The sequence below is a fragment of the uncultured Mailhella sp. genome, assembly GCF_944324995.1.
Classification (GTDB): Bacteria; Desulfobacterota; Desulfovibrionia; order Desulfovibrionales; family Desulfovibrionaceae; genus Mailhella.
On sequence record NZ_CALUYL010000026.1, the window covers coordinates 1 to 42311 of the forward strand.

The window sequence follows — 42311 nt, forward strand, 5'->3', positions numbered from 1 at the left end:
CCCGCAAGACGCGCCACTTCAATGCCGTAGCTGCGATCGGCAGGGCCGGGAATGAGTCTGCGCAAAAACACGATGTCGCCGTTCCATTCACGCACGGCAATGTTCATGTTGCACACGCCGGGCAGCGCGCCCGCGAGCGACGTGAGTTCATGGTAATGCGTGGCAAAGAGCGTGCGGATGCTCCCCCCTGCCCGCCGCGCGAGTTCCTCCACCACGGCCCAGGCCAGCGCCAGACCGTCGAAGGTGCTCGTGCCGCGTCCGATTTCGTCGAGAATGACCAGACTGCGCTTGTCCGCCTGACGCAGAATGCGCGCGGTCTCCATCATTTCCACCATGAACGTGCTCTGCCCCTGCGCCAGATTGTCCGACGCGCCCACGCGCGAGAAAATGCGGTCCACCAGACCGATGCGCGCCTGCGCCGCGGGCACGAACGAGCCCATCTGCGCCATGATCGCAATGATGGCCGTCTGCCGCAGCACCGTGGACTTGCCCGCCATGTTCGGCCCCGTGATGAGCACCAGATGCCGACTCGCGTCCATGGAAAGATCGTTGGGAATGAACGACGCCCGACCCGTGACGGCTTCCACCACCGGATGCCGCCCCTGACGAATGACGATTTCCTGACTTTCGTCGAGTTCGGGTCTTGTCCAGCCGTTGCGCTCCGCGCCTTCGGCGAGCGACTGCCAGTAGTCGAGCCACGAGAGGCGCGCGGCCATGCCCACGAGTCTGGGGCGGGAGGCCGCCACCTTTTCGCGCAGCTTCTGATAAAGCGCGTATTCCAGACTCTTGCGCCGTTCGGCGGCGGTGAGCATTTTTTCCTCAAGTTCGCGCAGGGCGGGCGTGGTGAAGCGCTCGCTGTTGGCAAGGCTCTGCCGACGCTGAAAATACTCGGGAATCTCGGCCTGCTGCGCGCGCGAAAGCTCGAAGTAGTAGCCGAACACGTGATTGTAGCCCAGCTTGAGCTTGGGCATGTTGTTCTTTTCCTGCTCTTCGCGCAGAAGATCCTGAAGACGTCCTTCACCGTGCTCCACGAGATCGAGCAGTTCGTCGAGGGCGGGATCGTAGCCCTGACGGAACAGGCCGCCTTCGGTGATCTGAGGGGGCAGATCGTCGCGCAGGGCCTTGGTGAGCAGATCGGTGATGTCTTCGAGCATGTCCCATTTCTTCAGCAGGCGCTGAAGCGCTGCGGGCAGGAGCACGCCGCGGCGGTCGTCGTCGGTGGAGAGCCCCTGTTCCGGGAGCGCCAGCGCCGCGCGCACCGCGGGCAGGCAGCTCAGACTTTCGCGCAGGGCCGCAAGGTCGCGCGGCTGGCAGCGGTTGAGCGAAATGCGCGTGGACAGCCGTTCGATGTCGTACACGTTTTCGAGGGCGTCGCGCAGGGCGCGGCGCACGTCGGCGCGCTTCCAGAAGAATTCCACCACGTCCTGCGTTTCGACGATGGGTTCCAGCCGACGCCAGGGGCAGCGCATGCGTTCTTCGAGCAGGCGGCCGCCCATGGGGGTGCGGGTGTTGTCCATGACGGCCCAGAGCGTGCCGGCGCCGCGTTTGCTGTCCATGCGGCAGAAGAGTTCGAGATTGCGTTCGGTAATTTCGTCGAGAATGAGATAGCGGCCCTTGTCCAGCGGACGGAACGGCGCAAGCTGCGCCGGATCGCGTTTCTGCATCTGCTCAAGATAGGCCACGAGCGCGCCGCAGGCCTGCATGAGTTCGGGACTTTTTTCCAGACCGAGGGCGGCTTCTTCCTGCACGTGCTGGGCGGCGAGCACGCGTTCGCGCGCGCCTTCGAGCTCGAAATGACTGCGCACCGGAACCCGCACCACCTGCATGCCGGGCAGGGAGTTCAGCGAAAGGGGAATGTCGCCCTTGTCGGGCATGAGCAGCTCGCGTGGAGCCATTTTGAGGGCCCACTGCTTGAGCTCCTCCTCGCGCGAGGACTGAATGCCGGTCCATGCGCCGGTGGACACGTCGAGCCAGGCAAAGCCGCCCGCGCCGCGCGAGGCGTTCCAAAACAGCGCGCCGAGATAGGTGTGGGCCTTGGCTTCGAGGTTGGCGTCTTCGAGGGCGGTGCCGCTGGTCATGACGCGGGTGACGGCCCGCTTGACCAGACCGCGCGCCTGCCTGGGATCTTCCATCTGATCGCAGAGGGCGATTTTGTAGCCCTTGCGCACAAGCACGCTGATGTAGTTTTCCGCCGCGTGCCAGGGCACGCCGCACATGGGCACGCCGCCCTCGTCGCGACTGCGGCTTGTGAGGGCGAGTTGAAGTTCGCGCGAGGCTATTTCGGCGTCTTCAAAGAAAAGTTCGTAGAAGTCGCCCATGCGGTAAAAGAGCAGCGTATCGGGATAATCCTTTTTGATTTCCAGGTATTGCCGATACATGGGCGTAAGTTTCGGTGCAGTGTCGCTCATGGTGTTCTCGACGAAGGCCCGGCGCGGGTCAATGGGGGCGCGGGCCGGGAATGCGCGCCGATCTGCGCTCCGACCGCGGATGCGGGGAGCGGTTCCGAACGAGGGCCGTGGCGACCGGGCCGGGGGCACAAGCCGGGGCCCGCGGCCTGTCCCAGGGGAACCCGGGAACGGCCGACGCCGGAGACGTGAGCCGGGGCTCAGGCCCGAGGGGCGGCCCGAGAGGCCGACGCCCGGAAATTCGGTCCCGAAGGACGTTTTGCCGACGCCCGAAGCTCCGAGGCGCTGTCGCGCGGGTGTCTGCCGCGAGTCGGACGGGGGCCGAGGACACACGCCGGAGGCTCGGGCCGGGAGCTGCCCCGAAGGCCGGGGGAAGGCCGACGCCCGGAAATTTACTTCGGCGCGCGGGGCTCCGAGTTCAGGCCGCCCGAGGGCGACCGGGGCAGTGTTTCAAGGCACCGACGCCGGGGGCCTGCCCGTGCCGCGGGGCCGGGGCCCGGGGGCGGCAAGTGCCGCCAGGCTCGGCGACCGGCGCTGCGGCTCCGGTAATGCCGACGCGCGGGGCCTTCCCTGTTCCGAGGGAACCGGGACGCACGCCCGAGGGGCGGGGTCGGGGCTCAGGCCGGAACAGCCGACGCCGGGGGTACATGGCCGGGCCTGTTCCACGGAAAGCCGGGATGAACGCCCGAGGACGATCTGCTCGGCCCGGGGAGGTCGACGCCAGGAAATTTGGTCCCGAAGGACGTTTTGCCGAGGCCCGAAGCATTCGGGATGCGGCTGCCGAAAACTCCGCCGCCACCGGCCCGAAAGCCGTTCGGCGAAAAGTTCCGCCCTCTCCGTATCCCGTCCCCGCAGACCGCGGGAAACAGCGCCCGAACCCCCAGCGCTCCCGGCCACCCGGGGCGACCGGGGGCTGTGTTTCAAGGCGCTGACGCCGAGAGCCTCCGCGTTGATTCAGGTTCCCGAAACGCCTCTCCGAGACGCCGAGGCCGGGGCAGCAGACCAGAAGAACCGCAGCCCGAGGACGCCCCGGAAGAAGTCCAAACCGCTCCCAAAACACCGGAGCATCATTCCCTGCCCCGGATTTTCCGAAAGCGCAACACCCTGCCCCGAATCCGCGGCCGCGTCAAGCCGTAGCCGTCAGCGTCCGCAAAAAACGCGCAGGGAAAAAAAGCGCACGAAACAATCCTGTTCCGTGCGCCTGCCTGACTGTTATTCAGCCGCGTTCTGCGCAGCTTCGGCCCGGGCTTCCGCTTCCTTGGCGCGGGCTTCGGCGTCCTTCAGATTCGCCGCCGCTTCCTTCAGCTTCGCTTCCGCTTCCTGAAGAGAGGCTTCCAGCTTCTGCTTTTCCGCCGTCATCTTGTCAAGACGCTTCTGCAGCGACGTCGCACGACGACGAGCCGCAGACGCACGACCCGAAAGAGCCAGCCTGTCCCAGATCAGCATGAGCAGCACCACCGCCGCGCCCAGCGCAAAGCTGATGAGCAGCAGCGCATAACGCGGAATCGGCGCCGTGGTGATCGCCGGCGCAAACATCGGATCCACCTTCAGCGAAACCGCGTCGGAGAACAACGGCTGGTTCTGCACAAAGAGCATCATGACCACGAAGAACAGCAAAACCAGCAGAAAAACTTTGATATAGCGCATGACGTCTCCTTATCGCAGCAGCACACGCGGAAAAAAGGTTCAGGCAGATTGCCCCGCCAGCCTGGCAAATACCGGCGCCATGCGTCGACGGGTTTCCACAAGAGCTTCAGGGATGACTCGTACATCGTCAAGCACAGCCATGAAGTTCGAGTCGCCGCTCCAGCGGGGAACGACATGCATGTGCATGTGCATGCCTATGCCCGCTCCCGCGGCTTCCCCAAGATTCAACCCCACGTTGATGCCCTGAGGATGACTCAGCTCCCGCAATACGCGACAGCTCAGCTGCGTCACCGCCATCAGATCGGCAGCCTCCTCCGCAGAAAGCTCCGTGATGTCGCTGACATGACGATACGGTATCACCATCAGATGACCCGAGGCGTACGGATAACGGTTCAGCATCACAAATACATGACCGCTCCGATACACGATAAGCCGTTCTTCATCCAACGCCGGATCCTCCGGCGCGCAAAGTACACACCCATCATGACACTTCGGCCCGAGAATATACTGCATTCTCCAGGGAGCCCACAGATTTTTCATAAAGGTCATCTCCTTTTGACACACTAGCACAGCACTACCGCACGGGCAAGTGCCCTCACTCAATCATGCCCGACGGAATGCAAAAAAATGTTCCAGAACCCCCGTACTAAAACATAACCCCGTCAACAGGCAACCCCCTCCCCTCTCCTATGAAGACAGAAAGGCAGAAAAGGCAGGAAGAGAGGAAAGACAAGAAAGGCAGAAAAGACAGGAAAGGCATGCGGGGGAAATAATTCCCCCCGCGCCCCCCTGTTTCCGCCGACGGCTTCGCCATCGGCGGGGCGGGACTGTGGATTTTGCTAGCCCAAAGATTCAAACAGCATAATTGGATACTGGAGAACTTTGCTATTCAGAGAATAGCGCACGACACGTCGTCATGCGTGAAATAATTTACAAATGACTATTCAAAAAAGTATTGTAATTTTGAAGTCCACTATTCTTATTTAATCACTCAGCAATATTAGGTAAATTAAATATCCACTTCAACCAACTAATAACTGAGCTTGAACGCCTTTCTATTGTAGATGTATTTGTTCCACAAACATTTAATTCTCGCATTTTTTCACATACATATTCTTTAGTTGGCAAGTTACCATCATTATTAATTATATAATCAAAAAAATATGAAAATATTTGATGTTCTAGTATTAAACTAACTAATTTTAACTGCCGTTCTTTATATGTCATACTACATAATAATATTCCAATATCACTTAATACTATTGTTCTATTTTCTATTTTTCTTTCAAAAATACCAAGATAAATACCAGCATTTACATAGTAATTATATTGCCGTTCCACAAAATTCATCAATACTATTATTTGTTCTGCAGTCATTGGATTATTTTCCATATTTTCCAATAAAGAAATAAGACGACTTACAGAGTCAGCCTGAATAAATGGAGTACTACTTTCGCTTATATTATCACTTTTAGTAACGATGGTATTCAGCCTAACTTCTATTAAATCTTCTAAAGAAATATGGATATCCTGTAATGAGTAATTTTTAGTTCGTACCAACTCAATGGAAGAGTAATCTTCAAGATGATTAAACTTATACTCAAATAAACGATATATCATATTTGAGTATACAGAAAATATCAATCGTATTGGTTTTCTAACTTTAGCGCTCCATAATCTATATGGATAATACAACTGTCTTATATGAAAATCTTTATGTAATACATTCTTTGCTTCAAGAATAATAACTTCTGTACTATTTTCAAAACCACCGTCTATTTCACACTGAGCATTATTTACGCTGATTCTACGTTTTATATTGCTATAACTATCTACCTCAAAATTAAAGCATCCTGTTCCCATACGACCATTAAAAGTCGCTACGGTATCGGATGCTTCAAGAAAGTCATCTAGTATTCCAGATAGAACAAGGATATTAATTGCACTTGTTTCTGAAGTTATGTTATTAATATTTATAGTCTCATAATTTTCAAGTTGAACTTGAGTCATTTGCTCAACTTTTTCTGTTAATTCAGGAAATTCTTTATACAATATGAAGTCACTGATAACATAAGAACTTCTACTATCAGGGAGAATATTCAGTTTATTCGACTTTAAAGCATTTGGTAAGCTTTCTGAACTATCCCATTTTGCCATTAATCTTGCTTCTTTATATTCATTGATTTGAGCAGATGTAATGTTAAATATACCATTCTGTCTTACTTCTTGAATAATATTATACCTCATTAATAAAGTATTCCATGCTTCTTCTGTAGACATTCTCCTAGAAGTTTCATCAGGCATATATCAATACCTCGTTGATTTCTCCACGCTTTGCGGAATTACTATTAATAACTCTTTTTGCTTGTACAGTTTTAATTGTATAATCTTTGTAAAGTTCACGAATTTCCAAACAATCAGAGTTAGATTGGACAAATCGAATACCTTTTTCTCTTAGTCTATCGCATTCCTGTTTTAACTCTTCTTGTTCTTTATATCCAAATCCATTTTCTGTATATCCAGTAAAATTTGCCGATCTAGAGAGCGGCATATATGGTGGATCAAGATAAACGAAACTTCCTTTTTTTACTTTTTTTAATACTTCTTTATAATCACCTTGTAATAATGTAATATCATTATCATTAAAGTATTTTGACATTGCTCTAATTACTGGTGCATTTACAATATTTGGATTTTTATATTTTCCATATGGAGAATTGAAATATCCAGATGAATTTACTCTATATAAACCATTATAACAAGTTTTATTTAAATATATTATTCTTGCAGCTTTTTCAATCAAAGAAATATTTTTATACTGTTCATCTCTATCAAGCTCTCGTATACTATAGTAATATTCTTCTGAGTTGTTAGCATAATGAACTTGTAATATTTGAATTAATTGTTCAGGGTAAGATTTTACAACTTGATAAACATTCATTAATTCAGAATTATAATCATTTACAATAGCTTTCTTAGGTTGATGAGCGAATAATACAGCACCACCACCAAGAAAAGGCTCTATGTAAGTTCCCTTAGATTGAATTAGGGGGAGAATATCGTTTAAAAGTTGACGCTTACCGCCAACCCATTTCAGAATAGGCGCTACTAGCATATTTTTGGACATCGGCTCCTCCCTTAAAACAAAACTGCTATCGTCATACGGGAAGTTCTACAAAAGCTCAAGGAATATTTTCTTTTAAAATTGATTTATTTAATTTTTAATTAATTTATCATTTTTTTACTTTTCTTTACTTTGGTAAATCAGTTAACCGTTTTTTATAAAGAACATTTGATTGTAGTTTAAAAAGACCACACCCAAATGGATATTCTGTTGCCTCAAACAGTTACTATTAATTTTAAAAGGGATTCCCTCTTTCCCCGCAAATCTCTCCTCCTCTTCCGGCAACCGGCACACCTTTTCCGAACGCCCCTTCGGACAACAAAAAACCGCTTTCCGCGAAACGGTGACAAAGCGGTCGGAAAACGAAGGGGGAAGGACTGGGCGACGAGAGCGCCTCGACTGAAAGATCGGGGCGTCGATCTCCCCTGCCCTTCGGCCCCTCAAAATAAAAGTTTTAGGAAAGGGGATGGGGGTGCGGGGGCAGGGGGAAAGCCCTTTTTCAAAAGGGGTTCCCCCTGCCCCCGCAAATCTCTCCCCCTCCTCTCTTCTTAGAACGTAACTCTCAGGCCGAGGGAGAACTGATGCATGCTGAGGGATTCGGCGCGGAGGCTGTAGCCGTTGTAGCCGGTTTCGCTGTCGCCGCTGAAGAGGTAGCGGTAGCCGAGGTCGGCGGAGATATTGGGGGTAAAGAAGTAGGAGCAGCCGAGGCCGACCTGTGCGGCGAGCTTAATATCGGTATCGGAGGAGCCGAAGTGCTGGCCGTTCACATCGGCGCTGCCGCGGGTATTGGCGAAGAGGAGGCCGACGCCTGCGCCCACGTAGGGGGTGAAGTCCATGATGTTGGTGATGTCCCAGTAGCCGTTGACCATAAGGGTCTGGAGTCTGGATTCCGCCTCGCCGAAAGGAACGCTTTTATCGATGCGGCTGTTGTAGCCGTATTCGATTTCGGCGCGCAGGGGAGCGCCGTAGAGCACGCTGAAGTCGTAGCCGCCGGCGATGGAGAATCCGGCGATGCCGCGGGTGCTGTCCTTGGAGCCGGAGCCGCCGGGCGTGCTCACGTTCCAGTCGGTGCTCTGGAAGCCCGCAACAAACTTGGGAACGACGTAGATGCCGGAATCTGCGGCTCTGGCTGCGCAGGGCAGAGCCATCAGCAGCGCGAGAACGGCGGCAAGACAAAACTTCTTCATGAGTATTCTCCTTGTCATGAGCAAGACGGGCGCGCCCGCCGAAAAAAGAGCGTATATTTCTCTGGATAGAGAACCGCGCCGGTTAAGTCAACAACACAAGGGATTGCCGAGGTTTTCGGAGCATTTTGGGGAAGAATTTGCCGCGGCGCGGGATGCCGGCAGGCACCGGGAACGAACGGGAGGTCGGGCAGGCGTCCGCGGGAGCCCAAGGGGCAAACGTCTGCCCGATGGCGTCAGGAAGGCGGATCGGTCACGGCGCATTCCAGGGCGTCCACGCGGCCGAGCCAGCCGCGGAGCTGTCCGCCGAGATCGGGATTGCGGCGGACGAGTTCGCAGTAGCGCCCACGGCGCAGGTGACAGATGGCGGCGGCGGTGTGCGCGTCGTTGCAGTGCCGGAAGGCGGAACGCAGGCGTTCGTTCCAGGCGAATCGGGGCGGGAAGCCCAGGGCCTGCCGGGCGGCGGCCGCGGCGTATTCCGGGCCCATGCCCACGGCGGTGTCGTAGAGCACCATGGCGCAGCGCGGCGGCACGTCGTCGAGGCGCAGCAGATTGCCGAAGGCGCGGCGCACCTCTCCCGCGGATCGCGACGCCGAACGCGGATCAATGCGCACGCCGAAGCGGCCTTCGTGCCCGCTCACGCCGACGCCGCGTTCGCCGAGCAAAAGGAAGCTGCGCCCCTTTCCGGCGAAACCGGGGCCGCCCCCGGAACCCGTTTCCCAGCGGGACGTAAAACGATGCGCCTTCCTGAAAGATTTGTCCGTCATGTTGAGCTCCTTTCGCTGTGCTGGTTGACGCCGCGCCCCGGACTCAGCGTATTTCCGGCGGCAGCGGCCCGGACGCCCGAACGGGCTTTGACGCTTCTGCCCGACGAGCGCCCCGGCGTCTGTCATGTTTCTTTTGCGCAAGACACGCTGTTTCGGCCTGCCCGGTCTGCAAGACGGAGGCTGCCGCCCTGCGGACGCTTTTCTTCGCGGCCCTGACGCGGCGAGGCTCGGCGTCTTGACCCGAAAAGGCGTTGCGTTTACCGTGAATCGACTTTCCTTCCGGCAGCCTTTCGTCCGCGCTCCCGGAACGACAACCGCAATCAAGGCAGGAGAATTATGCGAGCCGTTCAGCGCATTCTTGCAGCGGTCGTGCTGGCCGCTCTGGCTTTTTCGGCCGGATGTTCGTGGATCGGAGAAACCGCCGGTCGCGCCAAGGCCGGGGTGGAAAACGCCATCAGCGACACGAAATCCGGGTATCACAAGGGCTACGCCGAAGGAAAAAGCTGATCTTCCGCAGAACGCGTTGCGCGCGGCTCCATGCGCGGAGCCGGATCGGAACAGCCGACGGCCTCTGCGCCCGCCGCCCCGCTTGCGGAAGCCGTGTTCTGGCGAAGGCTCCCGGACGCGTTTCGACAGGCCGTGCGCGGAGCGCTTCCGACCGGAGACGCAGGACGCGCAGAAACATGTCTTCCTGCCGCCGCTCCCGGGCGCGACGACGAACCGCGCGCCCGAACGCCGAAGAGTTGCGCCACGTTCAGCGATTCCGCGCCGACGGGCAGCGCGTCGAGCAGCGCGTTGGCCCACACGTCTTCGGCTTCCGAGGCGTCGGCGGGGCCCCGCGCCCACGGATCTTCCATCGGACGCAGATGATCTCTGGCGTCCCGAAGCTCGGCGCGCAGCGCCCGACGCGTTGCATTCTGCCCCAGACGCCGACAGCGTTCGCTGCAAAACAGACGCCGCGCATTGGTCGATTCAAACCAGTTTCCGCATTCCTCAAACGCACACTTTTTCAACATGTCTTTCTCCTTTTAATGACAGGGAACGCCCTCCCTGTTTGCCGACGCCATCCGAACCGGCCGCCGGGCTTCCGAATCACGGCCATGCTTCGCCGCCCGCCCGGCCTCCGACCGACGCCTGCCGAGCCGGAGCGCGTGCCTGCCAAGCCCCGGCATCCGGAACCTGCCGCGGGCGATGGTCTTCCGCCGCTCCGCGCTCCGAGACTCCCGTGCTCGTCGATTGCCCCGGCCAGGCTGCGCCGTCTCTCACGCGTCAAACATCCTCTCGCCCGCGTTCACGCCTCAGCCTCTCCGCTCCTCAAAACTCCTCAAGGCTCCAGAGGTTCCCGAAGCGCCCGGGATTTCCGAAGCCCTCCCCCCCCGCTTTCCCCGCGCATCGCGCCACGGCCTCCGAGCCGCGCCCTTCTGATTTCTCCGCCCACCGCGCCGCGCTCCGAGACTCCCGTGCATTCCCCCTCCAAAAGTCCCCGAGGCTCTGGAGCTTCCAAAACTCCCGAGGCGCACAGCTCCGCCCTTCCCGCGAATCTTTCCCTCACCGCGCCGCGCTCCGAGCTCCCCGTGAAGCCGAGGCAGACATCCGAACTCACGTTTCCCCCTTCCCCGGCGTCGCCTTCTTTTTTCCGCCGTCCAGCCTGCGGCGCAAAAGCGACGTCGTGAGACGCACCGGGCCGCGATCCAGTCCGGCCACGGCCTCCGCTCCCAGCGACAGCACATCCTCTCTCCCCGCCGCCTCCCGCCACGCCGACAGAAATTCCCGACGCTTCCAGGAAAGATCCTCTTCCTTCCAGCGGCACACCCGTTCCCATCCCCCGAGCTGCCGCACCACGAATTCCGTCGTCGGATGCAGTTTCGGCGTCCGCCAGAATCCGCACGAACGCACTTGATCCAGCAGTCTGCCCCATTCCGCTTCCGCCTGAAGCGCAAGATTCCTCTCCCCGCGCACCGTGCCCGTCCGGGCGTCGAGCTCCCGCTGAATCAGCGCAAACGGCGGCAGACTCCCAAACCGCACCGATTCAAATCCGCAGCCCCGCACCACCGACAACACCGCACTTCGACAATCCTCCACGCTGTACGCCGACATCAGCACCAGCCACAACGTCGCGGTATCCTCATCGAGCTCCGCGCTGTAATTCGAGGCAAGCATCCGTATCAACCGCATTTTTTCTTCCGCATCCCTGTTCACGACCGCCCCTCCCGAAACGTCGCCGCTCCTTCAAACCGTTCCAGCGCCCGCCGCGCCGCTTCCTCGTTCCGCATCTCGCGCCCCTGCGTCCGCGACGCGCTGCGCATTCCCCGCTTCGCCTCCCACGCGCGCACCGCCGCCCGCCAGTCACGCATCGGCGAGCCCCCCGCCTTCCAGCCCCGCGACGCGTAAAATTCCACAAATCCCCTGGCCGAAATCCCGTTGTTCCGCGACTCGCAGTACGCGCGCACCTCCGCTTCCGTCGGCGGACGACATCCCCCTTCCCCGGGAGGTCTTTTTTCCTGTTCCTCTTCCTCTTTAATCGACCCTCCGCACAGGGCCTCCATACGGTCGGACACCGTATCTACCCCCTCCCCGGGCCCGACATCCGCCGTGCCCGGCCCGAACAGCTCCGGATACCGTTCCCGAACCGCCCGGCGGATGCGCGCCGACGACAAACGCTTCCACAAGCCCCGCAGAGACTGCACCAGCCGCGGCGACGTCGAGGCCTGATGCTTCACAAAATTTACCAGCCACAAGAGCGTGCCGTCTTTCACCAGCTTGCCCGCGCGCTCCGCCTCGGCAATCAGCGCGTCCACCGATTCCGGCGACAGCCCCGTTTCGTAGGCCATGCGCCGCGTGGACACTTCCAGTACCCCGAGACTGTTCGTGTGCGGACACGTGATGAGGTACAGATATAAAAGCCGCCCTTCCGGGCCGAGTTCCTCCACGTAAGGATCGTTCCAGAAGCTCATGCGCAAGGTTCTGTATTCCGCCATGTTTCCGACTCCTTGATCCGGGCGCTTCCCGTCCGGAACGACAGGGCGACCGATGCCGCCGATATCGCCGTCGCGTTCGACCGACGCAGCGAGTGAAAAAGGTTCCGCCGTTGATGCGCCTCACCCCGACGCCCCGAAGAGGCACGTCAGGTTCCGCAGCGTCCGGACTTCGCGGCGACGGCGTCAGTTGTTGAATCTGACGCGCCCGCCCCTTCTCAGGCAATGGGCGCATCGACGGCGCACAGTCCGACTGGCCGACCCGGCCCGCCCCTTGCGAGGATGATTGCGGATATTTCCGCAGTTCCGCTCTTCGCGAGCAAGGAAACCGCTGCCACCATGAGCGCGTTTGCGGCGGATGTTTCCGCAGCCCCGCGGACGCCTTGAATGAGGAAGGCCGACGCCGCGGGCGACACCGCAGACCGACGCCTCCGCAAAGAGCGCCGGGAATCGCCCGGCGATGCAGCCGCCCGGCTCCGCGCTCTGCGGGCGATGGGAACCGTCTCCGGCACGGACGCCTTCGAGGCCGCCTCCGCAGCGTTCAACTTCCGCGGCCCATCACGCGCAGGCCGCCACCGAATACGCACCGCGCGGGGCCGCCGAGGCCGAGCCGCTCGCAAAGGCTCCGCAGCCCTTCGTGCGCCGCGATTTCGGCCACGCTTCTGTTTTATCTACAAATGCAGATAAATGTAAAGTAAAAAGTTTTACAAAAGCAGATTTTGCAAAAGCAAAAAAAATCGGTATGATGTCTTCATGAAACTCGTCGAGTCCGCTCTCAGCATTCTGGAAGAGGCGGTTGCCCGCGACTTCAACGGCAACCTGCGTGAAGCCGCGCGCTTTTTCGACATCCCCTATCAGACCATGTACGCCTGGCTCAAGTCGAAAACCCGCGTGCCCTCCCTCCGTTCCATGGAGCCCGCCCTCGAAAAGCTCGGCGTGTCATTCACTTCCCCGGAACGTGAAGCCGGTCGCCCCGTCTGCTTCGTGGACGCCGAAGTCGTTCCCGCCGGAAAGAACATCCAGCCCCCGGACGCCCAGGACTACTGGGCCGCTCCCCTCGTGGGCGAAGTCGGCGCAGGCCCCGGCTACATTCCGCAGGAAAAGGTCGAAAGCTGGTTCCTCGTGTACAAGTATCAGCCCGCCGTCATGCGCCGCCGCAACCTCCTCGCCGTCCAGATCGGCCCCAATTCCACATCCATGGAGCCCGTGCTCCATCCCGGCGACATCGTGCTCGTCGACAGGGACGACAGAAACGTTCTCACCCCCGGACGCATGATGCTCGTCCTCGATCCTCAGGACGGCTCCGGCATGATTAAACGCGTCTCCGTCGAAGACAAGCACAACGGCGATTACCAGATCACCTACTATTCCGACAACGCCGCCGACAACCCGCCCCGCGTCCTCAGCCTCATGGACGACTTCGACGGCGACTGGCAAAAATCCATCGTCGGCCGCGTCATCTGGTCCTGGTCCGACGTCAGTCAGAAATAACGCGGGCTGATGTTTTGGTATGCGGGGCTCCGCCCCACGCCCCGCCGGGGGAAATAATTTCCCCCGAACCCCCTTGTTTTATCTGGAGTAGATGCCGAAAGGCGGGCAGAAGAAGGGGCGTCGGGTTCCCGATGCAGCGTCCGCTTCCGGGCAGCGCGGGGCCGTTTTGACGGCGCTGGCTGATGTTTGGTATGCGGGGCTCCGCCCCACACCCCGCCGGGGGAAATAATTTCCCCCGAACCCCCTTGTTTTGTCTGGAGTGGATGCCCAAAGGCGGCAGAGGAAGGGGCGTCGGGTTCCCGATGCAGCGCCCGATTCCGGGCAGCGCGGGGCCGGTTTGGCCGCGCGGGCTGATGTTTTGGTATGCGGGGCTCCGCCCCACGCCCCGTCGGGGGAAATAATTTCCCCCGATCCCCCTTGTTTTGTCTGGAGTGGATGCCGAAAAGCGGGCAGAGGAAGGGGCGTCGGGTTCGACCTTCAACGCATCCGCCATTCCCGGCTTCGCCCCTCCCTTCCTCCAACGCTCCGCCATCGTCCGCCGCATTCCGTTCCGGGCCGACTGCACCGCATTGAGGCTCGCCCCCCTTCTCCCCCACGTTCCCAACGGTTGCCCCGCCGTGCCTTCTGCGTTCCCCCAGTTCCCGTTTCTTGCGTTTTCCCCTTCTTCATCACGCTCCTCGGCTGCTCGCCCCCGCTTCCGAGCTCTCCGCATCCGCGGCAATCCCGTCCCGCCTTCCCCGCAGCCCCCCCCGCTCACCCCGCCTCTTCCCTCCCTCCACCTCTCACCAACTCCCGCCCGAACGTCCCATTCCCCGCCGCGCCCGTCGGCCCTCACTCCCGCCGCGCGCTCCTTTTGCAACACGCTCGTCCCTCAGCCGCCCCACGCCCTGATCCCCTCTTTTCCGCCCCTCCCCATCGTTCGCACCCTCTCATCCCCCTTTTTTCCCCATTGCTTCCCCAATCGCTCCCGCGGCGGTATTTCTTTTTTATGCTATTTGCAAATGTAGATTTTTTTATTGACTTGTAATCTGCATTTGTATAAATTCTCCACAGACGCCGGAACAAGCACGTCTTCCGCGCGCCTTGTCCGTCGTTTTCAACCGTCAAGGAGGCTTCTCGTGACCGATCATCTTTCCGCGTCCCAGCTCGTCATGTTCCAGCGCTGCGCCGAACAGTGGCGTCGCCGCTTTCTTGAGGAAGACTTCGCGCCCCCGGCGATTCCCGTGCTCGTCGGCCGCACCGTCCGCGAGGTCGCCCTCGCCGCCCTGCGCCGCAAGCTCGAATCCGACGCCTTCCCCGCACCCGAAGAACTCGCCGATCTTGCCGCCGACGCCTTCAACCGTCGCGCAGCCGAAGGCGTGTACGTCGCGCCTGAAGAGCTGTCCTCAGTCCGTGCCTCCCTCGTCGATGCCAAAAACGCCGCGCTCGCCCTCGTCGCCCTCTTCCGCGCCGAAGTCGCTCCCCGGCTCGATCCCGTGCTCGCCGATGAACGCGTTCTGCTCGACCTCGGCCTCCCCATGCCCGTGGCCGTGGACCTTCACTGCCTCAACAGCAACGGCGAGGCGCATCACATCGCCACCGCCTCCAAACGCTGGAATCCCGACCGTGCCCACGCCTCGCCCGATCCCGCGCTTCGCCGCGAAGCCCTCCGGCAACGGACAGGCGACGCCCCCGCCTCCCTCGTTTTCGACGTGCTCGTCAGCTCCAGAACGCCCGCCCTCCAGCGTATCGAAACCTCCCGCGCTCCGGGCGACCTGCTCGCCGTGATACGCGCGTTCCGCTTCATGCTGAACGCCATCGACGCAGGCATCTTTCCGCCTGCCCCGCCCGAAAGCTGGATATGTTCCCCGCGCTGGTGCCCCTATTTCTACTCCTGTCACCATGTGCCCGCCCGGCGCAAAATCCTGCCCGTCGGCGTGCATGGCGCGGGAGCCCGCCTGCTCTCCGTCGTTCCGTAGGCTGCGGGCAGCCAAGCCTCCATCGAATTTCGCAATCGTCACCTCATTCAAGGAGCTCAGTCATGACTACGTTTCACGATCTTTCCCACGTTTCGGATCTGCCCCGGCATCATCCGTATTCCGCGGCGCAGGCCCGCGCCGTGGCGGAATCCCGAAGCGCCCTGCTCGCCGCCGCCTCCCTGCCCCGCGATGAACGTCTGGTGCGGCATCGCCTGCTGTCTCTGTGCTCGGATCCGCATTTTGCCGTGTTCGCCCTGTGCTGCGACGCCCCTACTCTCACGCTCGCCGAAACCGCCGCGCGCCTCTGGGGCAACCTGACCTTCGGTCTGCGCGAGCGCGCCTGCGAGGCGCACATCTGCGAACAGGAGGCCTTTGCCTGCGATCTGGAAACCAACGTGCAGGCCGTGCGCCGTTTCCGCGCCCGCCGTGCAGGCGGAGAGGAAAACGCTTTTCTGCTGGCCGCGCTGCTCGACGTGCTGCCCGCGCCGCTCATGGCCGAAGCGCTGGAGCGCTGCCGCGCCACGCTCTCGGAACCGAGCGCCGCGCCCACGGACGACACCACGCCCGATCCTGCGGCCGGAAGCGAAACTCCCGCGCCGTGCGAAGCCGCGCCGACATCCGAAGCCCCCGACCTCTGCTGCGAAAACAAAGAAGCGCCAGACGAAGCGCCGTCGCAAAAGCGCACTTCCCGCAAGGCGCGTATCAATGACGTGGCAGGCGAAGTGAAGGTTGATGCTGCCCCCGCAGGTTCCGCCAAGAAACGCGGCAGACCCCGCCGCGCCACGGACGACGCGACCAGCGCCCTGCCCGCGGCTCCCAGTGAAGACGAAGCGCGTCCCGTCGCTGCCAAAGCGGAAAAAGAACACGAGCCCGCGGCAGCAAAGAAGGCTCGACGCCGCTCCGCACCGGAAAACGAAAAGAACGCCGCGGGGAAAAATGAAGAGGCAGAGATCAGCGCCACGCCTGCGGCCAACGAAGAGGGAAACGGCGCGCAGACAGGCGCGACGCCGGACGCCGCCCCGGCGGAAGCGAAGATTTCCGGCGAAGACGAACAGCAGGAGCCCGAAGACAAGCCGCAGGGTACGGCCCCGGACGGAGACCGGGAGGGGAAGCACACCGACGACGCCTCCGACTCTGCCGCCGGCGGGGACGAGAGACCGCTCCCGGAAGCCGAGGCGAACGCCGCAGTGCCGACGCCGTCGCCCGTGCTGCGCTACCGTCCGGAACTCATCGGATGCCCGGAACTCGGCCGCGACGTGGACACGCTGGAGTGCCACGGCTGCCTCCGTCGCGGCGACTGCCCGGCCTACGCGTAAACGCTGACCATCGCCGGGCGCGTCTGCGCCCGGCTTCCGAACAAAGAAGATTCGAGGGCTGCGGGGGGGGATGTCGGAAGATGGCCTGCGCAGCGACGTTCGCGAGCAACTCCCGGGGAAAGCCTTGCGCCACGACATCAGGGGCAGACATCACCAACACTGCCGGAAGAACTGGAGGGAGATGCTCGCGCAGCGCATCCAGAGGAGGAAGCATCCCGACTGTGATTCGGGCGACGCCGCCGGGAAGCGGCCTCGCCGGGCGGAAACTTGAACGTGACGGCAATCGGGGCAGTGTCTTGGGAAAGGAAATCCGGCGTGACGCCGCAGAACCAGGACGAGTGACAGAACAACAAGGCTCAAGGGCACTACTGCGGGACTCACTGGAGCGACAACGCCCGCGGCCTCGCCCCGGTGCGGTAAAAACGGGCACAACCGACGGGAACCGGGGCAATGCGTCCAATGACGCCACCGTAGGCGGGGCGACGTTGGCGGCGACTGAGGGCGACGATTTCCGGGGAAACATCGCTCTGGAGAGAAAAATCGGACGAAAACAACCGGGAACACCGAACGGCTCGCGCGACAACGCGCCCGCCGCTTTCGGCGATTACAGTCCCTGAATTTTGGGAAGCCTGTCTTTGCCGCCCCACACGGGAATGCATTCAAACAGCAGCCAGCGCGTTTCCCGCCACGTGCGCACGCGCGTGATGACCGGAATGCCGAAGAGGCGATACCGGCGACGATCCACCAGATAGGTCCGGGCCATGGCCCAGAGCTCGGGGTTGTCGCGACGGGCAAAAGCAAGAACTCCTTGCTTGGCAGACTCCATTTTTTTCGCCTGACTGTGAGAAGTGTTTCCTTCCCAGGCCCGATACTGGAAAAGCGCCTCGGGCAACGTGGCAAAACAGGTGTACGGTATCATACGGCAGAACAGCGCATGATCCTCTGCCGGACTGAATATGGCTTCATAGCGGATGCCGTGCTCGATCAGCACCGACCGCCGAATCATGGACGCCGGATGACACATGCCTCCGCAATGGATCATCAAACTTTTTTTCAAGGAAACGTCGTCCAGAGGCAGCTGTGACGTCTTCCGACCGCCGATTGTGGAAAACTGACAGCCTACCAGTCCTACATCCGGGTGCTCGTCCAGAAAGGCAACCTCCTTTTCCAAACGCTCAGGAAGCGAGATGTCGTCATGATCCATGACGGCGATATATTCCCCCTGCGCCATGTCGAGCAGACGGTTGCGCGAACCGGAGATGCCGAGATTGCGCTCGTTCACGGCATAGACGATGCGCGGGTCATGGTACGACTTCACCACCTCCTCCACCTGCGGATCGGTGGAACAGTCGTTCAGAATGAGAAACTCGAAATCCGTGAACGTCTGCGCGAGCATGCTGTCCATGGCTTCGCGAAGGTGCTCCGGGCGAGTGTTGTACACCGGCATGAGTATGGAAACGCGGGGCATGGCACAACTCACTTTAATTGAAGGTACAGATAATACCAGAAAAGAGATTTCTTTTCCTTGACTTCGTAGAGGCATCTTTTTCTTTCCGAACAAAGATACTTCATAACGTGATATTTAATAATGTTCAGCAGTGAAATATATTTCCGATTCGGCTTATCCTTCAAGATGATTTCGACAGGGTAATCCGTGTGGTAGTGAAGATGTTCCAAAACGCGTATTGCCACGTCGGTACTTGAAAAAACTGCTTTGCGTTTCACCAACGGATTTCTGTCTTCCGCAAGCTGTACATCGGCACAGGCCGACCATGCATCGCCGGATGGTGCCAGAGCACGATATTTCTGAAAGTCCATGAGCGTATCCCCGACAAAACCTGCCTGCTCCAAATAGCCAGAGAATTTCAGCTCGTGTTCCCTTATTTCCTCCCAATAGCTCCTGGCTTCAACAAGATTATCCCACCACAAGCGAAACGCTTCCGACTGAAGGATCCGTTTCCGAAACACATAGAAATAGGATTGAATATGTTCCGTCATCGGAAAGCGATTTCCGTCCGGCCCGATCAGCTTGTTCGGCAAATCCGGCTGACGGTTGATCCCCCAGAAGTCACAATCTCTGTCTTCCATCCGGTCAAAAACTTCTGAGAAGGGATATGCCGGACCGTAACAAGAACAGTTACAGAGGACCAGTTCATCGTACTGTCGCACCTTGTCCCAGCCCACATAGGCAAGCCCGGCCTTCCATGCCGCGAAATCGATGCCGCGATTTTCCCGAACAAAGAAGTCCACGCCGATACCTTTTAGACACTTCCGTCCTTCTTCGGACAACGCGCCGTTAACGATCACCGCCACATCCTGCGCGACCTCGAAAAGTCCCCTGAGATAGTACACGACATGGTCATGCACATTCCCATGTTGTTCCCAAAATACATAAAGCGCGAGGCGGTTCATACGAGCCTCAGCCGTGTCTTATATCGATTCCCCACCTTCATACCGCTGGAAGGGATTCTTCCTACGACTTTCCCTCCAGTTTCATAAGTACCTCGCACAGGTCAATTTTCCTGTAACTTTTTTAATTTCTTGAAAAGATTATATTTCTTCTTATAGTAATTACGTATAAAACCAAATGTTATTTTTGAAAGAACTTTATATTTAAAATATTTAATCTTATTAAATTTCATATTTTCAACATATAAAAACTTATTTTTAATATCTCTGTCGAGTGCTTCAATCATTCCAGACCAGTTATTAAATTCATAAATCTTGTAAAGTCTTTTATTATATTCACGTATCATATATGTAATATTATTCATATATAAAGACGCATGAACATCTGGAGAACACCATACCGTATAGTAGCCTTCGTCCTGAACTGCAAGCGGGTATATTCTTTCTATACCGTGGGAAATGGTGGAATCCAAGGGAAGCGGCTCGTCAGGGAAATCCTCATACTTCCAGTCATGGCGGAACATGGCTGCAAGAGCCGTACCTCGGCACCAGAAGTACGCTCCGAAGGGAGCCACAGGATTATCATCTATGGGGCAGGAAAGAGAAAGCATCTCATAGGCCTCCGCCATTGACTTTTTGTTACGGAAAGACTCAGCCCCCAGCGTACAAAAATCCCCATAATACACCGTGGGCGGAACAAGCAGACCACAGAACGGTTCCTTATGAAAAATTGCTATGATATTACGCACATAATCTTTGCTGTGCAGGCAGCATTCCATGCAGTGATAGCCGAAGTCCTCCCCCATTATCCGCCTAGAAAGCTGCTTCGACTTCTTGTCGTGAACACAGCAAATAAGTTCATGGTTCTGCAGAATATCCCGACCGGTAACAAGGTAGGCCGACACGTCCCTTCCCCGGTTGGGCTTAAGCCGATATTCCACACTGCGGAAGGGAAGCTTCGCCATTTCCGCCCGGTAGGTGTCTAGTGTATCTTCACGAGAAGAAATGATACAGATGTGTGCATCTTCAGGCATAGAGGCGATGTAGCGACACATGGAGACGCACAGTTCAGGATAGTAGGCAAAGCAGAGAAGCGCCGTATCTGTTTTTTCTACCGTCTTCTCCGAAAGATTCGAAGGCAGAATATAATTGAGATGCAGTGCGTCCTTCACATCAGAAAATTTCTGTGTGGCAAGCAGATCCTCCCAGATAAAGGCCTCGGGATAACTGGTGCGCTCTTTCAATAGACGAAAAACGTCTCCCGCCACATGTCCCATACATCTACGTATCCACCATCGCGAGCCACGCACAAAAAGCTTTCGCTTGATCAGAGGCATCCGATCTTCCACAAGCATTTTGTCCGCATAAAGTATCGTAGCATTGTCATTAGGTGCAAGATCAAAATATTTTTTCATATCCACAAGGCATGACGACGTATAGCCTGCGGACTCTAGGTATTCAGTAAACTTTACTTCATGATGTCCAACTTCTTCAAAATAGCTATTTGCAGGAACAAGATCTTCCCACCACCGGCGAAAATGGGTACTTCTGAATATCTTCTTACGAAAGACTATAAAAAAAGACTGAATATGCTCTTCAAGCCTGCTTTCCGGGTCATCAGAAATGAGAAGTCGATCTATTTTCGGGTGCCGGGTCATACCCCAGAAATCACATTCTCGCGACTCCATGATCTGAAAGGATTCGGAAAAAGGATATACCGGCCCATAGCAGGAACAATTACAGAGGATAAGTTCATCATATAGTGCGAGCTTATCCCATCCAATATCATCAAGCGCTGCCTTCCACGCCGCAAAGTCCAGTCCTTCATTTTTTCTGACGAAGATATCCACATCAGCGGCTTCAAGTTTTTTTCTTCCTTCAGCTGACAGCTTCCCGTTGACAATGACGGTAATATTCTGCGCGACTTCCTTCAGCGCATTCAGGTAATAGGTCACATAGTCACGGACTATACCGTCTTTTTCCCAGAACACATAGAGAGCAAGACGTTTCATGAACTATCCCAGCTGTTCCAGATACCAGTCCACTGTCTTCACGATACCGGAGTCGAAATTTTCATCCGGCTTCCAGCCGAGTTCCGTCATAATCTTAGTCGGGTCGATGGCGTAACGCTGGTCGTGTCCGGGACGATCGGAGACAAACGTCATGAGCTCCTCGTACTTCGCCCCGTTTTTGCGCGGTCTCTTTTCATCCAGCACGGCGCACACCTTGTGCAGAATCTGAAGATTGTTCCGCTCATTGTGTCCGCCGACGTTGTACGTCTCGCCGCTCCGTCCCTTGTGAAAAATGAGGTCGATGGCCTTGCAATGGTCGAGCACGTAGAGCCAATCGCGGATGTTGGAACCGTTGCCGTACACCGGAATAGGCTCTTCCGCGAGGCACTTCGAGATGATGACCGGAATGAACTTTTCGTGATGCTGCTTCGGGCCGTAGTTGTTCGAGCAGTTGGACGTAGTCACGTTCATGCCGTAGGTGTGATGGTAGGCCCGCACGATGAAGTCTGAGCCCGCCTTGCTCGCGGAATACGGGCTGTTGGGCGCATAAGCCGTCGTTTCGGCAAAATACCCCGTGGCCCCGAGCGTGCCGTACACTTCGTCGGTGGAAATGTGATGGAAGCGTGCGCTCTCATAGCCGGGCTTCACCTTGCCGGGGGCGTCCATCCAGTGACGGCGCGCCGTCTCAATGAGCGTAAACGTGCCCATGTAGTTGGTTTCCATGAAGGCGCGGGGCCCCTTGATAGAATTGTCCACGTGGCTCTCTGCCGCAAAATGAATCACGCCCCGGATGTCGTATTCCGTGAACAGCCGCTCCACGAGTGTTTCGTCACAGATGTCGCCTTGAACGAAGACGTAATTGGGCATTCCCTCGCATTTCTTCAGGTTGTCGAGATTGCCCGCGTAAGTGAGCTTGTCGAGATTGACGACACGATACTCCGGGTATTTCGCACAAAAATACGGCACGAAGTTGGAGCCGATGAACCCGGCGCCGCCGGTAACGAGAATAGAATACATGATCTCTCCTGCTTATTCTTATTGGATAGATACACTTTTATCAAAAAAAATTAACATTCATTTTATCGTATATTATCTATACACATTATTATATATTTCTTTCTTTATAAGTTCATAAGAATACATATCATCCCACTCATATTTTCCTTTTCTATATTTATCACCAAGAACATAAAATACATGTCTATTTTTTAAAATATAGGGAATTTCTATTATTTTATTATTTACTATTTTGGTCATAAACTGAGTATCCAAAAGAATAATACGACCATCGTCACATATAAATATATTTGATGGCCTAATATCCCTATGTATTAATTGCTCTTCCTGTAGAAACACTACCATTTTATAAATATTTTTGCATATAAAATCAGCCTGTTCTTTATTAATACCTATTTCAAACTGTTGCTCTAAATTAATACCACTGAGCAATTCTGTTGCTATAAAGCAATATGACGATGAAACATGATAAGATACAGGTTGTAGAAAGAAAGGTGATTTTTGACTACACTTTAGAAGCATATTATATTCATTCAGACAAACAGAGCTATCCCCACCCCATTTAATAAAACATTTTTTACCATTCACGCTTCCTGTAAAAAATCGGCATCTCAAACCAGAAGGTGTGTCGACTTTTTTTACCTGTATATCATAAAAACCATGAGATGATAATATTTGAATAGGATATTCTGAATGTAATTGTTCATTTTGTATATATTTTTTTATTAATTTCATATGTTTTGTATGAAAAACATAAGTTCCATATATAGAATATCCACTATTTTTAATGATAATAGGAATTATACGTTCAAGAGCATGAGCTAGAGTGAATATCCCTCTTCTACTATAGTCAAATTTATTAATATCAATATTTAATTCTTTAATTTTTGTAATTAAACTTGCTCTCATAGCAAAGCATGACCCACCAACAAATGTGTAATCATCATCACAATGAATATTATAATAATGACAAAATCTTTTTATGAGATCAATTCTTCCCGCATTATCACGAAATATCAGGTTATTTGCACATATAATTCCTATTTTGTTATTACCATTCAATATATCAATAACTTTATGGACATTAAATAATCCAAGGATACCTTTATAGAGCTGCAGGAACCACTCCTTTCCAATAAACATTTTATTATATCCATATCTATTAGTGTATGATATACTTTTTGAATGTAAATGATATATAATATCATATTTTTTTTCATCAACATTATTTATTAAATCAAGAAAAGGACCAATATCAAATCCCTTATTAGGGTATTCAATTACAGTAATTCTGTTATTTCTTTTTATTTTATTTATAACATCTTCATTTTTCATAATATCCGTATATGTTACAATGATATCACAATTATATGGGTCTATATTTTTTACATATTCTTCAATTTCTTTCCAAGCATTCATATAGTATAAATGTATATGGACTAATATCTTACAATTTTTGTATTTTTTTATATTATTATAACATATAATTCTTGATACACATCTCATAATATTATACACAAATCCATATTTATGAAATTCATATTTTTTACTACTATAAATTCTTCCTTCATAAAATCCATATCTATAGAAATGTTTCCATGCATTTATTTTTTTATTTCTAACATCTGAATGTACGCTAAGATAAAAATCTTCATCAAAACTGAATTTTATTATGAAAAGTTTTATTTTATTTATAATATTATGTTTTATTTTTTTGTTACTTATATTATTTTTATCATGAATTTTTCTTCCTTCCTTATGTCCATAAAGAACATAATGTTTCCAAGGATTAATACCTGATTCTGCAACATCTTGATTCAATTCAAGATATTCTTCAGCAGAAAACTGAAAACTACAAGGAAAACCGTTTGTCCTGCCTTCTTTCTTTCCATATCTGATATAATGTTCCCAAGGATCCATACCGGATTCTGCAACATCAGGATAAAGAAAAAGATAACCTTCTGCAAAAAAATTCTTGTGCAGGAAAGACAGATAATATTTATACAGCAAATTTTTCATATATTCTCTCAGAGTGACAAATACTTTTCCAGACACATCTTCAGACTCGACCGCCAGTGCGGAATGGACAGTCCAAAGTCCTTTTTAATTTTTGCCTTGTTAAGTACGCTGTAGGCCGGGCGGGCTGCGCGGGTCGGATATTCGGCGCTTTCGATGGGGCGCACGGCGCAGGAAAGGCCCGACTCTTCCATAATGGCGCAGGCAAAGTCGTACCAGCTGGCCACGCCTTCATTGCTGTAATGATAGATTTCCTTCATGCCGGGCCTGATCTGCGGCAGCACGGCAACAATGGAGGCGGCGAGATCGGCGGCATAGGTGGGCGTTCCCACCTGATCGAACACCACGCCGAGGCTCTCGCGCTGAGCGCCCAGGCGGCGCATGGTCTTCACAAAGTTGTTGCCGAAGCTCGAATACACCCACGAGGTGCGGATGACGATTGCCGTGTCTGCTTCACGAAGCGCGGCCTCTTCTCCTGCCAGTTTGGTGCGTCCGTATACGGAAACCGGATTCGGCGCATCACTCTCCCGATAGGGGAGATGTGCCGTGCCGTCGAACACGTAGTCCGTGGAAATCTGAATGATGTTACGCCCGTAGCGAGCCAGAAGCTCAGGACCCACGCGGTTCGCACGGTCGGCGGCCTCGGCGTCGTCTTCGGCTTTGTCCACGGCGGTATAGGCCGCACAATTGATGACTGCATCAAATTTCCGCGCCGCAAAGAATGCCGAAACCGCGGCTTCATCGGTAATGTCGAGCTCGGCGCGGCCAGCGTATTCGGCCCGGTCGCCGAGAAGAAGACGCAGTTCCTGACCGAGCTGACCATTGGCTCCCGTGACTAGAAACATGTTTCAAACTCCGCGAAGTACGGATGCAGCTTGTCCTTGTCCGACGTGAGGGCGCGGGACATGTCGATGCGCCAGTCGATGGCAAGCGTGGGGTCGTCGAAGCGAATGCCGCCCTCGGATTCCTTGCAGTACAGGTTGTCGCACTTGTAGGCGAACACCGCGGTTTCGCTGAGCACGGAAAAGCCGTGGGCAAAGCCGCGGGGAATCATGAGCTGACGGTTGTTTTCCGCGGAGAGCTCCACGGCCACATGCTGCCCGTAGGTGGGAGAAGCGCGGCGGATGTCCACGGCCACGTCGAGCACCGTGCCCTTAAGCACGCGCACGAGCTTGGCCTGCGCGTGTTCGCCCTTCTGAAAATGCAGTCCGCGCACCGTGCCATAGCAGGATTTCGACTGATTGTCCTGCACGAAATCATAGTGAAGTCCCGCCGCCTCGAACGCCGCCCTGCTGTAGCTTTCAAAAAAGTAGCCGCGCGCGTCCGTGAAAATGCGGGGTTCGATGATGTACACGCCCTCGATGGCGGTTTTAATAAAGTTCATGTCGCTCCTCCAGAACCTTCATGAGATATTCGCGGTAGGCTCCCTTCTTCATGTCGTTGATGAGCGCTTCCATCTGTGACTCATCGATGAAGCCCTTGGCAAAGGCGATTTCCTCCACGCAGGCGATTTTGAGTCCCTGCCGCTTTTCGATGACCTGCATGAAGTGGGTGGCGTCGGCCAGGGAATCCGGCGTGCCCGCATCAAGCCACACGATGCCGCGGCCCATGGGCACCACGCTCATGCGGCCTTCCTTGAGATACATGTTGTTAAGATCCGTAATTTCGAGCTCCCCGCGCGGGGACGGCGTCAGGTTGGCGGCCTTTTCACACACGTCCGGCGGATAGAAATACAGCCCCACGGAGGCATAGTTCGATTTGGGATGCTCGGGCTTTTCCTCGATGCTGAGGGCCCTGCGGTTCTCGTCGAACTCCACCACGCCGAAGCGTTCGGGATCGGAAACATGATAGGCGAAGATCGTGGCCCGCGTGCCCATATTCTGCTTCACGGTGCGGCGATAGATCTTCATCTGATGGCCCATGTAAAAGATGTTGTCGCCGAGAATGAGGCACACGTCGTCGCCGGCAGCGAAGTCGGCGCCGAGGGTGAAGGCCTCGGCTATGCCCCTGGGCTCGGGCTGCACCTTGTAGGAAAGCTTCAGGCCGAGCTGCGAACCATCGCCGAGCAGGCGCTCGATGTTCGGGGTGTCCTGCGGCGTGGAGATGATGAGGATTTCCCGAATGTCAAACAGCATCAGCGTGGAGAGCGGATAATAGATCATCGGCTTGTCGTACACGGGCAGAAGCTGCTTTGACGTGATGCGTGTAAGCGGGTAGAGCCTCGTGCCGCTGCCTCCGGCGAGAAGTATGCCTTTCATGTCTTTTCCTGGTTCATCATCGTATTATACTTACGGAACGAAGCGTTGTGCCCCATTCACAAAACTGCCTCTGCCACTCTGCATAACTGACAGTATGATTTTAATCATTTTTTATTTTATGAAAAATTTATTTTAATTAATAATTTCAATAAGATATTTTATAATATGTTTGTTTTTACTCTTAGTTTTAACTGTCAGTTGTCTTAATCGCTTAATTCATACGGAAAGACAAGTCGTTTCTTGGCACACTCTCTCCCGGCAGGGCGCTCTTCGGGGGGCAAAATCCACCGCGTTTCCGCTCGTTGTTTCCTGGTCTGTTCGACAGCGTCAATTATTTGAATTAACAATATAAAAATAATAATTCCGGGGAGAATCTTCACTTCCCAAAAGGCCGAATCCATCCCCCTCATGTTCTGGAGGCCTGGGCCGACATATTACATCTTCGGTCATTAAAAAATTTTTTGTCAGTACGACTGACAGCATGATATATCGAGAAGTCTTCCCTTCGTCGAGGCCGAGACGTCTGCGCCGAGGTCGCGCCAGAGCCCGAAATCGGCTCTCCGTCCTGCCTGCCACGCGCCCTGTTTGCATGCCCACCTTTTCCCCATAGACGCAGCATGCCGCTCGGTGGGGAGACACGGCAGCTTCGCCCTCGCTGTTCCCGGTTCCGACGTTTTTCCCTCCACCATGCCCCGAAGCCGCGCCCAGCGTCCGATCGTTCGGCAGCCTTTTCGGAAAATTCCTGCCCCGGAACGATTGCATCCGAACGCTTCCCGGCGTATCATTAAACGCATAACCTTGGAAAAACCCCTGCCGGGTCGGGTTCGTGACGCCGATTCCTCCTGCCGCGTTGCCGAGCCCGGCCCGTCCGGGAGAATTGCGGTCGCCCTGCCCTTCCCTCCGCACGCAGGAAGATGCCGTGAGGGACGAACACAGCTCCGGTTATTGCTCTCCCAACCACAGGGATGGAAACTTCACGACGTCGAGCTCCGCTGAACGCAGGACGACGCTCCCCCGGCCGCAGAGGGAAAGGTCGTGAAAGTGCGAGCTTCACAACCGGCAAAGCCCCCCCAAAAAAAGCACAGAAAGAGGCCGGAACGCACGTCGGTTCGGAGTGTACGAAAACATGCTTGCTCACCCTCGTGAGGGATGCCGAACACGTCCCCGCGAAGCTTCCCCGGTCGCATGCGCCCCATCCCTCACTCCGCGTCTTCCCGCCGTTCCCTCGACTTCAGAAAATCCCCAGCTTTCGCGCCGTTGCCGGAATTTCCCCGGCCGCGTCCCGCACTGACATCCAGGTTCCGCTTCTCCATGCCGAGCACCCCGCGCCTCTTTTGTGGAATCCGGCGCGCTGCGCGTCTGCTCTCCCCGCCTCCCGCTCCACATCAGCATCCCAGATGCCTGCCCGATTCTCCTCCGTCGGCGAACACCCCCAAAAGACACAGCGTCCCTCGCTCCTCCCTCCCCCAAGAGCACGATATTCCTGAACACTTTCCCCGGCCCGCCGTCCCACGCGCTCCCGTCACGCGCCCATCTTCTGCGCCCCGCGACTCCCTCTGATTTTTTCCGCAACATCCGCGTTTCCCTCTTGACCCTATAGTCAGTAGAGGGTCTATGTCTGAAAACAGCCTCTCGCTCTCGCCGAGTCGCCGCGGCCGAGATTCATCGGCATTACGCGGACACATCGACGGTAAGCTGGGCCGCTCTGCGGGAGCGCTCTGTCGGGGGCACGCCGAACGGATCTACCTGCGGAGTTCCGCAGAATACGCCGATCAGCAAGGCCCGACGACGCGCCGCCTTTTCCTTTTGACGGCACCATTTCGACAGCACAAGGAGAACATCATGAAGATTCAGCAGATACGAAACGCCACGCTGCGCATCGAATACGCAGGCAAGACCTTTCTCACGGATCCCTGGCTCATGGGCAAGGGCACGATGGGCACGTTCCGCTCGCTCGGCAACAAGTTCCGCTGCGAGCCGGAAAAGCTGGACATTCCCATGCCCATGACCGAGCTGCCCATGCCCCCGGAAGACGTGCTCAGGGGCGTGGACGCCTACATCTGCACCCACGTGCATCCCGATCACATCGACATGTCGCCGGACGGCGCCATCGGCGGCAGCCTCGACAAGAACATTCCCGTGTTCGTGCAGAGCATGGAAGACGCGCATGCCTTCGTGCGTTCCGGCTTCACGGAAGTGACGGTCATGTATGAAAACAGCGAATTTGAGGGCGTGCATCTGGTGAAGGTTCCGGCCAGACACGGCACCAAGATTCCGTGCGGCCCGTCCTGCGGCGTGATGCTTCATCATCCCGCCGAAAAGACGCTGTATCTGGCGGGCGACACCATCTGGTACGACGCCGTGGAAAAGAACATCCGCACGTGGAATCCGGGAGTCATCGTGGTGAACGCCTGCGCGGCCGTGCTGCTCGACGAAGGACGCCTCATCATGGACGACGCCGACGTGGAAAAGACGGTGCTTGCCGCCGACGGCGCTCCCGTGGTGGTGAGCCACATGGACGCCGTGGCGCACGCGACCATCTCGCGGCCGGAAATGAAAAAGCGCCTCACGGAACGCGGCGTGTGGGACAAGGTGATCATGCCGGACGACGGCGAAACGCTGACGTTCTGATGACTGACGACGCCCGGACCGGACACGGTTCGGGCAGCCGCCATGCGCGGGATGGCAGTCGCCCGGCGGCCCGACGACCGCGTGGCGGACGTCAGTTCCCCGGCCTTTCCATGCCAAAGGCGCGGCGCAGACTCCCAGGAGCCGAAACAGAGCCCGCCTCTCCCATGACGGACGAGCGGCGGCCAGCGACCGAGGAGCAAAGGCAGCGGCCCGGCCGTTCCGGATTCAGCGGCCCTGCGCAGACGCGGAATTTCTCATGACCCTCGCGCGACCGCCAGTCGGCAAAAGGCTGCCTCTCCGATGACCGGCAACGGCCCGCCCGGCAGGAAGCGTCCGGCCGTCTCATGACGCCTGCCCGAAGCCCGACTGACGCCCGACCGGCAACCAGCGCCGCAGGGACGACGAGACGGCAAGGGCCCGTGCGCTCCGAGTGAGGGGAACCACGGGCCCCGAGGAAGAAGACGGGCTCCCAAAAGGACGGACGAACAGGCCGGAACTCACGAACGGAATACAACACACATCCCCGGGGTGACGCGCTCCGGGGATGTTTCATGTCCGGCGGACGGCACGCCCGCGCATCTCTGCCCGTTACGCGTAAAGAACGAAGGGGCCGTGAACACCTAAGCCCCATCCCGGCGATCTGCGACCTCTCGGGCATCTCTCTCGTGCGTTCCTCCGCTTCATGCGGTTCCTGCGTCTGCAACAGGACGGCAGAAAAACCGACTTTCCGACGGTCAGCAGTCACACGAACGCTTCCGTCTGATGTTATTTTCGTATAACATCATAACATAAAAATGATTTTTTACCAAAATCCGCACGCCGTACCTCAACGGAAATTCCGCTTTCCTCCCCCGGAACGTATTTGAAAAAATCCCGGCCCGCTGCTATTCTTGCCCATTCAGTTGAACAACGTTTCCGCAAACTCTGCGGGGACATGGACGGGAGAGCGTATGGCCGACAACAAAAAGGAACAGGAACGGGCGGAACTGCACCGCGTCATCTGGAACATTGCCAACGAGCTGCGCGGAAGCGTGGACGGATGGGACTTCAAGCAGTACGTCCTCGGCATGCTCTTCTATCGCTACATTTCGGAAAATCTTGCCGACTACATCAATCGGGGAGAGTGGGAAGCCGGAAACAAGAATTTCGACTACGTGATGCTCTCCGATGCCAAAGCGGAAAGCATACGGGAAGAAATGGTGAACACCAAGGGTTTCTTCATTCTGCCCAGCGAACTTTTCCAGAACGTGAGCCGTTACGCGGCCATGGACGACAACCTGAACGAAACGCTGGAAAAAGCCTTCCGGCATATTGAAGGTTCCGCCTCAGGCCACGACAGCGAAGACGACTTCAAGGGACTGTTCGACGACATCGACGTGAACAGCAAGAAGCTCGGCGACACGGTGCCGAAGCGCAACGAAAAACTCGTGAAACTGCTGCACAGCATAGGCGATCTGAAGCTCGGCAACTATCAGAACAACACCATAGACGCCTTCGGCGACGCCTACGAATACCTCATGGGCATGTACGCCTCCAACGCAGGCAAGTCCGGCGGCGAATACTACACGCCGCAGGAAGTGTCGGAACTGCTCACCCGCATCACGCTGGTGGGCAGAACCGAGGTCAACAAGGTATATGATCCGGCCTGCGGTTCGGGCTCCCTGCTGCTCAAGTTCGCCAAGATTCTCGGCAGGGACAAGGTAAGGCAGGGCTTTTTCGGGCAGGAAATCAACATCACCACCTACAACCTGTGCCGCATCAACATGTTCCTGCACGACATCGAATACGACAAGTTCGACATCGCCCTCGGGGACACGCTCACGGAGCCGCAGCACTGGGACGACGAACCCTTTGAGGCCATTGTTTCCAATCCGCCCTACTCCATCAAGTGGGAAGGGGAAGACAATCCGCTGCTCATCAACGATCCGCGCTTTGCGCCCGCCGGGGTTCTGGCTCCCAAGTCCAAGGCCGATCTCGCCTTCATCATGCACTCGCTTTCCTGGCTGGCCACAAACGGCACGGCGGCCATCGTCTGCTTTCCCGGCGTCATGTACCGCGGCGGCAAGGAAAAGAAGATTCGCCAGTACCTCATCGACAACAACTTCGTGGACTGCGTCATTCAGCTCCCCGCCAATCTCTTTTTCGGCACCAGCATCGCCACCTGCATCATGGTGCTGAAAAAATCCAAAAAGGAAAACAGCACCCTGTTCATCGACGCTTCCGCCCAGTGCGTGAAGGTGACGAACGCCAACAAGCTGACCGACGATAACATTCAGAACATTCTCGACGCGTACACGGCCCGCAAGGACGCAGAGCATGTGGCCAGACTGGTTCCCAATGACGAGATAGCCGCGCAGGACTACAATCTTTCCGTGAGCACCTATGTGGAGCAGGAAGACACGCGGGAAGTCATCGACATCCGCAAGCTGAACGAGGAACTCACGCAGATTGTGGCCAGAGAGCAGGAGCTTCGGCGGCAGATCGACGCCATCATCGCCGAGATTGAAGGGGATAACCGGTGAACATCGACGAAATGAGCCTTCAAAACGCCCGGCGTCTTTTTGAATCCGGCGACATCGACCGCATGGAAGTGGGTACGACCCGCGGCCTGCAACAGATACACGAATATCTTTTCGACGGCCTTTACGACTTTGCCGGGCAGATTCGGGAAGTGAACATTGCCAAGGGAAACTTCCGTTTCGCCCACAATCTGTACCTCAAGGCGGCGCTTGCGGCCATAGAAAACATGCCGGAGGGCACGTTTGAGGAAATCATTGCCAAGTATGTGGAAATGAACGTCGCCCATCCCTTCATGGAAGGCAACGGCCGCGCCACGCGCATATGGCTCGACATGATGCTGAAAAAACATCTCCGGCAGGTGGTAAACTGGCAGAACGTGGACAAAACGCTCTACCTTCAGGCCATGGAACGCAGCCCCGTCAACGACCTGGAACTCCGCGCCCTTCTCCAACCGAACCTGACCGACAGAACCGACGACAGGGAAGTCATCTTCAAAGGCATTGAGCAGTCCTATTTTTACGAAGGGTACATCAAGGGATAGATCATGAAAAACGTTTCCTGCAAACAAGGCTCTCTTCTGGATATGCCGCCACTTGAAAAAAAGACTCCTCCCCTGCCCGACATGAAAAAACGAATGAGCAAACTGGAAAGACTCATAGAAGAGCTCTGCCCTAACGGGGTGGAGTATAAAACAATAGATGACTGTATCAAAAAGATTGATAATATAAAATGGAAAAATGAAGAGTCTCTATTTCAATATATAGATTTGTCTTCGGTTGACAGGGAGACACATAAAATTATTGAAACCACAGAAATAAATAAAGATAGTGCTCCAAGCAGAGCCCAGCAGATAGTTAAATCTGGAGATATTCTATTCGGTACGACACGACCACTTTTAAAAAGATATTGTCAAATTGATGAGACTTATCACAATCAGATTTGCAGCACAGGATTCTGTGTTCTTCGTCCTGATCTTTCTATAATAAATGCAAGATGGTTATATCATATAGTTTCTTCATTCACTTTTATGGACTATGTTGAAAAACATCAGCAAGGAGCAAGCTATCCATCAATATCTGATTCTGATATAAAGAAATATAAAATTCCCGTTCCTCCTCTTCCTGTTCAGAAAGAAATTGTGATGATACTGGATATATTTTCAGAACTCATTTCTGAACTTAATTTAGAGCTAAACAAAAGGAAGAGTCAATATAAATATTACATCAATAAATTGCTTACTTTTTCACAGCCGATTCCATTTGAACATTTAAAAGAACATATTATACTCAGAGACAATGAGAGAAAACCAGTAACAAAGAAAGATCGAATTTCAGGATGTTATCCTTATTATGGAGCAAATGGTATACAAGATTATGTTGGAAATTTTATCTTTGATGGAACATTTTTATTGGTAGGAGAAGATGGAAGCGTTATTACAGAAAATGGAGCTCCAATATTAAATTGGGCAGTTGGTAAAATTTGGGTAAATAACCATGCACATATTTTAAGTGAAAAAAAAGGAACACTACTAAGATATCTTTATTATGCACTACAATGTGTAAATATCAGCTCTGTAGTAAGAGGTACTCCTCCAAAACTAAACCAACAAAATCTTAATAATATTAAGATTCCCGTTCCTCCCCTTGAAGAACAGAAACGCATCGTCTCCATTCTCGACCGCTTCGACACTCTGTGCAACGATCTCTCCAGCGGTCTGCCCGCCGAAATAGAGGCCAGAAAAAAACAATACGAATACTATCGCGACAAGCTTCTTACCTTCAAGGAGGCAAAATGACCGGCTTCAACATGGTGGCCCAGTGCCCGGAAAGCACCGTGGTGGCCGCATACACACCTTCCGACGTGCGCTCCGACGCCTACCAGAGCGAAGCGGCGCTGGAAAAAGAATTCATCCGGCAGCTCTGCTCGCAGGGGTACGAGTATCTCCCTCTGCACGAGGAAAAAACGCTGGTCGAGAATCTGCGCAGGCAGCTCGAACTTCTGAACAACTTCCGTTTTTCCGATGAGGAATGGACGCGCTTTTTTCATCAGCAGCTTGCCAACAAGCAGGACGGCATTGAGGAAAAAACCAGGCGCATGCAGGAAGACAGCATCCTGAACCTTATCCGCGACGACGGCAGCACCAAAAACATCACCCTCATCGACAAGAAAAATATCCACAACAACCGCCTTCAGGTCATCAATCAGTATGAGGAGCACGGCGGCACTCACGACACCCGGTACGACGTCACCATTCTGGTCAACGGCTTTCCCCTCGTGCATGTGGAACTCAAGCGGCGCGGCGTGGCCATACGCGAGGCCTTCAATCAGATAAAACGCTATCAGCGCGACAGCTTCTGGGCGTCCGGCGGACTCTACGAGTATGTGCAGATATTCGTCATTTCCAACGGAACCCACACCAAATACTATTCCAACACCACGCGCGAATCCCACATCAGGGAGCAGAGCTCCGGGGGCAGAAGAAAAAGCAAAAAGACCAGCAACAGCTTTGAATTCACCTCGTTCTGGGCCGACGGCAACAACAAGCCCATCCCCGACCTCGTGGACTTCACCAAAACCTTTTTATCAAAACACACCCTGCTGAACATTCTCACGCGCTTTTGCGTGTTCACCTCGGAAAAGCTCCTTCTCGTCATGCGTCCGTACCAGATCACCGCAACGGAACGCATCCTTTCCCGCATAGAAATTTCCAGCAACTACCACAAGGAAGGCTCCCTCGATGCCGGTGGCTACATCTGGCACACCACGGGCAGCGGAAAAACGCTCACCTCGTTCAAAACCGCCCAGCTTGCCAGCCGTCTCCCCTGCATCGACAAGGTGCTCTTTGTGGTCGATCGCAGGGATCTGGACTACCAGACCATGCAGGAATACGAAAAATTCCAGAAGGGAGCCGCCAACAGCAATACCTCCACAAAAGTACTGCAAAAACAGCTCGAAGACTCCGAATCGAACATCATCATCACCACGATTCAGAAGCTGGACACCTTCGTCAGCCGCAATCCAAAACACGACGTCTATAAAAAACACGTCGTCATCATCTTCGACGAGTGTCACCGTTCCCAGTTCGGCGACATGCATCTGAAAATAGTCCATGCCTTCAGGAAATATCACATCTTCGGCTTCACCGGCACGCCCATCTTTGCCCAGAACGCCGGAAGCGGCGGCAATCTGCGACTCAAAACCACGCCGCAGGCCTTCGGCGATCAGCTCCACACCTACACCATCGTGGACGCCATCAACGACGGCAACGTTCTGCCCTTCCGCATCGACTACGTGAACACCATAAAAATGGCCGACGACGTTCGCGATGAACAGGTTCGGGCCATCAATACCGAAAAGGTTCTCAATTCCCCCGAGCGCGTCAGCGAAATAGTACGCTACATTCTCGATCACTTCGATCAGAAAACCAAGCGAAGCAGCTTTTATACCCTCAAAGGGCAGCGCGTGGCCGGGTTCAACTCCATTCTTGCCGTGAGTTCCATTCCCATGGCCATGAAGTATTATGCGGAGTTCAAACGGCAGCTCGAAGAACGCAAGAAGCAGCTCACCATAGCCACCATTTTCAGTTACGGAGCCAATGAAGACGCGCCGGAAGACTCGCTCGGCGACGAAAGCTTCAATACGGAAGACCTCGACCAGACCTCGCGCGACTTTCTCGACGACGCCATCAAAGACTACAATGCCGTCTTCCATACCAACTTCGATACGTCGTCCGACAAGTTCTACAATTTCTACAAAGACCTTTCGCTCAGGATGAAAAAACGGGAGGTCGATCTGCTCATCGTGGTGAACATGTTCCTCACCGGTTTCGACGCCACCACGCTGAACACCCTCTGGGTGGACAAAAATCTGAAAATGCACGGGCTCATTCAGGCATTTTCGCGCACCAACCGCATTCTGAATTCCGTGAAGACCTTCGGCAACATCGTCTGCTTCCGCGATCTCCAAAAGGAAACCGACGAGGCCCTCGCCCTGTTCGGCAACAAGGACGCCGGCGGCATCGTGCTGCTCAAAACCTACGACGCCTACTATCAGGGCTACGATGAAGACGGGAAACACAAGCCCGGCTACACCGAACTCATCAACGCGCTGCTCACGCGCTTTCCTCTCGGCGTCGCCATTGTCGGCGAACAGAACGAAAAGGACTTCATTTCCCTGTTCGGCGCCCTGCTCCGCCTGAAAAACATCCTCACCAGCTTCGACGAATTCGAGGGACAGGAAATCATTTCCACGCGGGATTTGCAGGACTATCAGAGCCGCTACCTCGACCTCTATCAGACATGGTCGAAGCACGAAGACGGCGAAAAGGAAGACATCAACGCCGACATCGTCTTTGAAATGGAACTCGTCCGGCAGGTGGAAATCAACATCGACTACATTCTGATGCTCATTGAAAAGTATCGAGATTCCCACTGCCGCAACAAGGAAATTCTCACCACCATCGACAAGGCCATCGGTTCGAGCATCGAGCTGCGCAGCAAGAAAACGCTCATCGAAGAATTCATCGAGCGCATCAATGCGTCCTCCTCCGTGCAGGACGACTGGCAGAACTATGTGCGGGAAAAGAAGGAAGCCGATCTTTCCGACATCATCGCCGAGGAAAATCTCAAGCCCGAACCTGCCGAAACGTTCGTGGACAACGCCTTCCGCGACGGCACGCTGAAAACGACGGGAACCGACATCGACCGGATTCTTCCCCCCATGTCGCGCTTCGGCGACGACAATCGGGAATCCGTCAAAAAGCGCGTCATCAACAAGCTCCGGGCCTTCTTTGAAAAATACCTCGGCATAGTGTAACCGTCTCTGTTCGTTGCATCTATTCAGCAACAGTGGAAAAGTTGCAGGAGCCGGATTCCGCGCGGAGTCCGGCTTCTGCTGTCGCCCGGGGCGACATTTTCCCGCACCTGAGCAACACTGACTCCCGTCTGCTCTGGGCGAAGGCCCCACCCTCACCCCGGATTTAAAACGTAAATCCCCGCAGTCTGTACGAACTGCGGGGACGCTTTTTGCTCTTCTGGCGGAGGGAGAGGGATTTGAACCCCCGGAGGTGTGACCCTCTGACAACAAAAATGCCCTTCTGCCCCTTAGGCACGTCTGCCCCGGATACGCTTTACTGACGCGGGACTTGCACGACGGTCATTTCATTTAACGCCGGAAGTAAATTCCGGCTATTCATGACCGTCGGCCGGGCTCCTGATGTCGCCCGGGGCCCCAGAGCGTTGAGAGAACGGACGAGAAGAAACAGAAACGCAAAAAAAAGGCTCCGGGCGAAGGCCATTTCCAGCCCCGGCATTCTCCATTCCTTAAGAAACGACGGGAAAAGTGCGCCTTTGCCCGATGGGCACCCTTTTCCCCCTCCTACGCCCCGGATTTAAAACGTAAATCCCCGCAGTCTGCACGAACTGCGGGAACATGTTTTGCTCTTCTGGCGGAGGGAGAGGGATTTGAACCCCCGGAGGTGTGACCCTCAACGGTTTTCAAGACCGCCGCAATCAGCCGCTCTGCCATCCCTCCGGCTGAAAAATATCGGGTGACAGTGTACAGGCAAACAACTTTGGCTGTCAAGGCGCAGCCCGGTCTGGGCGCGGGAGCAAAAACGCCCGGGTACCGCCATCACCCATCAGCTCCGGGCACGCTGTACGGCCTGCATCGTATACACGACGGGCATTGCGTTTAACGGCGGGAGTGAATACCGGCTGATTATGCCCGTCGGCGCGACCGTCTGAAGACAGGTCGCGGGCCCCAGTGCGTTGAAAGTGTGTTTTCCTGTTTACCGTTGGGCACTGCCCTCAGTGTTCCCCCAAAAAATCTGGAAATCCCTTCCTTACTCACGACTGTCCGGCGCAGGCCGGACAGGAGTCGGCCACCGCAGGTGGGCGCAGCAGCGCACACCTGCACTGAGTACGCAGACCGAACTGCGCCTGCCAAGCACTCCGGCATCCGCAGTTCCTGCCTTTCCAAACGCCCGCCCGGATTCGGCAAGTCATCCTGCATCCGCCCTCCCACCCGCCGAACGGCGCAGCCTTCGGCGGAATCAGGGGGGCGCGGGGGGAATTATTTCTGACCTTGCTCCCTCCCGAAGAACACGCAGCTCCGTTTGCGCAAGACACGCTGTACGGCTTGCATCGCTTGCACGACGGCGGCTGCGCTTAACGCCGGAAGTGAATTCCGGCTGCTTGCCTGCCGTCGGCCGGGCTCCTGACGTCGCCCGGGGCCCCAGAGCTTCGAGAAACGGCCTTCCGGCGGCACTCCCCCCCTCGCCCTTTGCTTCGGGCATAATCTTCCCGTTCACCCTGTCCTGCCGAAGCAGCGTCAGCTGCGAGGCAGAATCAGGGGGGTGCGGGGGGAATTATTTCCCCCGCATGCCTTTCCTGCCTTTTCTGCCTTTCCTCTCTTCCTGCCTTTCCTGCGTTTTCCACAAAAAAAGCCCCGCTTCGGGATGGGGAAGCGGGGCGGGGATCATAGGGTACGGCCTAGAGATAGGGGGGGATATGGAACTTTTCGTCCTTGGCGGGGGCGAGTTCGGAGTAGCTTTCGGACGTGCCGGCCACGATGGGCAGGCGTTCGGCCTTGAGGTTGTGGTATTCGACGGAGAGTTCGCGCATTTTGGTGAAGTCGGGCATGTTGACGGCGCCGTGTTCGAGCGCCGTGCCCACGCAGGACACGAGCAGCAGGCCGGTGGAGCCGCTCTTCACTTCGAGGCGGATGCCGGAAATCACGTTGGCGCCCATTTCGATGGCCTGCATTTTGGCCACGTTGATGGCGCGGCGTTCGGCCTGACGTATCTTATTAAGGTAGTCTTCGGATTCGCCGCCGAAAAAGTCGGTGAGCACGTTGGCCAGGCCCGTGAAGGCGCCCACGCCGATGACCGCGTAGCCCGACACCACGCCCTTGATGCCGCCGGACCAGGTTTCGGGATGCGGCGTGGTGAACACCTGGATTTCCTGAAGCACCTTTTCCTGATATTCCTTGAGTTCCGCCTTGAGATCGCCGAGCCGTTCCTCGCGCACGAGAGAAAGTTCCTTTACCTTGTCCATGGCGCAGGACATGCACATGTCCTCGGCGTCGATATCGAACCGTGCGAAGTCTGCGATGGTTTCCTTGCACAGATGCCGGATGCCTCCGCGCTTGCTGAATTTTCTGCCACAAATACGACAATCCAAGGCCTGCTGCATGCAAGTACCCGCCTTTTACGTTTGTTCCGAAGACGAGGGACGCTCCCCGGAACGTTGATGAAAAAGGAAGACGGAACACCGCTTCACAAAAAGTATAAAAAGGGTTGACGGTTATGGCAAGAGTCGGAAAGGGAATCCGAAAAGGACGCCGCAGCGGACGATCGGACTCGAACCCTGCGCGGCGCGGAAGACGAATCGGGTCATTTTAGTAAATGAAAAAAATAACATACCTTTTTTTATCGGAGAAAAATCCAGTCAAAAGGATGATTTTTTCGCGGGGATTTCTGGAAAGCTTCATAGATATTCCATGGTTAGGCGGAGAAATTCCGCGCATGCCCCTTGCGCCCGACCCGAGAGCCTTGCGCATGATGCAGAACGAAACGCGATTTCACCATTGCAAGCCGCCTCTTTTTAAACTAATATAACAAAGTTCACTGGAACCGTCGCCGTAAAGGCAAGGAATTTCAAACGGTTCCGACATGCCTCCCTTCCGGCCCGGCCGGAAGATGCGCACTGTCCTTTTTTATCACCTCAACCAGCACGAGGCATCGGGATGGAGGAGAGGAACAACACAACCACACCGGCGACTGCGGCAAAAAAATGCAGCTGTGGCTGGGGCGCGTTTGTCGTGGGGCTGGTAGTGGCCCTTATTCTGGGATGGTGGGTTCTGCCCAACCTTATGAAGGAAACCAAAAAGCAGCCCATCGCCTTCAGCCACGTCGAACACGTACAGAAGCAGGGCATGACCTGTGAGCAGTGCCACTTCGTGCGCGCCGACGGATCGTTCAGCGGAACGCCCACCACCGCTCAGTGCGCGGAATGCCATTTCACGGTTCTGGGCTCCAACCCTGAAGAAGCGCGCTTCGTCCGCGACTACGTTCAGACGGGTCGCGAGATCAAGTCGGAATGGCTGATTTATCAGAAGCAGCCCGACAACGTGTTCTTCAGTCACGCTCTGCACTTCGGCGCGCTTGCCGAACTCAAGGGCCCCAAGGAAACGGCCGCGTTCTGCTCCAGATGCCACCTCAACGTGGCCGAAACGGACGTGCCGCCCGTCTATCGGGAAAACAGGCTTTCGGGATACTCCGAAAACACCATGCTGATGTGGGGGTGCGAACGTTGCCATGCCGAACATATGGCGATGGGCAACACCAACGCCAGCAATGCCTGCTTCACCTGCCACAAGTAAGGCAAAAGCGAGGAAATCATGGATAGACGAGGATTTCTTAAATTTGCCGCCGGCGGGACCGTGGGCCTCGTGGCGTCTCCCATCATCTGGAACACTCTTTACGACGCCGTGTACTGGACCCAGAACTGGGGCTGGATTCCGCGCCTCAAGAAGGGCGAAAGCGAATACCTGCCCACAGTGAGCAAACTGTGCCCGTCCGGCACTGGATTCCTTGTGCGCACCGTGGCCGGCGTGCCCGTGCGCACCATCGGCGACAAGAACAACCCCGTGACCCACGGGGCCATGACCGCGCTCGCCGCCGCCGAAGCCGAACTTCGCGTGAGCCCCGCGCGTCTCAAAACTCCGCTGCGCCGCTCCGCCGACGGCGCCTATGTGGCCATCACCTGGGAACAGGCCGAAGCCATCCTTAAAGAAAAAATGCAGGAAGCCGGCTCTTCCGTGGCCGCCGTGTCCGGCGATCCCACGTCGAGCATCAACGAAGTGCTCTCCTCCATTCTCAATCAGCGCGGCTCTTCCGACTTCTACTTCATGCCCGACGAGGAACTTCCCGCCGCCGCCGCATGGGAAGCCATGGGCGGTCAGGGCCGCCTGGGCTACGACATGGAAGGCAGCGACTGCATCCTCGCCGTGGGCGCTCCCGTGCTCGAAAGCTGGGGCGTCGTGGCCGCCAACCGCAGCCTGTTCAACCGCACGCATCCCGTGGCGGGCAAGGCCACCCAGAAGCTCATCTACGCCGGCGCCGTGCAGAACAACACCGCCGCAGGCGCCGATCTCTGGCTGCCCATGAAGCCCGGCACCGACATGGCCCTGCTGCTCGGCATCGCCCACCTCGTCATCAAGGCGGGCAAAACCGGCTTCGCCGCCGGGCTCGGCAACTTCGCCTCCTTCGCCGCGGCCTACACCCCTGAAAAGGTGTCCGGCATCACCGGCGTGCCCGTCGCGCGCCTCGAAGCCGCAGCCAAGGCCGTGGTCGAAGCGGAACGTCCGCTCGTCATCGCCGGTTCCGCGCTCGGCAGCGGCGGCGGCGCAGGCCCCGTCATGGCGGCCGTGGCCATCAACATGCTGCTCGGCAGCGTGAACAGAAAGGGCGGTCTGCTCGATCTGCCCTTCCCCGTGTCCGTCACCGCCCACGCCACCGACTACCGCGAAACCCTGCGCAAGCGCTTCGTGGACTACACCCAGGCCGTGGCCGCAGACAAGGTCAAGGCTCCCGCGCTCCTGCTCGTGTACGCCGCCAATCCGCTCTACGCCCTGCCCGCCGATTCCGGCATCGGGGCGACCATCAAGAAGGCCGGATTCTCCGTGGCCGTGGCCAGCTTCATGAGCGAAACCTGCGAAGCGTGCGATCTCGTGCTTCCCGCCGCCCTCGGCATGGAAGCCTTCGACGACGTGCAGACCCCCTACGGTTCCGGCCGCGTGACCTACGCGCTCGCCCGTCCGGTGGCCAAGCCCTTCGCCGATGCCCGCAGCGCCGGTGAACTGTTCATCGCCCTCGCCCAGGAACTCAAGCTCGACCTCGGCGTCAAGGACATGCCCGAACTGCTGTACAAGCACGCCTACGCCCTCGGCGCGCCCTTCCGCGCCATGATCAACGAAGGCGTCGTGCACACCGCAGGCGTCACCCTGCCCGCCTCCCCGCTGTTCTACAACTGGGAAGCCATTCAGGCCGCCGCTTCCGCCCGCGGCGCGGAAGGCGATCTGCAGGTTGCGCCCGTCACCGTGCTCGCCATGGGCACGCCGCAGACGGCCATTCCGCCCTTCGCCACCAAGGTCGTCACCGACTATCAGCTCAAGGGCAAGTACAGCGTGGCGCAGATGAACGGCGCCACCGCCGATAAACTCAAGGTAAAGGCCGGAGACCTCGTCAAGCTGGTTGCCGGCAACAATGTGGAAATCACCGTGGTTGCCGCCATTTTTGAAGGCATCCTGCCCGATACCGTTTCTCTGGTTGCCGGTCTTGGCCATACCGCCTTCGACCAGTTCAGCAAGGGCAAGGGCTCGAATGTCCTGGCGCTGACCAGCGTTTGCAGAGAACCCGGCACCGGCCTGCCGGTCTGGGGCCTTGCCGGCGTGAAGGCCGCAAGAGCATAGGGGGGTCGTGATGTCTTCTGAAGTCAAACAGTTCAAAATAAGATGGGGCATGGTCATCGACATCGACAAGTGTACGGGCTGCGGCGCGTGCATGGTGGCCTGCCAGGC

The 42311-nt window shown here is 55.7% G+C and carries 31 protein-coding genes and 1 tRNA gene; 12 read left to right on the forward strand and 20 right to left on the reverse strand.

The genetic code is table 11. The features are described 5' to 3' along the window. From mutS to Q0K02_RS10190, 7 genes are all read right to left on the reverse strand, one after another. On the reverse strand, window positions 1-2408 hold a 2408-nt coding region (mutS, locus tag Q0K02_RS10160; protein WP_294488321.1), incomplete at its 3' end, for a DNA mismatch repair protein MutS. A 1209-nt stretch (window positions 2409-3617) separates the two neighbouring features. Further along, window positions 3618-4052: a lipopolysaccharide assembly protein LapA domain-containing protein gene (locus tag Q0K02_RS10165; RefSeq protein WP_294488324.1), complete on the reverse strand. Its 435-nt coding sequence runs from the start codon at window positions 4050-4052 to the stop codon at window positions 3618-3620. Between the two features lie 39 nt (window positions 4053-4091). Beyond that, window positions 4092-4592: an HIT domain-containing protein gene (locus Q0K02_RS10170; protein ID WP_294488327.1), complete on the reverse strand. Its 501-nt coding sequence runs from the start codon at window positions 4590-4592 to the stop codon at window positions 4092-4094. 447 nt (window positions 4593-5039) lie between these two features. Further along, on the reverse strand, window positions 5040-6356 hold the full coding sequence (locus Q0K02_RS10175) for a hypothetical protein (protein ID WP_294488330.1): 1317 nt from the start codon (window positions 6354-6356) through the stop codon (window positions 5040-5042). Further along, the gene (locus Q0K02_RS10180) at window positions 6349-7179 is read right to left on the reverse strand and encodes a DNA adenine methylase (RefSeq protein WP_294488331.1); all 831 of its coding nucleotides are present in this window, start codon (window positions 7177-7179) and stop codon (window positions 6349-6351) included. Before Q0K02_RS10180 ends, Q0K02_RS10175 begins: the two co-directional genes overlap by 8 nt. A gap of 545 nt (window positions 7180-7724) precedes the next feature. After that, complete coding sequence (locus Q0K02_RS10185) at window positions 7725-8363, reverse strand: outer membrane beta-barrel protein (protein WP_294488334.1); 639 nt, start codon at window positions 8361-8363, stop codon at window positions 7725-7727. A gap of 233 nt (window positions 8364-8596) precedes the next feature. Then, window positions 8597-9127, reverse strand: coding sequence for a hypothetical protein (locus tag Q0K02_RS10190; protein WP_294488337.1), 531 nt, complete (start codon window positions 9125-9127; stop codon window positions 8597-8599). Between the two features lie 336 nt (window positions 9128-9463). Here Q0K02_RS10190 and Q0K02_RS10195 point away from each other — a divergent pair, with 336 nt between their 5' ends. Beyond that, window positions 9464-9634, forward strand: a complete 171-nt coding sequence (locus tag Q0K02_RS10195) for a hypothetical protein (protein ID WP_294488340.1) — start codon at window positions 9464-9466, stop codon at window positions 9632-9634. Here the strand turns inward: Q0K02_RS10195 and Q0K02_RS10200 are convergent. The 3 genes from Q0K02_RS10200 to Q0K02_RS10210 all read right to left on the reverse strand — a co-directional run bounded on the left by Q0K02_RS10200 (window position 9613) and on the right by Q0K02_RS10210 (window position 12105). Continuing rightward, window positions 9613-10143: a hypothetical protein gene (locus Q0K02_RS10200; protein WP_294488342.1), complete on the reverse strand. Its 531-nt coding sequence runs from the start codon at window positions 10141-10143 to the stop codon at window positions 9613-9615. The two genes, Q0K02_RS10195 and Q0K02_RS10200, sit on opposite strands and share 22 nt — an antisense overlap. 583 nt (window positions 10144-10726) lie before the next feature. Further along, window positions 10727-11302: a hypothetical protein gene (locus Q0K02_RS10205; RefSeq protein ID WP_294488345.1), complete on the reverse strand. Its 576-nt coding sequence runs from the start codon at window positions 11300-11302 to the stop codon at window positions 10727-10729. A 20-nt stretch (window positions 11303-11322) separates the two neighbouring features. Further along, on the reverse strand, window positions 11323-12105 hold the full coding sequence (locus tag Q0K02_RS10210) for a hypothetical protein (protein WP_294488346.1): 783 nt from the start codon (window positions 12103-12105) through the stop codon (window positions 11323-11325). Window positions 12106-12855: 750 nt separating this feature from the next. Between Q0K02_RS10210 and Q0K02_RS10215 the strand changes: the two genes are divergently transcribed. From Q0K02_RS10215 to Q0K02_RS10225, 3 genes are all read left to right on the forward strand, one after another. Next, window positions 12856-13593, forward strand: coding sequence for a S24 family peptidase (locus Q0K02_RS10215; protein WP_294488349.1), 738 nt, complete (start codon window positions 12856-12858; stop codon window positions 13591-13593). 1118 nt (window positions 13594-14711) lie between these two features. After that, window positions 14712-15551, forward strand: a complete 840-nt coding sequence (locus Q0K02_RS10220; RefSeq protein ID WP_294488351.1) for a hypothetical protein — start codon at window positions 14712-14714, stop codon at window positions 15549-15551. A 62-nt stretch (window positions 15552-15613) separates the two neighbouring features. Then, entirely contained in the window at window positions 15614-16867 is a 1254-nt protein-coding gene (locus tag Q0K02_RS10225) for a hypothetical protein (protein WP_294488353.1), read from the forward strand. A 604-nt stretch (window positions 16868-17471) separates the two neighbouring features. On the opposite strand, the gene Q0K02_RS10230 is transcribed toward Q0K02_RS10225, so the two are convergent. The 8 genes from Q0K02_RS10230 to rfbA form a co-directional block, all read right to left on the reverse strand. Continuing rightward, window positions 17472-18335 carry a glycosyltransferase gene (locus Q0K02_RS10230; protein WP_294488355.1) on the reverse strand — a complete coding sequence of 288 codons (864 nt, stop codon included), beginning with the start codon at window positions 18333-18335 and terminating at the stop codon, window positions 17472-17474. A gap of 8 nt (window positions 18336-18343) precedes the next feature. After that, a complete protein-coding gene (locus Q0K02_RS10235) occupies window positions 18344-19279 on the reverse strand; it encodes a rhamnan synthesis F family protein (RefSeq protein WP_294488359.1) in 936 nt (311 codons plus the stop codon). Window positions 19280-19380: 101 nt separating this feature from the next. Then, on the reverse strand, window positions 19381-21288 hold the full coding sequence (locus Q0K02_RS10240; RefSeq protein WP_294488362.1) for a rhamnan synthesis F family protein: 1908 nt from the start codon (window positions 21286-21288) through the stop codon (window positions 19381-19383). Window positions 21289-21291: 3 nt separating this feature from the next. After that, window positions 21292-22305, reverse strand: coding sequence for a dTDP-glucose 4,6-dehydratase (gene rfbB, locus Q0K02_RS10245; RefSeq protein WP_294488364.1), 1014 nt, complete (start codon window positions 22303-22305; stop codon window positions 21292-21294). Between the two features lie 72 nt (window positions 22306-22377). Next, window positions 22378-24324 carry a rhamnan synthesis F family protein gene (locus Q0K02_RS10250; RefSeq protein ID WP_294488367.1) on the reverse strand — a complete coding sequence of 649 codons (1947 nt, stop codon included), beginning with the start codon at window positions 24322-24324 and terminating at the stop codon, window positions 22378-22380. Between the two features lie 8 nt (window positions 24325-24332). Further along, window positions 24333-25166: a dTDP-4-dehydrorhamnose reductase gene (rfbD, locus tag Q0K02_RS10255; RefSeq protein ID WP_294488370.1), complete on the reverse strand. Its 834-nt coding sequence runs from the start codon at window positions 25164-25166 to the stop codon at window positions 24333-24335. Then, entirely contained in the window at window positions 25157-25705 is a 549-nt protein-coding gene (gene rfbC / locus Q0K02_RS10260) for a dTDP-4-dehydrorhamnose 3,5-epimerase (RefSeq protein ID WP_294488372.1), read from the reverse strand. Before rfbC ends, rfbD begins: the two co-directional genes overlap by 10 nt. Continuing rightward, window positions 25692-26579, reverse strand: a complete 888-nt coding sequence (gene rfbA / locus Q0K02_RS10265; protein WP_294488376.1) for a glucose-1-phosphate thymidylyltransferase RfbA — start codon at window positions 26577-26579, stop codon at window positions 25692-25694. The genes rfbC and rfbA overlap by 14 nt, the downstream gene beginning before the upstream one ends. A 1842-nt stretch (window positions 26580-28421) precedes the next feature. On the opposite strand from rfbA, the gene Q0K02_RS10270 reads away from it, so the two are divergent. From Q0K02_RS10270 to Q0K02_RS10290, 5 genes are all read left to right on the forward strand, one after another. After that, entirely contained in the window at window positions 28422-29210 is a 789-nt protein-coding gene (locus Q0K02_RS10270) for an MBL fold metallo-hydrolase (protein WP_294488379.1), read from the forward strand. A gap of 950 nt (window positions 29211-30160) precedes the next feature. After that, window positions 30161-31732, forward strand: a complete 1572-nt coding sequence (locus Q0K02_RS10275) for a type I restriction-modification system subunit M (RefSeq protein WP_294488381.1) — start codon at window positions 30161-30163, stop codon at window positions 31730-31732. 11 nt (window positions 31733-31743) lie between these two features. Beyond that, entirely contained in the window at window positions 31744-32271 is a 528-nt protein-coding gene (gene fic, locus Q0K02_RS10280; RefSeq protein WP_294488397.1) for a protein adenylyltransferase Fic, read from the forward strand. Window positions 32272-32274: 3 nt separating this feature from the next. Beyond that, entirely contained in the window at window positions 32275-33525 is a 1251-nt protein-coding gene (locus Q0K02_RS10285) for a restriction endonuclease subunit S (RefSeq protein WP_294488382.1), read from the forward strand. Next, on the forward strand, window positions 33522-36545 hold the full coding sequence (locus Q0K02_RS10290) for a type I restriction endonuclease subunit R (protein ID WP_294488385.1): 3024 nt from the start codon (window positions 33522-33524) through the stop codon (window positions 36543-36545). Before Q0K02_RS10285 ends, Q0K02_RS10290 begins: the two co-directional genes overlap by 4 nt. A 629-nt stretch (window positions 36546-37174) precedes the next feature. Here the strand turns inward: Q0K02_RS10290 and Q0K02_RS10295 are convergent. Together Q0K02_RS10295 and Q0K02_RS10300 are read right to left on the reverse strand one after the other, a co-directional pair. Then, a tRNA-Ser gene (locus Q0K02_RS10295) sits at window positions 37175-37262 on the reverse strand. Window positions 37263-38221: 959 nt separating this feature from the next. After that, entirely contained in the window at window positions 38222-38911 is a 690-nt protein-coding gene (locus Q0K02_RS10300) for a heavy metal-binding domain-containing protein (protein WP_294488388.1), read from the reverse strand. A 565-nt stretch (window positions 38912-39476) separates the two neighbouring features. Between Q0K02_RS10300 and qrcA the strand changes: the two genes are divergently transcribed. The 3 genes from qrcA to Q0K02_RS10315 all read left to right on the forward strand — a co-directional run. Continuing rightward, complete coding sequence (gene qrcA / locus Q0K02_RS10305) at window positions 39477-40112, forward strand: menaquinone reductase multiheme cytochrome c subunit QrcA (RefSeq protein WP_294488391.1); 636 nt, start codon at window positions 39477-39479, stop codon at window positions 40110-40112. Between the two features lie 18 nt (window positions 40113-40130). After that, window positions 40131-42203 carry a menaquinone reductase molybdopterin-binding-like subunit QrcB gene (gene qrcB, locus Q0K02_RS10310; protein WP_294488395.1) on the forward strand — a complete coding sequence of 691 codons (2073 nt, stop codon included), beginning with the start codon at window positions 40131-40133 and terminating at the stop codon, window positions 42201-42203. 10 nt (window positions 42204-42213) lie between these two features. Beyond that, window positions 42214-42311, forward strand: a 98-nt coding sequence (locus Q0K02_RS10315) for a 4Fe-4S binding protein (protein ID WP_294488400.1), incomplete at its 3' end; no start/stop codon positions are given.

Coding starts and splice junctions, on each gene's coding strand:
- Q0K02_RS10165 (WP_294488324.1), bottom strand. CDS start 4,052: ATGCGCTATATCAAAGTTTTTCTGCTGGTTTTGCTGTTCTTCGTGGTC.
- Q0K02_RS10170 (WP_294488327.1), bottom strand. CDS start 4,592: ATGAAAAATCTGTGGGCTCCCTGGAGAATGCAGTATATTCTCGGGCCG.
- Q0K02_RS10175 (WP_294488330.1), bottom strand. CDS start 6,356: ATGCCTGATGAAACTTCTAGGAGAATGTCTACAGAAGAAGCATGGAAT.
- Q0K02_RS10180 (WP_294488331.1), bottom strand. CDS start 7,179: ATGTCCAAAAATATGCTAGTAGCGCCTATTCTGAAATGGGTTGGCGGT.
- Q0K02_RS10185 (WP_294488334.1), bottom strand. CDS start 8,363: ATGAAGAAGTTTTGTCTTGCCGCCGTTCTCGCGCTGCTGATGGCTCTG.
- Q0K02_RS10190 (WP_294488337.1), bottom strand. CDS start 9,127: ATGACGGACAAATCTTTCAGGAAGGCGCATCGTTTTACGTCCCGCTGG.
- Q0K02_RS10195 (WP_294488340.1), top strand. CDS start 9,464: ATGCGAGCCGTTCAGCGCATTCTTGCAGCGGTCGTGCTGGCCGCTCTG.
- Q0K02_RS10200 (WP_294488342.1), bottom strand. CDS start 10,143: ATGTTGAAAAAGTGTGCGTTTGAGGAATGCGGAAACTGGTTTGAATCG.
- Q0K02_RS10205 (WP_294488345.1), bottom strand. CDS start 11,302: ATGCGGTTGATACGGATGCTTGCCTCGAATTACAGCGCGGAGCTCGAT.
- Q0K02_RS10210 (WP_294488346.1), bottom strand. CDS start 12,105: ATGGCGGAATACAGAACCTTGCGCATGAGCTTCTGGAACGATCCTTAC.
- Q0K02_RS10215 (WP_294488349.1), top strand. CDS start 12,856: ATGAAACTCGTCGAGTCCGCTCTCAGCATTCTGGAAGAGGCGGTTGCC.
- Q0K02_RS10225 (WP_294488353.1), top strand. CDS start 15,614: ATGACTACGTTTCACGATCTTTCCCACGTTTCGGATCTGCCCCGGCAT.
- Q0K02_RS10230 (WP_294488355.1), bottom strand. CDS start 18,335: ATGCCCCGCGTTTCCATACTCATGCCGGTGTACAACACTCGCCCGGAG.
- Q0K02_RS10235 (WP_294488359.1), bottom strand. CDS start 19,279: ATGAACCGCCTCGCGCTTTATGTATTTTGGGAACAACATGGGAATGTG.
- Q0K02_RS10240 (WP_294488362.1), bottom strand. CDS start 21,288: ATGAAACGTCTTGCTCTCTATGTGTTCTGGGAAAAAGACGGTATAGTC.
- rfbB (WP_294488364.1), bottom strand. CDS start 22,305: ATGTATTCTATTCTCGTTACCGGCGGCGCCGGGTTCATCGGCTCCAAC.
- Q0K02_RS10250 (WP_294488367.1), bottom strand. CDS start 24,324: ATGAAAAATTTGCTGTATAAATATTATCTGTCTTTCCTGCACAAGAAT.
- rfbD (WP_294488370.1), bottom strand. CDS start 25,166: ATGTTTCTAGTCACGGGAGCCAATGGTCAGCTCGGTCAGGAACTGCGT.
- rfbC (WP_294488372.1), bottom strand. CDS start 25,705: ATGAACTTTATTAAAACCGCCATCGAGGGCGTGTACATCATCGAACCC.
- rfbA (WP_294488376.1), bottom strand. CDS start 26,579: ATGAAAGGCATACTTCTCGCCGGAGGCAGCGGCACGAGGCTCTACCCG.
- Q0K02_RS10270 (WP_294488379.1), top strand. CDS start 28,422: ATGAAGATTCAGCAGATACGAAACGCCACGCTGCGCATCGAATACGCA.
- Q0K02_RS10275 (WP_294488381.1), top strand. CDS start 30,161: ATGGCCGACAACAAAAAGGAACAGGAACGGGCGGAACTGCACCGCGTC.
- fic (WP_294488397.1), top strand. CDS start 31,744: ATGAGCCTTCAAAACGCCCGGCGTCTTTTTGAATCCGGCGACATCGAC.
- Q0K02_RS10285 (WP_294488382.1), top strand. CDS start 32,275: ATGAAAAACGTTTCCTGCAAACAAGGCTCTCTTCTGGATATGCCGCCA.
- Q0K02_RS10290 (WP_294488385.1), top strand. CDS start 33,522: ATGACCGGCTTCAACATGGTGGCCCAGTGCCCGGAAAGCACCGTGGTG.
- qrcA (WP_294488391.1), top strand. CDS start 39,477: ATGGAGGAGAGGAACAACACAACCACACCGGCGACTGCGGCAAAAAAA.
- qrcB (WP_294488395.1), top strand. CDS start 40,131: ATGGATAGACGAGGATTTCTTAAATTTGCCGCCGGCGGGACCGTGGGC.